Source organism: Pseudodesulfovibrio hydrargyri, from assembly GCF_001874525.1.
Lineage (GTDB): Bacteria > Desulfobacterota > Desulfovibrionia > Desulfovibrionales > Desulfovibrionaceae > Pseudodesulfovibrio > Pseudodesulfovibrio hydrargyri.
Genome location: NZ_LKAQ01000004.1, coordinates 844244 through 900522, shown reverse-complemented (window position 1 = coordinate 900522; position 56279 = coordinate 844244). Strand labels below are relative to the sequence as shown.

Sequence of the window (56279 nt, the reverse complement as noted above, 5' to 3'; positions counted from 1 at the left end):
ACCATCATCACCATCGGCTACGACTTCTCCCTCATCCTCGCCTCCGAATCCCTCAAACCCTGGTTCGCCAAAGGGTTTAGCGTGTCCCACGAAGTGGCCGAAAAGGCCCGAAACTCCGTCATGATCGTCAAATAGGGCGAGGGGAAACGCCTTCAAGAACGCCTGAAACATCCTCGACCCAAAAGGGCCTGCGACCAATGGTTGCAGGCCCTTTTGGGTTGTCTGGAACCGCCGTTATTCCAAAGTCTCGATGAAGGAGTCGGCTTCGGCTATGGATTTGTCCATTTCCTTGATGAGGGAGTCCACGTTGGAGCGGATGGAAGTGAGTTCGCCCTGAAGGGAGGCGATGGCTTTGGCGTTGAGGTTGTGCTTGAGGTAGAGAACCTGGTCGTGGAAGGCGTTGAGCACGGGCTGCATTTTCCTCTCGGCATTGCGCATGGCCCGGATCAGGCCGTTGTATTTCTTTTTGGTGGCCGCGAATTTCTGTTCGCTGGACCGGCGCAGCTTGGCGCTGGAGTATTGCTTGATCTCGCCGCTCCATTCGTCGAACAGTGCCTGGGCCACGTCCTCGACCGAGTCGATGCGCGCCTTGACGTCGTCCGCCTGGTCCTTGCAGTCCTCGTATTCGTCGTTGAGTTTTTCGTAGACCGCCTCAAGCTTGCCGCCGTCGAAGGCGGCCACGGACTTGAACTGGTCCAGGGCCGAGGCGAATTGCTCCTTTGCGTCCTTTTGCGATTCGCGGGCGTTTTCGACCCGGTCGGACAGGATCTCACGCTTGTCGTACCCCACGGATTCCATGGCGGAATAGTAGGTCTTGGAGCAACCGTAGGCGAGGAAGAGGGCGAGGACGGACAGGGCCAGGGCGAACCGTTTCATGAAAGACTCCTTGATGCGGCGAATGTTTCCCGGTGAATACAACAAAGGGTGGGCATGGGCAAACCTAGGGGCGCTGGATGAGCAGGCGGCGCGCGCCTTGGACCAGAGCGTCGGTGAAGGACGCCAGCCGGGCGGATTCGAGGTTCCAGCACTGCCAGTGCAGGCGCACGGTGAAGACGTGCCCGGGCAGGAGATCGACGATCTCGTCATGCTCAAGATAGGGCGCGGCCTGCTGGTCCAGAAGCATGCCCGCCACCCGGCCCGAGGCCACGGCCGGGGCGAACTGCTCGGCCGACGGCAGATAGAAGGGCGAACGCAGATTGGGCCGCTGCCCCAGCGCCTCGCCCAACAGGACTTCGTGCATGACGTCCTTGCGGTTGAAGACGAGGACAGGGGCGTTCTCCACGCTCTCCAACACAGCGCCGTTCTTATACCATTTCGTTTTGTATGACGGTGTGGCATACAGTCGATAATCCATGTCGCCGAGATACTCCACGCGGCAACCCTGGACCGGTTCGGCGCGGTCCGCGACACAGCCGAGCACATCGCCGGCCTTGAGGAGTTTGAGGGTTTCGGCCTGGTCGTCCACGGACAGGTCCAGCAGCACGGGTTCGGCGTCCAGATAGCCGTCCAGGGCCGGAAAGAACCAAGTGGCCAGGGAATCGGCGTTCACGCCCACGGGCAGGGTGTCGAACCCGGCCTCGTTCTGGCCCAGCCCCGCGCTTAGGTCCTCTTCAAGCCGCCGCACCTGTCGGAAATGCTTGAGCATGGCCTGCCCGGCCACGGTGGGCCGGGGCGGCGAGGAACGCACCAGGAGCACGCATCCGGCCTGTTCCTCCAGCAGTTTGACCCGCTGGGACACGGCCCCCTGGGTCAGATGCAGGACCCGCGCGCCCTTCTCGAACCCGCCTTCCCCGACCACGGCGGCAAAGGCCTCAAGCAACTTGTAATCCAACATGCCTGTTCATTAGCATTTCTAATGAACACTGAAAACAATTAGTTTTACACCACCACGCCTCGCCTCTACAACTTCAATCAACAACAACCTGAACCAACCACCCTCACCCCTCCCCGCGAAGCGGCACAAAAAGTTTAGGAGGGAGAAGGGGATGGGGGGTCCGGGGGAAGGGGAAGAGGGAAGCCCTTTTCAAAGGGTTCCCTCTTCCCCTTCCCTCGGCCGCCGGAGGCACAACAAATGACACCATTCATACAAGGGTATGCCATGGGAGGCGGGCTGATCGTGGCCATCGGGGCGCAGAACGCGTTTGTTTTGACGCAGAGCGTCCGGCGCAACCATCATCTGGCGGTGGCGGCGCTGTGCATCCTGTGCGACGGCCTGCTCATTGGCCTGGGCGTGACCGGCGTGGGCACGATGGTGGCGTCCAACCCGACCTTGGGGCTGATCGCGGCCTGGGCCGGGGCGGCGTTCCTGGCCTGGTACGGCCTGGGCGCGTTGAAAGCGGCGTTGCGCGGCGGGTCAATGGAGACGCGGCAGGAAGTCGAGCAGGGCCTGCGTCGCACCCTGGCACTGACCCTGGCCGTGACTCTCCTCAATCCGCACGTGTACCTGGACACCGTGGTGCTTATGGGCTCGGTCAGCGGACGATTCCCGGGCACGGCGCGATACGCCTTCGGCCTGGGCGCGTTCGCGGCCTCGTTCACCTGGTTCCTGTGCCTGAGTCTGGGAGGCCAGGTCCTGGCCCCGCTGTTCTCACGCGACCTGACCTGGCGCATCCTGGACGGGGCGGTCTGCCTGACCATGTGGTCCATCGCCGCCTCTCTGGTCCGGCCCATACTCTTTGCCTGAGACGCTGTCTTGCCCGCCCGACTGATGTATAGTTAGCTATCTATTGTTTTGGATGATCTTTAACAGCTCAGTAACTCAGTCTTTTTTATTGTCTTCAGCCCGGCCATGGCGAAACAGCCGTTCCCAGTCCAGGGGCACGAGGCTGCGGCTGTTGCGCCATTGGAGATAGGCCCACCCCTCGGCCGGGATGGTGCGCACCAGGACCTTGTTGACGAACTGTTTGCCGTCGTCGCCGCAGCACTTGCAGGCCCAGCCGCAGATGTCGCAGGTGCACCCGCCGGTTTTGACCATCTCCTTGTTGGTGCCGGAGTTGTCGCAGCAGGCGTCGCACAACCGCAGATGCGGGGAATCGATTTTGCCGGGCATGATCCATCTGTACGGCCGGGCATCAAAAGGGTCAACTCCAACCGGGCCGAAGGCGCGGAAGAGGGCTGCAAGGGTGCGCCCCTTGCCCGCCAGAGGCGAAGTCACCCGACGTTCGCCGCGAAGCGGCCTTCATTTCCCGATTTCTCCCTCTCGGCCCAATAGAAAAAGGCGGACGCTCCGAAGGGCGTCCGCCTGGCTTTCATCCGTTGCGCCGAGGTTAGTCCTTGGCGATCATGACGCTGGTGGCCTTGACCATGGCGTCGACCTTGTCGCCGACCTTGATGCCCATGCGTTCCACGGAATTCTTGGTGATGACCGAAACCATCTCCACGCCGGGAGCGATTTCGATGACGACCTCGGCATTGACCAGGCCGATGGTGACTTCTTTGACGGTGCCGGGGATGAGATTGCGTGCGCTTAACTTCATGATTTCCTCCAATCGTTCGTATTACATTGAATATGCAACAGTTAATGTCCGCTACGACCACCTGATGGCCGCAATTCATTGTGCCGTTGATGGCATAATGTAATCTTACGGGAAAAAAAGGAAGCACAAGATGCATGCAAAACGAAGAAAATTCTGCGCACTCGACCAATGGGGGCCGGTGGGGTATAGGCGGAGTGGAGGTCCCGTATGGCCATAGACTGCAAGACGGCGGCGCGAGCGTTGCGCCGGGAACAGGACCGGGAAGTCCCGCCTTCCGGCGATTCGCCGGGCGGTCCGGGAGCGGGAGACCGGCCGGGCGAACGCCTGGAACCAGTGGAGGCGGAGACCGGCGGAGTGCTGGTCTGCCGTGCGTGCCGCAGCCGGATCACCCGGCGCGACCTGGGCATGAAGATCAACGGCCGCCACCGGCATGTGTTCTTCAACCCGGATGGGCTGGTCTTCGAACTCGGCTGCTTCGCCTCGGCCAAAAACCTGACCCCGGCCGGGCCCGAGACCGGCGAGTTCACCTGGTTCCCGGGCTACCGCTGGCAGGTGGTCCTGTGCACCGGCTGCTCCTCCCAACTCGGCTGGCGTTACATGGGCGAAGACGGCGGCTTCTTCGGCCTGATCCTCAAGGCGCTCATGGAGGAGGAGCCGGGGATCCGGTCCTAGCCCGCTGGCAACCCGTTTCGGCTTGCGCTACACTCCGGTCATGGACACCCGCATCACCCGCTCCCTCCGCTGGCTCGTGGACCTGGGCCGAACGTTCGAGGACCGCGCGCCCGATGAACTCCGCATCCGGGTCCGGCGCAAGATCATGCATCCCATGCGCGTGCTGGCCCACGTGCGCCACATCCTCACGGAGGAACGGCCCGATCCCGACCTTGCCCTGGCCGCCGAGATCGCGGCCATTCTGCACGACACCGGGCGGTTCGCGCAGCTGGTGGACCGCCGGACCGCCGACGACGGCACCGAATACGACCACGGCGCGGAGGGCGCGCGCATCCTGGCCGGTTCCGACGTGCTGGACGGCCTGGACGGACATTGGCGCTCCGTGGTCATCGAGGCGGTGCGCCTGCACAACCGGGCCGCCCTGCCTGAAGGAATGAATCCGGACGCGCGCATGGTGACCGAGATGGTCCGGGACGCGGACAAGCTCGACGCGGTGCGCAACAGCGTGGGCGGCCTGCTGCACAAGGAGCTGACCGGCAGGGCGATCAAATACGGCATCACCGTGCACCCCGACGAGGTCTCGCCCGACGTGGTCCGCCGCACCCGGGAGCGCAGGCTCATCCCGTACGCGTCCATGCGCTGGTCCAACGACTTCGTCCTGTTCCTGTGCGCCTGGGTCCACGACCTGCACTTCGCCTACGCCTACAACCGGCTGATCGACACCGGCCACTTCGAGCAGCTCCTGGCACTGCTGCCGGACCGGGGCGTGTTCCCGGAACTGAAAGCCCAATTGCGCGGGGACCTCCGCCGGCTGGCCGAAAGGACCTGAGCCGAGCCGGGGTTGACCCTTTTTAATCGGCCGGGCTACACCGGCCCATGGCCGAACGTTACCCCATCCCCGCCGCCTTCCACCGGGTGGAGCAGACCATCAAGCGCAGCCGGTTCATGGCCTCCATGAACCACGCCCCGGACATGGACTCCGCCCGCGCCTTTGTCGCCGCCGTCAAGGAGGAATTCCCGGAGGCCACGCACAACTGCTGGGCCTTCAACGCCGGTCCGCCGGGCGACACGGCCCGGGTGGGGTTGAGCGACGACGGCGAGCCGGGCGGCACGGCGGGCAAGCCCATGCTGGGCGTCCTGCTCCACTCGGGCGTGGGCGAGATCGCGGTGGTGGTCACCCGCTGGTTCGGCGGGACCAAGCTCGGCACCGGCGGCCTGGTCCGGGCCTACGCCGGGCTGGTCAATCTCGGCCTGGAAACCCTGCCCCTGCGCGACATGATCGTGACCAGACGCCTCGGGGTGTCCCTGCCCTACCCGTCCGTGACCCTCTTCAAGCGGCTTTTGCCCGGCTTCGAGGCCGAAGTGGCGGACGAGGCCTTCAGCGACGTGGCCGAATTCACCGTGGAACTGCCCGAGGAGCACGTGGACGGGTTTGCCCGCACCGTGGTCGAGTTGACCGGCGGACGCGCGGAAATACACGAAAAATGATGGCTCCACCGGTTGCGGACCGCCCGGAAAATGGGCTAGCCTAAACTAGGCTTTTGATAATCCGGGGTAACAGCAAGGTGAAGAGCAGGTTCCATGTCCACACAGAAATTGCGAGCGATCTACAAGCAACTTACCGACAAAATTGATATTTCAAAAGAAAAGGCCCTGTTCGAGATCAAGGAGCTGAAGACGGACCTCAACGAACTCCAACGACATCTCTCCGGGCGCAAGAAGGACACCGATATCCAGCCGGAGGACCTGCTGCGTTCCGTCTACGAGATCGCGCAGTTCCTCCGGGACATGCAAAAGCGCGAGGAAATCCTGGCCGAGCTGGAAGGGGTGGCCGCCGAGACCGAGGCCGAGGAATACCTGCTTTCGCGCGGGGCCAAGTTCCTGACCCGGCCCGCGGGCTGGCATTTCCAGACCGCCAAGGAGCGGTTCCTGCTCCACGACTCCGACATGGTCAAGGCCGCGGCCGAGCTGCGCAAGCTTCTGGCCGCCGGCAAGCGGCTCAAACGGCCCGCCAAGAAGAAAAAATAGCCGGATTGCGGACAATCCCCCCCCGGCACGCCTTGACTTTCACGCTGCCGGGCGCATCTTGTTGCGCAACAAAGACAAACCCCAACCAAGGGAAAACAAGCCATGCTCAAACGACTTGTCACGGTCCTTGCGGCCCTTTTCATAGCGGCCTCCCTGGCCGGATGCGGCTACAACTCCATGCAACAGCAGGAGGAAGAGGTCTACGGCGCGTGGGCCAACCTGGAATCCGCCCTGCAACGCCGCGCGGACCTGATCCCCAATCTGGTGGAGACCGTCAAGGGCGCTGCCGCCCACGAAAAATCCACCCTGACCGCCGTGGTCGAGGCGCGCGCCAAGGCCACGCAGACCAAGCTCACCCCGGAGATGCTGACCGACAAGAACGCCCTGGCCAACTTCCAGGCCGCCCAGGGCCAGCTCTCCTCGGCCCTGTCCCGGCTCATGGTCGTGGTCGAACGATACCCGGACCTCAAGGCCAACCAGAATTTCCTGGCCCTGCAGCACCAGCTCGAGGGCACCGAGAACCGCATCAACGTGGCCCGGCAGCGCTACAACGATGCGGTCAAGACCTTCAACTTCTCCATCCGCAAGTTCCCGAACTCCCTGACCAACTCGCTGCTGCTCCACCTGGAGCGCAAGGAGTTCTTCGAGGCTGCCCCGGAGGCAAAGACCGCACCCAAGGTCAACTTCGGGTCCGAGTCCTAGGCGGGCATCGCGGTGCGCTTCCCCACAAACAGACTGTACGCCCTGTTCGCGGCCCTGGTCCTGGTACTCGGCCTGAGCGCCACGGCCCTGGCCTTGGACGTTCCGCCGTACACCACGCGGGTCAACGACCTGGGCAGGATGATGTCGCCCCAGACCCGGCAGACCCTCGAGAGCCAGTTGGCCGCCCTGGAGGAGTCGGACTCCACCCAGGTGGCGGTCCTGACCGTCCCGTCGCTTGAGGGCGACGCCATCGAGGACTTCTCCATCCGCGTGGCCGAGGCCTGGAAGGTCGGCCACAAGGACTTCGACAACGGGGTCATCCTCCTGGTCAGCAAGGAAGACCGCAGGATCCGCATCGAGGTCGGCTACGGCCTGGAAGGACGCCTGACCGACGTCCTGGCCGGGCAGATCATCGACAACGTGATCACCCCACAGTTCCGGGCCGGACGGTACAACCAGGGCTTCCTCGAAGGCGTGACCGCCATCACCGGTGCCGTGCGCGGCGAGTTCACCGCCCTGCCCAAGAAGCGCAAGAGCAAGCTCAACATCCTGGCCATCCTCATCGGCCCCATGATCTTCATGATCCTGCTGACCGAAAAGTTTGGCCGCCGCCGCATCCCCGGAGCGACCGAAGGAGCCAACACGGTCCGGCGCAGCGGCCCCGGCTTCATCTATATGCCCGGCCCGCGCATCGGCGGTGGCGGCGGATTCGGAGGCGGCTTTGGCGGCGGCGGATTCGGCGGGTTCGGCGGCGGCGGATTCGGAGGCGGAGGCGCCTCCGGCGGCTGGTAAACAAAAGGGACAACCCATGCGCAACGCGGAAACATTTCTCACCCAAGCGGAACAGGACGCGCTCGTTCAGTGCGTCAAGAAGGCCGAAGCCACGACCTCAGGCGAAATCGTGCCGGTCATCGCGACCATGAGCTACGACTACCCGAGGGCCGGGCTCATCGGCAGCCTCATCCTCGGCGCGCTCGTCGCCGTGGCGCTGACCCTGGCCCTGGGCCGTGAGGACATGTGGGTCTTCCTGGCCCTGTTCCTGGCTCTGTTCTTCTGCTTTTCGCGCCTGTTCGACGCCCTCCCGGCCCTCAAGCGCCCGTTTGTCTCCAAACGCGAGATGCGCGAGGAAGTGGCCGAGGCCGCCTTCACCGCCTTCCACGCCCACGGCCTGCACGACACCCGCGACAAGACCGGCATCATCCTCTACGTCTCGGTCTACGAGCGCTCGGTCCAGGTCCTGGCCGACAAGGGCATCAACGACCTGGTCAACCCTCAGGCCTGGGAAGAGGTCGTCACCCTGGTCACCAAGGGCATCCGCGCGGGCAAACCCGGCGAGGCCCTGTGCGCAGGCGTGACCCGGTGCGGCGAAATGCTCACCAAGCGGTTCCCCATCAAACCCGATGACACCGACGAGCTGCCCAACCTGATCATCGAAAAAGCGGACTAGTCCCCGCAACGTCACCCAAGGGTCACGAGCCCTCCATATTTCCGTAACACCGGTCTGGTCTCCTGTGCCAAACATGGAGGTCCGTCATGTGTGCCGCCGTCCCGGTCGCGCTCCTGCTGCTTGTCATTCTCGTGGCGCTCACCATCCTGCGCCTGTCCAAACCGGCGCCCAATGCCCAACTTATTTCCCTGCTCCTCGAGCCCCTCGCCCACGACCTCGAACAGAGCGGCCTCCAAGACTCCACGCCTTCTGCCTCAACCTCCAGCCGCACCGGCAACGCGGGAACGGCCTGACCAACCGCCCCGCACCCGTCGCCGCGAACACGACGCGCTCTCTTCTGGGAGGGCGCGTCTCTTTTTGGACGAGCGGGGAGGCCTCCGGCGGCTGGGGCGCTGCCCCAGACCCCGCCAGGGGGGAACCCTTTGAAAAGGGTTCCCCCCTGGACCCCCTTCCCAAACTTTTTGGGTCGCCTACGGCGAAGGTGCGAAGCGGGATGGCGGATTGTTGCGCGTGGGGGAGTGTGAGTAGCTCGGCCGGGTGGTGTCCCGAAGTGTTCGCGCCGGACGTCCACGGGCCCCGGAGGGCCGCCCGGCGCGAACCCTTCGGGACGGTTGCCCAACGCCGCAGGCGGGCGTGGACGAAACCCGCCAAAGCGGTCTTGCGGCGTTTTCTTATTTCTGAAAAACGGCAGTACCCATTGCGCCAAGCCCTTTCCAAAAAATAAACCCCGCGATTTCGGGCAGGGGGAACGGCGGGCGATCTTATGGAAATGCGCACGGCGTCACACCCGTTTCCCCTGCCCGGAATCGCCAACCGGCACGGCGGAAGGCGTCTTTGTCGTAGTCTTCCGCGTCCGCACGCCCCTGAGCGAAGCGAACATGGGGGTCCAGGGCAGCGCCCTGCCCGTCGGAGACGCCCCCCGGCGAGGGCTCCACCCGAAGGGGCCGCCGGAGGCATTCCATCCCCCTTCACGCCAGACCGCTAACCGCGCTTCAAGGCGGGCAGGGTGAAGATGAATTTGCTGCCCTGGCCGGGTGTACTTTCGGCCCAGATATGGCCGCCGTGTTCGTGGACGATGTGTTTGCAGATGGTCAGGCCGAGTCCGGTTCCGGCGGGTCGGTTGGACAGGTGTTCCCCGGCCTGGGTGAATTCCTCGAAGATGGATTCGAGGAGTTCGGGCTGGATGCCGATGCCGGTGTCGGCCACGCTGATGCGCACGGTGTCTTCCACGGCGCGGGCGGCGCAGGTGACGGCGCCCCGGGAGGTGAACTTCACGGCATTGGAGAAGAGGTTGACCATGACTTGCATGAGCCGGTCCATGTCGCCCTTGACCATGGGCAGGTGGGATTCGATGTTCAGGTTCAGGGTCAGGTTGTTGTCGTCGAACAGGGAGGAGGTGACCTCCACGGTCCGGGTGATGAACTCTTCGGGGTGAATGGGGGCCATGACGTATTCGACGCGGTTGGCCTCCATCTTGGCCAGGTCGAGGACGTCGTTGATCAGCGAAGTAAGGCGCTGGCCTTCGCCTGCGATGATCTCTAGGTTCTTGCGGACTACCTCCATCTCGTTTCTCAGTTCGTCGTCCGCTATGCGGTCCAGGGCCGGGAAGATGGAGCCGATGAGTTTCTTGCGGGTGACCTTGGCGAAACCGAGCACGGCGGTCAGGGGGGTACGCAGTTCGTGGGACACGGTGGACAGGAACTCGGACTTGGCCCGGTTGGCCTGATCCAGTTCCTTGGTCCGTTCGCGGACCCGGATCTCCAACTGGTCGTGGCTGCGTTTGAGGGCGCGTTCCGAGCGTTTGCGCTCGCTGATGTCGCGGGCCACGATGATGGCCTGGCGCTGGTCCTGGAAGGAGACCAGGCTGAGGGTCAGGTCCACCGGAACCGGGGGCTGCCCGTCGCAGAAGGGGCAGATGAATTCGGTCTCCAGACGCACGGTCTTGGTCTCGTTGTGGAAGAGGTTGTTGGCGTGGCGGCGGATGTGCGGAGGCAGGATCTCCTTGAAGCTCATGCCCCGCAGCTGTTCCGGGCCGCAGCCGAGCAGGGCGTCGGCCGCGCCCGAAATGTCCAGGATGACGCCGCTGTCCGCGTCGACCACGAAGATGGCGTCGTTGACCCTGTCGAGCAGGGCGCGGAAATGTTCGAGTTCATCCAGCCGGCTCTTGAGTTCCGGGTAGTAACTCTTGCTGATGGAACGTTTGCCCAGGCCGATGAGCTTTTCGCGCTCCGTGGCCTGGACCGGTTCGGAATCAGCAGGTGGCTTTGAATATCTGGATGAGCTCATCGGCCGTCGGTTGTTTGGGGTTGGTCAGCATGCAGGCGTCGGACAGGGCGTTGCGCGCCAGCAGGGGCAGGTCCTCGTCGGTCATGCCCAGTTCGCACAGTGTGTGGGTCACGCCCACGCTCCGCTTCAGGTCGCGGATCGCCTCCAGGGTGCGTTCCCTGGCCTCGTCGATGGAGGTCTCCTCCGGGATGTCCGCGCCCAGGATGACGCCCAGACGGCGGTATTTCTCCGGTTCGGCGTCGAAGTTGTAGGCGACGACGCGGTCCAGGAGGATGGCGTTGCACAGGCCGTGGGGCAGGTCCAGGAGGCCGCCCAGGCTGTGGGCCATGGCGTGGACCGCGCCGAGAATGGCGTTGGAGAAGGCCAGACCCGCGTAGGTGGAAGCGAGCATCATGCCGGTGCGCGCCTCCAGGTCGTCGGGGCGCTCGACCGCGTTGCGCAGGTGTTTGCGGACGAGGCGCATGGCCTCCATGGCGTTCAGGTCGGTGATGGCCGAGGCGGCGTTGGAGGCGAACGCCTCGACCGCGTGGGTCAGGGCGTCCAGGCCGGTGTGCGCGGTAAGCCGCGCGTCCATGGTCAGGGTCAATTTGGGGTCGATGAGGGCCACGTCCGGGACCATGGTCTTGGACACGATGGCGATTTTCACCTTCCGGTCGGTGTCGTTGATGATGCAGAACTGGGAGATGTCGGCGGCGGTTCCGGCGGTGGTGGGGATGCAGATGAGCGGCGGCCCGGGCCGTTCCACATTGTCCACGCCCTCGAATTCGAGGACGTGCCTGTCGTTGGTGCAGACGATGCCGATGGCCTTGGCGCAGTCCATGGGCGATCCGCCGCCCACGGCCACGAGGGAATCGCAGCCCTCGCGGCGGTAGACCTCGGCCCCGGCCATGACCTCCTCGTGGCGCGGGTTGGGGGTCACGTCCGAGAACACGGTGCAGGCCACGCCCTCCCGGGTGAGGGAGTCCACGACCCGACCGGTGCAGCCGATGGCCTCCAGGGCCCGGCAGGAGACCACCAGGGCCTTTTTGGTGGAGAGGTTGGCGGCGTATTGCCCGGCCAGCATGGCCGCGCCCGGGCCGAAGACGAACTCCGGGGCCACGAATTTCCGCAACTCGGCAAACTCCTCACCGGGCATGGCTCTCCTCCTTTTCGAAAAGTCGGTACGCGGACCAGGACGACGGAACGGACATTTCCCACTTCTACCTGGGAGAATAGGTCCCTGTAAAATCTTAGTCCATGATTTTCATCAGGCTGGATATCTCTTCGCGCAGGCGGGAGAAAAGCCCGTTTTCGTCGCCTTTCCCCGCGCAGGCGGCGGCCAGGGAGGCGGCGGTCAGGGCGGCCGCGTTGGCCCCGATGGCCGTGCACACGGACCGGACGGTGCCCGCCAGTTCTCCGGCCTTGGCCGTGTCGCCCGCGCCGGTGGCCTGCTCCAGCTCTTCGGTCAGCAGCGAGAGTTCGGTTTTGGCCGTGACCAGGAAGTCGGCGAAGATGGCCTCGTCCACGCCCAGGTGCTCCATGGCCGCTTCCGGGGTCCAGGGCGGCAGAGCGTCCATGGGTTCGGCCTCGGCCTGGACCGTGCCCGCGTCCGGGGGCTGCGGGGGCGCGGGGGCCGCGCCGATGAGCCGGTTGATGATCACGGCCAGTTCGTTGAAGTCCACGGGCTTGGCCACGTAGTCGTCCATGCCCGCGCCCAGGCTCTTGTCGCGAAACTCCTTGAGGGCGTGGGCCGTGACCCCGATGATCGGGATATTCGGGTCCGCGATGGGCCCGCCCGGCACGGCCGAACGGATGGCCTTGGTGGTGGAGATGCCGTCCAGCACCGGCATTTCGATGTCCATGAGGATGAGGTCAAAGGGCTCGCGCTTGAGCAGGTCCAGGACCTCGAGCCCGGTCTTGGCCACGGCGTAGGAGTAGCCAAGGTCCTCGAGCTTGAGGGTGGTGACCATGATGTTGACGTCGTTGTCCTCGGCCACGAGCACGCGCACGGGCCGGGTCGGGGCCTCGGGCCGCCGGTGGATGTCGTCCTCGTCGGGCATGGGGCAGGAGAAGCCCTGTTCGAACCAGACCGTGAAGGAAAAAACGCTGCCCTTGCCCACGGTGGACTCCACCCGGATGTCCCCGCCCATGAGCGAGATGAGCTGCTTGCAGATGGCCAGTCCCAGGCCGGTGCCGCCGAAGGCGCGGGTGGACTGGGAGAAGCTCTGGAAAATGGAGTCCAGGAACTCGCGCGGGATGCCGATGCCCGTGTCCTCCACGGCAAAGGCCACGCCCACGGTCCGGCTCTCGTCCGGGGCCGGGCCCGCGGCGGCCCGCACGCGGATGGTGATGGACCCGCGGTGAGTGAACTTGACCGCGTTGCCCGCCAGGTTGACCAGCACCTGCCTCAGCGACAGGGGGTCGCCCTTGACGCAGTGGGGGACGGACCCGTCAATCTGAAGGGCCATGTCGAGCCCCTTCTGGCGGGCCTGGAGCTCGAGCCCCTTGATGGTCGTCTTGACGTGGAACGGCAGGTCGAAATCCACGTGGTCCAGTTCGAGCTTGCGCGCCTCGATCTTGGACAGGTCGAGGATGTCGTTGATGATGGACAGGAGGTGCTGGGCCGAGTCCTTGACGGTCTTGAGGTAGTCGCGCTGGTCCTCGGTCAGGTCGGTCTGCAGGGTGATCTCGGTCATGCCCACGATGGCGTTCATGGGGGTCCGGATCTCGTGGCTCATGGCGGCCAGGAACTCGGATTTGGCCCGGTTGGCGGCCTCGGCGTCCTCGCGGGTGCGCAACAGGTCCTCTTGGGCTCGCCGGTTCTCGGTGACGTCGTCCCAGGCCCAGATGACGCCCTTGGACAGGTCCCGGCGGTCCACGGTCTTGGCGTACATGCGGCACCAGATCGTGGAGCCGTTCTTGCTCCTGAACGCCTGCTCGGTATTGAATTCACCGCGCTCGGTCAGTGCGGACTTGGCCGCCACGACGAAGTCGTCCTCGGTCTGGTAGTGGCCGAGCAGCAGATTCAGGGTGTTGTTCTGGATCTCGTCCGTGGAATAGCCGAATATCTCCGCGCCCCGCCGGTTGATGGTCACGATCTTGCGGCCCACGGACATGGCGATGCCCATCAGGGAGTTTTCCAGGATGGCTTCGAACTTGACCAGGTTCTGGCGGATGGCGTTCTCCGACTCCTTGCGCTCCGAGATGTCCCGGACGTTGACCAGGACGGCCTCCTCGCCCCGGTAGATGATCCGGGTCAGGTGAACCTCCACGTCGAATTCCAGGTGGTCCCGGTAGCGGCGCGCGCGCCATTCCAGGTGGCGGGGCTTGCCGCCCAGGACCTCGCGAATGGTCCCGGCCATGGAGTGCAGGGGGTTTTCCCGGCTCGACAGATCCCGGGACAGGGACACGCCCGACGGGTCCATGCCCTCCAGGCCGAACATCTCGATCATCCGCCGGTTCACTTCCAGGATGCGGCCGCTGCCGTCGTGGATGATGATGGCGTCGTAGGAAAAGTCGAAAATGGTCCGCAGGACCTCCTCGGACTGGCGCAGCTCGCTGGTCCGCTCCTTGACCCGCTCTTCCAGGGTCCGGTGGGCGGTGCGCAGTTCCTTTTCGGCGCGCCGCCTGCGGGTGATGTTCAGGATCAGGGCCAGGATGATCAGGGTCTGCAGGGCGCCGAACCCGACCACGCCCAAAAGAACGGCGGAGTGCTCGCGGTAGAAGGATTCGGGGCGGTTGCTGATCGCGCTGTCCGGAGGGAGTTTGGCCAGGTTGAGGTCGAACCGCTTGAGCTGGACGTAGTCGAAAACCGGGGCGTAGGCGCTGCCGTGCAGGACCGGGATTTCACCGGGACTGCGGCCGGACATGACGTGCAGGGCGATCTGGGCCATGGCCTGCCCCTGGTCGTGGCCGTTGGAGAGCATGCCGCCCACGATGCCGTGGCCGATGTCCCCCTTGAGGATGCCGAAGACCGGCACCCGGGCGTGGGCGGACACCGCCTGGGCCACCTCGCTCTTGTCGTAGAACCGTCCGCTCTTGTCCCGGTTGAACACGCTGAGCAGGATCACGGCATTGGTCGGCAGCCGGTCCACGTGCTGAAGGATGTCGGCCAGGTCCGAATTCCCGGAGAAGACCACGGTGACTTCCGGGTCCAGGCCGCGCAGCTGTTCCTCAATGGATTTGCGCACGGCCGCGCCCGACCAGGTGTAGTCGTTGACCACGTAGACGGTTTTGGTGCCGGGCCTGAGCCTGAGGGCGCAGTCGATGGTCTGCCGGGCGTCCAGGACCTCGGCCACGCCCGTGAACAGGGGGTGGTTCTCGAGCTGGTCGGGCCTGAAGAAATTGACCCCGCCGAAAACCACCGGGATGTCCGGAAAGAGCTCGTCGTGATGGCGGAGCAGGAAGTCATAGGCCGCGTTGTCCGTGGACAGGATCAGGTCCAGGGGCACGCCCTTGTACTTGTGGGCGTAGATGTTCAGGAGCTGTTGCTCGTAGTGGGCGTTGTAGGCCACCCGCTTGGTGTCCATGTACTCCACGTGCATGGTGATGCCCGTCTCGCGGGGCCGGAGCACGTCGGTCAGCCCCAGGCAGACCTCGTCGGTCCATTGGAACCCCTGGTGGTAGGAGTTGAGCAGGAGGATCTGTTTCCGGTCCGAGGCCCGGGCGGCGGGCGCGAGCAGGACCGACAGCGCCAGGACGGCGAGCAGGAAGGGGCAAAGGACCCTGGGAGAACGAACCGACAGCTGCATGACGACTCCTGCTGTAGGGGGAACCGTCCGTTCTCTATCAAATGCGCGGTGATTAATAAAGTCGGGGCGCATGCCTGTCGGCTATGCCCGGCGCGGCGGGCAGCCGCAGGCTCCGGGCATGGTCTCCAGCAGCCGGACGCCCTCCGGGGTGTCGATGCGCGCGGCCATGCGCGGCGCCTCCAGGGGCGGCAGGGGATGCACCTTGACCATATCCACCGGGCCCACGGCGTCCAGAATGCCGCCCAGCCACTCGGGGTAGGGGTGATAGATGTTCAGGCCGAGCAGGCGGCATCCCAGGTCGGGCATGGACAGGGCCGGATGGAACTCGGTCTGCCACTGGATGGCGTAGGGCAGCATGCCCCCGGCCAGTAACCGCCCGTCCGAGGGCAGGGCGAACTGCCAGTTCAGCTCGCCCCGGCTGACCGGCGTGGCCTGGCCGAAAGACATGGGGGCCGCGTCCAGGAAGGCCGCGATATCGTCGGTGTTGGCCACCCAGGCCAGGAAGGCGGGCGAACGGTCCAGCCGCTCGCGCACGGACGGGTCGTCCAGGCCGAACCAGCGAGGCTTGGCCGGGACCGGGCCGTCCGGATTGATGGCGATGATCTCCAGAAACATCTCCGCTCCGATGCGCATGACGTGATTGCGGGTGCCCATGGTCTCGTGCACCCCGCCGCGCGGCACGCGCACGCCGAGTTGCTTCTCGGCCCAGTCAACGCCCCGTTCCATGTCCGTGGCCGCGATGACGATATGGTCCAGTCTGGTTCGCATGTTCCCGCCTCTCCCGTATTACAAAATAGTTGCTGAAATGTTTCCATTATCGTCGGACAATTCGATCTTCAAACGGCCCGCCTCCACAGCCGTGCCGCCCACCTGGACTTTATGCGGGCCGTTTGAATCGCGGGTCACGGTGACCTCGATGCGCCCTTCGCTCCCCATGGCCACGCCCTGGCGGCCCAGGTAGCGGACGACCGGTTGGTCGGGCAGCACGCCGTATCGGGAGAGATACGCCCCGCACGGCCCGTTGCCGTTGCCCGTGACCGGGTCCTCGTCGATGCCCACGGCCGGGGCGAACATCCGCCCGCTGGTCAGGCACGGGTCCTGCCCGCCGTTCAGGACAAAGACGAAATAGCCGTTGCAGCCGATCTCCCGGCTGAGCGCCCGGAGCGCGGCCATGTCCGGGGCAAGCCCGTCCAGGACGGCCACGGAGCGGATGGGAACCATGACCTTGGAGTGACCGGTGGAGACCTCCTGCACGGGCAACCCGTCCGCCAGGTCGCCCGGCCCGAGGCCGAGCCCGGCCAGGATGGCCTCGCGCACCTCGGCGCCGTAGGGCGGGGTAAAGGCCACCGCGCCCTGGGTCATGGTCACCTTGAGCCGTCCGTCCACGGTCTCTAGGTCGACGGGCAGCACGCCCGCCCCGGTCATGATGCGCACCCGGCCGTGCGCCATGCCCAGGGCCCGGGCGCGCACGAAGTGCGATCCGATGGTGGCGTGGCCGCAGGTCGGCACCTCCACCTCGGGCGTGAAATAGCGTTGCACCAGGTCGTAGTCCGCCCCCTCCGGCGCGGGGGACAGGAACGCGGTCTCGGACACGCCGACCAAGGCGGCCACGGCCCGCATGGCCGCATCGGGCAGCCCCTCCGCGTCCAGGACCACGCCCGCGCGGTTGCCCTTGCCGGGCTCCGTGGTGAAGGCGTCCGCCAGAAAGACGGTGATTGTTCGAGTCATGCCGGAAGGATAGTCCTTTCGGGCCCGGACCACAACCTGCGGGTCAAGATCAGTATTTTCGTTTTTCCCCCTTTTTTGACTTAAATCATACTCCTGTTCCGCTGGATGCCCTAGCCTTGGACGCATCGAGAGCAATTCACCAAAACAAAGGAGTGAAACCATGTTTTGTTACCAGTGTGAACAGACCGCCAAGGGCGGTTGCACCAAAATCGGCGTGTGCGGCAAGACCGATTCCACCGCCACCCTCCAGGACCTTCTCCTCCACCTGACCAAAGGCCTCGCCCAGGTGGCCGTGGCCGCCCGCGGGCAGGGCATCGAGGACAACGAAGTGAACCGCTTCATCTCCGAGGCGGTCTTCTCCACCCTGACCAACGTGAATTTCGACGACGCCCGGTTCGTCACCCTGATCAACAAGTGCGTGTCCCTGCGCGAAGGGCTCAAGACCAAGGTGTCCGGCGTGGAGTTCGGTGGCCCGGCCGTGATGGCTCCCGCCCTCGACATCCCCGGCCTGGTTGCCCAGGGCAAGGCGGTCGGCGTGGAGTCCGATCCCGAGCCCGACCCGGACATCAAGTCCCTCAAGCACACCCTGACCTACGGCCTCAAGGGCGTGGCCGCCTACATGGACCACGCCGCCATCCTGGGCCGCGAGGACGACGAACTGTACGCCAAGTTCCAGGGGCTGCTGGCCGCCACCCTGGCCACCGGGCTGACCCTGGAGCAGGCCGTGGAGGCCGGGCTCGAGTGCGGACGCATCAACATCCGGGCCATGGAGCTGCTGGACGACGCCAACACCTCGGCCTACGGCCATCCGGTTCCCACCGAGGTCAAGCTCGGCCCCACCGCGGGCAAGGCCATCCTGGTCTCGGGCCACGACCTCAAGGATCTCGAGACCCTGCTCAAGCAGACCGAGGGCAAGGGCATCAACGTCTATACCCACGGCGAAATGCTCCCCTGCCACGGCTACCCCGAGCTGCACAAGTACCCGCATCTGGCCGGTCACTACGGCACGGCCTGGCAGAACCAGAAAAAGGAATTCGCCGAGTTCCCGGGCGCCATCCTGATGACCACCAACTGCATCCAGGACCCCAAGAAATACATCGACAACATCTTCACCACCGGCCTGGTCGGCTGGCCCGGCGCGGTCCATGTGGGCAATGACGATTTCACCCCCGTCATCGAGCGGGCCCTTGCCATGCCGGGGTTTGAAGCAGATATCGATAAGGGATCGGTAATGACCGGCTTTGCCCGCAACGCGGTCATGTCCGTGGCCGACACGGTCATCAACGCGGTCAAGTCCGGCGACATCCGCCACTTCTTCCTGGTGGGCGGCTGCGACGGGGCCAAGCCCGGCCGCAACTACTACACCGAGTTCGTGGAGCAGGCCCCGGCCGACACGGTCATCCTGACCCTGGCCTGCGGCAAGTTCCGCTTCTTCGACAAGCAGCTCGGCGACATCGGCGGCATCCCGCGCCTGCTCGACGTGGGCCAGTGCAACGACGCCTACTCCGCGGTCCAGATCGCCCTGGCCCTGGCCAAGGCTTTCGACTGCGGAGTCAACGATCTGCCGCTCTCCCTGGTCCTGTCCTGGTACGAGCAGAAGGCCGTGGCCATCCTCCTGTCCCTGCTCGCCCTGGGCATCAAAAACATCAAGCTCGGACCGTCCCTGCCGTCCTTCATCACCCCCAACGTCCTCAACCTCCTGGTCGAGAACTACAACATCGCCCCGATCACCACCCCCGAGGCCGACCTGGCCGAAATCCTGGGCTAGACCAAGGGATAAACGAAAACACGGCCCGCCGGTGCAAACCGGCGGGCCTTTTTGTTTGGCGTCTTTCCTGCGATGAAAGCGAAAGGCAGGTGGGAAGCCGCTGCGCGGCGATTTCAGATGATTTCGCCTCCGGCGGGCAGGGGGTCCGCACCCTTGCATCCCGTTTATGCGCCTGCGGCGCGGTTTTGTCTCGCTTCGCAGGGAAGTCCCTTTTGCGCCCGAAAAGCCCGGTCGGTGGCGTCTGGCGTCCGCACCGGGGCTGTGCTAGCCTGCCTAGGTCCGCCCCTTTCAGGGGGGACGCAACGTCAACAGGCAGGAGAGAACGACGATGAAAGTAATAAAGTATACGGACGTGGACCCCGTGGAGCTGAAGGTGGCCGGGCCGGGCGTGACCGGCCGGGTGGTCATCGGCAAGGAGGACGACGACGTCAATTTCTGCATGCGGGTCATCGAGCTCGAGCCCGGCGCCCAGATTCCGCTGCACGCCCACCCGTGGGAGCACCAGCAATTCTATCACGCGGGCACTGGCTACGTCATCAAGGACGGCGACAAACTGGACGTCGGCCCGGGCAGCGTGGTCTACGTGGCCCCGGACGAGGAGCACTACGTGACCAACACCGGCGACGCGCCTCTGGTCTTCGTCTGCCTCATTCCCAAGGGCATCCCGGAGATATAGAACCCGGCCATCCCCTTTTTCCCGTCCGCCCCACTGCCGCGCCGGACGGAATGTTTGATTTTCCCTTGGGAATAGGGGATATATGGAGCAGTAGCAACCCGGAGGGCCGACATGGGCATTGAACGTTTGGAAGGCCGCGACGACGCGGTATTGACGATCCTCAAGATCACCGACGAGGTCAACCAACTCAAGGACGTGGACACGATCCTGGACAAGATTCTCCAGGAATCCAGGCGGTTTTCCGGCGCGGACGCCGGGTCCATCTTCCTGGTGGACAACGACCGGCTGATCTTCAGCTACGTCCAGAACGACACCCTGTTCAAGACCGAAGCCGCCAACGCCGCCCTGTACCAGAACTTCGGCATCCCCATCAGCGAGCAGTCCATCGTGGGCTACGTGGCCAAGACCCGCCAGAGCCTGTCCATCGACGATGCCTACGAACTGGACCCGACCCTCCCCTTTTCCTTCAACAAGTCCTTTGACGAAAAATCCGGCTTCCGGACCACCAGCATGCTGGCCATCCCGCTCATCGCCCAGGAGAGCAGGCTGGTCGGGGTCATGCAGCTGATCAACGCCAAGAACGAGTCCGGCGCGGTGGTCCCCTTTTCCGACGAGGCCAAGACCTACATCCCGCTGTTCTGCAACAACGCCTCGGTGGCCATCGAGCGCGGCCTCATGAACCGCGAGCTCATCCTGCGCATGATGCAGATGGCCGAACTGCGCGACCCGGCCGAGACCGGGGCGCATGTCCAGAGGGTGGGTGCGTACTGCGCGGAAATCTACGGAACCTGGGCCGCCCGCCGTGGCCTCTCCGCCAAGGACATCAAGAATACCCGCGACAACCTGCGCCTGGCCGCCATGCTCCACGACGTGGGCAAGGTCGGCATCTCCGACGCCATCCTCAAGAAGCCCGCCAAGCTGACCGACGAGGAATACGACATCATGAAGTGGCACACCATCTTCGGGGCCCGTCTCTTCAGGAACCAGACCTCGGAGCTGGACCGCATGTCCCAGGAGATCGCCCTGTATCACCACGAGAAATGGGCGGGCAGGGGCTACCCCTCCATCCCACTGGACCAGGTCTGGGCCGAAGAGCCGACCCTCGGCGGCGCGCCCATGAGCGGCGAGGGCATTCCCCTGTCCGCGCGTATCTGCGCGGTGGCCGACGTGTATGACGCTCTGGCCTCCCCCCGGTCATACAAGGACCCGTTCCCGGACGAAAAGTGCCTGGGCATACTGGAAAAGGACGCGGGCACCCATTTCGACCCAGAGATAGTGGAAATCTTCCTGGAAATCTTCGACGTCATCAAGGCCATCCGCGACAGGTGGGTGGAAACCCCCGGAACGTAGCCCATGGCAGGGTCCGAGATGAAGCTCTACGATTTTGTGGACCCGGTGGACGCCGAGTGCGTGCGCCGTGAGACCGAGGACCTCACGCGGGCGTTCTTCCCCGGCTACGACGGCCGGATATTCCACCGCGCCTTTGCCGACGTGGAGCGGCTCTTCGCGGGCCGCTATCCCGGATACCGGGCGAGCAACACCAAATACCACAACTTCGAGCACACCTGCTCCGTGGTCCTGGCCTCGGCGCGCCTGATCTACGGGGCCATGACCCGGGACCACCGCTTTTCCGAGACCGACTGCCTCAAGGGGCTTCTGGCCGCCCTGTTCCACGACGTGGGGCTCATCCAGGACGTGGACGACACCCAGGGCACCGGGGCCAAGCACACCGTGGGCCACGAGGAACGCTCCATCCAGTTCATGCGCTGGTACCTGAACGGGACCCTGGACGAACAGGGCATCGAGGACATCGCCGACTGCATCCGCTGCACCATCCTGGCCATGTCCCCGGCCAAGATCGTCTTCCGCACCGAAAACATGCGCAGAATGGGCCATTTCACAGGCACCGCCGACCTCCTGGCCCAGATCGCGGACCGCTACTACCTGGAAAAGCTCCTCCTGCTCTTCGAGGAGTTCCAGGAGGCCAAGCTGCCCGGCTACGGCAGCGCCCTGGACCTGGTGCTCAAGACCCGGTCCTTTTACAAGGACGTGGCCCGCAAAAGGCTGGACAAGGAGTTCCGGGGCGCGGACCGCTACATGCTCGACTATTTCCGAACGCGCCAGCAGGTGGACAAGGACCTCTACCGGGAGGCCATCGACAACAACCTGGCCTACCTGGACAAGATTCTGGCCGAATGCGGAGACGACCTGGACGCGTTCACGGCCAGACTTCGGCGCAACCACGGCCATGAGCCGTTCTGCTGACGGATTTCCCGGCCCTCCCCCCGGGCCGGAACACACAGGGAGACGACAAGGCATGCAGGACAAGACCGAACCGTTTGAATCCATGTTCATCGCGCGGCAGCCGGTCTTCCGGCCGGACGAGTCCGTATGGGGGTACGAACTGCTCTTTCGCGCGGGCCGGGACAACGTGGCCGTCATCAGTGACGAGTCCCAGGCCACGGCCTCGGTCATCGCCGACGGCCTGGCCCTGGCCACCGAGGGCATGGATCACGCGGCCAAAATCCTCATCAACTTCCCGGAAAAGCTGCTCGTGGACGACGCCGGTTTCGCCCTGCCCAAGGAACGGTGCGTGGTCGAGATCCTGGAGAACGTCCGGCCCTCCAAGGAGACCCTGGCCGCCGCCCGGCGTCTCAAGGACGCGGGCTACACCCTGGCCGTGGACGACTTCTTCGGCCAGGACGAACTGCGCCCCTTCGTGGAGCTGGCCGACATCGTCAAGATGGACATCCTGGCCCTGGACGCGGATCCGAAGCGCATCAGGGAAGGAATGGCCGGACTGCCCGGCGACGTGACACTGCTGGCCGAAAAGGTCGAGGACAACGAGACCTTCAGAACCTTGCGCGACATGGGCTTCTCCCTGTTCCAGGGGTTCTTCTTCAGCCGTCCGGAAATCATCCCCGGCCGCAAGCTGACCGCGGCCGAGACCACCAAGCTCCAGGTCCTCGGCGAACTGGCCAGGCCGGACTTCGAGCCCGCGCGCCTGGCCGCCATCCTGCGTTCCGATCCGAGCCTGACCTACCGCCTGTTCCGCTACATCAACTCCGTGGGAATCGGCCTCGCCCACAAGATCACCTCGGCCAAGAGGGCCCTGGACATGATGGGCACGATCCAGTCCAAACAATGGCTGCGCAGCGCGGTCATCGCCGACCTCAACCCTTCGCCCAAGGCCGCGGAACTGGCCTACATGGCCGTACACCGGGCCAAGTTTCTGGAGTCCATCTGCTCCAGCTCCAACCGGGCCGTGTGCGAGCCCGACACCCTGTTCATGACCGGCCTCTTCTCCCTGCTCGACGCCATGCTCGGCATGAACATGCACGACATCATCAAGTCCCTGCCCCTGGAGGAATCCGTGGTCCAGGCCTTGGACGGCAACGGGGATCTCTACGACCTCCTGCGCCTGGCCGCCAGCTACGAGCGCGGCCAGTGGGGCGAAACCGCCCAGCGCCTCAGAAAACTCTCCCTGGACTCCTTCCAGGCCGAACTGCTCTACATCCAGTCCCGCAGCTGGGCCCAGAAGATGCTCGGCTACTCCAAGGCCGAATAAGACGCCCCCCCGTCCCCTCCGCCGCTTGTCGCGATTGGTTTAGACATTTTCAAGGAAATGTGTAGACTTTGCGGCGCGAAGGAGAGAACCGCAGCGCATGGAGTCGGGAAAATGAAGAATCAGGCGAAGTTGCCCATCGGCATGTTCGATTCGGGCGTGGGCGGACTGACCGTGCTCAAGGCGTTGCGCGAACGCATGCCGTGCGAGGACGTCATCTATCTCGGCGATACCGCGCGGCTGCCCTACGGGACCAAGTCGCCCCAGACCGTCACCCGCTACGGCGTGCAGTGCGGCGGCGAACTGATCAAACGCGGGGTCAAGCTGCTCGTGGTGGCCTGCAACACCGCCTCGGCCGTGGCCCTGGACGCCCTGCGCCAGGCCAACCCCGGCGTGCCCGTCATCGGCGTGGTCGAGCCCGGCGCGCACGCCGCCTGCGAGGCCACCGTGAACCAGGCCGTGGCGGTCATCGCCACGGAATCGACCATCGCGGGCGGGGCCTACCAGCGCGCCATCCACGCCCTCAGGCCCCAGGCCCGGATCATCGGCCACCCCTGCCCGCTGTTCGTGGCCCTGGCCGAGGAAGGCTGGACCGACGGCCAGGTGCCCGAAGCCGTGGCCGCCCGCTACCTCGACCCCATCTTCAAACCCGCGTCCGGCACCGGGCACCCCGTCATCCCCGACACCCTCGTGCTCGGCTGCACCCACTTCCCGCTGCTGGCCCCCGCCATCCGCAACGTGGTCCCGACCCGGACCACCATCGTGGACTCCGCCGCAACCACCGCCGAAACCGTGTACCGGGAACTCGACCGCCTGCACCTCGGCCGCCCTGAAAACGGCTGCGGCGCGACCCGCTACCTGACCACCGACGACGTCCCCCGCTTCGCCCGCACCGGCTCCCGCTTCCTGGGCACGCCCATCGCCGAGACCGACGTGGAATTGGTGGATTTGTAAGCCTTTCGTCCGGCAGGAAATGCCTCCGGCGTCCCTCCCGGCGGGCTCCTTCGGAGAGACCAGGGCGCTGCCCTATCGCTGCTGTCGACGGCTCTAAGACCGAGCAAGCTCGGCCTAAGACCCGACGCGTCCCCGCTTAAGGCCGAGGGCCTTAAGAATCCCGTGTTCGCTTCGCTCAGGTTCGTGCGGCGGCGGAAAGCCGCGACGGGACGCCTCCTGGCCGGGCGACTTCCAACCCCCACTCGCGACAATCCGCTTTCCCGCACCCGCGCCTTCGCCGCAGCGACACAAAAAGTTTGGGAGGGTTCAGAGAACCCTTTTCAAAAGGTTCCCTGGCGGGGTCTGGGGCAGCGCCTCAGCGGGGTTCGGGGCGGAGCCCCGACTTCGTGACCAGACGGCCCGCCTGCGCCTAGAAGCGCAGGAGGTAGCGCCGGGCGATGGCGTTGTAGGTGCCGTCCTTGGCCATCTGGTCCAGGGCTTTTTCCAGGGCCTGGATGATCTCTTCCTTGTCCTGGCGTTTGGCGGCCCGGGAGAGCACGGCGTAAGAGGGCTTGCCGGTCAGGAGCTTGCGGTTGAGGTAGACCACGGAGCTGGTCAGGCCCATGGCCTTGAGCCGGTAGTAGGTGACGTCGATATTGCCGGCAAAGGCGTCGATCTCGCCGCCGAGCAGTCCGGCGAGGATGGCCCGTTGGTCCGGGTATTCCTTGACGAGCATGTCGCCCTTGGCGCGGGCGGCGGCGAACTCCGGTCCGAGGTCGAGCCCGGCGGCCAGGCCGATGACCTTGCCCGCCAGATCCTGGTAGGAATTGAACGGAAATTTGGCACCGACCTTGGTAAAGAGCACGTAGTCGCTGTAGTGGATCGGGGTGGCTTCCATGAACAGCGCGTAGCGTTCGCGGCCCGGGCTGCGGAACAGGGCGAGCGCGCCGTCGCAGCGGCCGTTCTGAACCCTTTCCAGGACGGTTTCCAGGGGCCTGGCCTGGATTTCGATTTCAAGCCCGGCCCGGCGGGCGGCCTCGGTGAAGACATCCACGTCGATGCCCGAGGGCACGCCGTCGATGACCATGGAATAGGGCGCGAAATCCCTGTCCGCCAGCAAACGGAGCGGGTCTTCTGCCCGGGCGGTGGCGGCGAACAGGACGAGCAGACAGGCGAGCAGGCATTTTTTCATGGGGTTCTCCTGGAGGGTACGGGATGCACATGACACTAGCGCGTTCCGGTTTGTTGCACAAGAAGGGCCGGAACCCGCGCGGGCCCGGCAGTATCAGCGGCCTTGTGCAGACCTTGTCACATGTCGAAACATAGATTGTACTTTATCTTCTAGACATTGTCCTGATTTTTACTAGCAATCGCTCAACTAATATTATATGCATTCCGGGAATGGATACGAACTCCCGCGCCGCTCGGCCGGTATCCTACTTTCCCGTCTCTCCGGTCATGCTGTTTCCGGAAGCCTTGGGGAACTTCTCCGTCTACCTCTGGCAGGGTGGGGACTTCGTCCTTTACACTTCTTCGGGCCAGAAATTCACCACCCGCCACCGCCAGAACCTGCACAAGAACGGGATCAAGGAAGTGTACGTCCAGGGTTCGGAGCGGGCCGAGTACGAGAAGTACATCGAGCGCAACCTGGGCGGGATCCTGCTGGACGAGACCCTGCCCATCGAGGCGCGCTCGAGGATATTTTTCGAGGCCACCACAGTGGTCCTGCAGGACGTGTTCGACCGCAAGCTGCCGAGCGCGCTACGGGCCCGGCACCTGGACCGCATCACCGAGATCGTACGCAATTCCATCAAGTTCCTGGCCAAGGACAACTCCCTGTCCGCCGTGGCCCCGTTCATCTCGCACGACTACAAGACATACACCCACTGCATGCACGTCTTCGTCTATTCCGTGGCCCTGTTCCAGACCTTCGAGATGACCGAGAGCGAGGTCTTCGAATACGGGCTGGGCGCGCTGCTGCACGACGTGGGCAAGGCCAAGATTCCCAAGCGCATCCTGAACAAGCGCGGGCCGCTGACCACGGCGGAACGCGAAATCATCAAGGAGCACCCGGTGCACGGGGTGTCCATGTGCGCGCACCTGCCCATGACCCAGAACACGATCAACTGCATCCTGTTTCATCACGAGACCATGGACGGCTCGGGCTACCCGGCGGGCATCCGGGGCGACAACGTGCCCTTGGCGGTGCGCATCATTTCCCTGTCCGACATCTACGACGCCCTGACCTCGGACCGCCCCTATGCCGAAGCCATGGAACCCTACGAGGCCCTCTCCCTCATACGCAACGAGATGCGGGAGAATGTCGACATGAATGTCTTCAAGCGGTTTGTTGCAGTACTGAGCGGCGCTGAGATAATTTAATACTATTACGGTGTAAGAGGCCCACTCTCGAAAGCCTTGTGCTAGCGCGGTAATAAGAGCCGCTGTCGGGTGCTGCGCACCCGATTCGCTCCAGATAATAATGAAAGGCCTTCGGCTCATTGCTGAGTCGGAGGTCTTTTGGTTGCGCTCCCTCCCCGCGAAGCGGCGATAAAAAGTTCAGGAAAAGGAGGGGATGGGGTCCGGGGGAAGGGGAGGCATAAAAAAGTCCCGGCAAGCGTTGCGCTGGCCGGGACTTTTTCATTCGTCGGTATGGTTACTGGACGTAGACCTTGAGTTTCTGGCCCGCGTAGATGGTGGTTTTGGTGCTGATGGCGTTCCAGTGGCAGAGGTCGGAGACCTTGACGCCGAACTTGCGGGAGATGGAATAGAGGTTGTCGCCGCGCCGGACCTTGTACTGGACCACTTGGGTCTTGACCTTTTCGGCGTCCTTGACGGCCTGTTTGGTGGCCACGCTGGAGCTGTTGGGGATGTAGAGCTTCTGGCCGATCTTGAGGCGGCTGGAGCGCAATCCGTTGGATTTGCGCAGGGTGGACACCGTGGTGTTGAACGACTGGGCGATGGACCACAGGGTGTCGCCGGAGCGGACCACGTAGTTGCCGCGCTGGGCGGCGATGGCCCGGGTCTTGGCCGCGGACGAGGTCGAGGAGGAAGACGGCGCGGAGGCCGACGCGATCGCGGTGTGGCTCGATCCCCCGCCGGGCACCATGACGTAGGCGCCGGGCTGCAGGTTGTTGGAGCGGGTGTTGTTCACGCTCTTGAGCACGTTGATGGGCACGTTGTAACGGCGGGAGATGCGCCACCAGGAGTCGCCGGAACGCACGCGGTAGCGGATGTAGCCCGCGTAGGGCTGCGCGCCGGGCTCGCTCAGGTAGGCGATCATCTTGTCGGCCTTGTTCGCGGGCAGGTAGGCGGTGGCCTCCATGTGCGGCGGGCTGACCTGGCGGCGGAAGGCGGGGTTCATGTCGTGGAATTCCTTCCAGGACATGCCCCCGGCGCGGGCCAGGGCGAGCAGGTCGGTGCCGCCGGGCACCTTGACCGAGGTGATGTCGTATTCCATGTCCCAGGACACGGGCTCGAAGCCGAGGGTGTCGAGGTTCTGGAAAATCTTGGAAATGGCAATGAACTTGGGGACGTAGTGCTGGGTTTCCCGTTTCAAGCGGTTGCGGCGGGAGAGCTTGCGGTTCTTCTCGGTCAGCTCGAAGAAATCGTCGCAATTGGCCTGTTTCAGAGCACGGGCGATCTTGCCTTCGCCCGCGTTGTACGCAGCCAGGGCCAGGTACCAGTCGCCGAACTTGTCGTACAGATCCTTCAGATGGCGGGCCGCCGCGTCCGTGGCCTTGTAGGGGTCGCGGCGTTCGTCGATCCACCAGTCGGACTGGAGCCCGTACAGTCGGCCCGTGCCGCGCATGAACTGCCACATGCCGCCGGCCCCGGCCCAGGAATAGGCCCGGACGTTGTAGCCGGATTCGACAAAGGGCAGCAGGACCAGGTCCTGGGGCAGCCCGTACTTGGTGAAGACGCGGCGCACGTAGGGCAGGTAGGGCTGGGAACGTTCCAGCCACCGGGCCATGGTCTTGCGCGCCTTGTGGTTGTAATAGGTGAAGAAGAGCTCGACTTCATCGCTCTCGTGCTGCTCCAGGTCGAACAGCAGGCCGAAGCGCTGGTTGAGCACGGCCTGTTCGGTCTGGGTCAGGTCCTCGCCCGGAGCCACTTCGGGAGCGGCCTCGATCTCGGGTTCGAGCGCCTCGGCATCCTCGGGCACGAGGTTCTCGGTGACCTGTTCCTCTACGGGCGGGGCCGTTTCCTGGGGCGCCTTGGGCGCACAGCCTGCGGCCAGGCTCGCGATGAGCAGGCCCATCGCAAGTAAATAAGCATAGTTGAAAACTCTCAAGCGATCCTCCGACTTCGGCACACCATTATCAGATAAGTCCGGCTTTGAAAAGTCTAGAAAAAATCATGAGCGCCGGTAGCGAGAGACTACCAGCTAGCCCACCTTGCCATGGATTGCAATAGGAGCGATAAACGCCTACTAGACCGCCTTGTCGAACGCAACCATGTGCAGCAATTTGCTGTCTTTACCATAAGGATTCGAGAATGCAAGATCATGGCCCGGACAAAAAAGATTCTAAAATCTACATAGTTGGCAACAAACCGGTCAAGGAACTCCTGCTGGATTCCCCGCAGAAGGTGGATTTCGTGGCCTTCCGCAAGGGGCGTCGCGACCAGGCCATGGAGGAGATTCTCGAGCTGTGCCGCACCGGCAACGTGCCCTACAAGTCCGTGACCGCCAAGGATTTGGACTACATGTACCGAGGCAATCACCAGGGCGTGGCCGCCCGTTGCGCGGCCCTGGACTACACCCCGCTCGAACAGCTCCTCGAACACGCCCCGGAAGCCCCCCTGCCGCTCATCGTCGCCCTGGACCAGGTCCAGGACACCGGCAACGTGGGCGTGCTCGCGCGCACCGTTCACGCCCTGGGCGGCGCGGGTCTCATCGTCTGCCAGCACCACGGCGCCTATCTCGGGGCCGGGGCCGTGCGTTCCTCGGCCGGCGCATTGAACAAGCTCCCGGTGGCCAAGGTCGGCAACCTGGCCAATGCCATGAAGGACTGCGTCAACTATGACTTCACCCTCTACTGCGCCCGCATGACCCCGGACTCAGACAACGTCTACACCGCCGACCTCAAAACCCCGGCGGTGCTCCTGCTCGGCAACGAGGAAAAAGGCGTCCGCCCGGGCGTCGCGAAGTTCGCCCACCACAGCCTGCACATCCCCTTCCTGCGCGAATTCGACTCCCTCAACGTGGCCCAGGCCGGAGCCATCATCGTTTCGGAATTCGCCAGACGGCTGGGATAACGCGAGAGTTTCGTAAAAGAATGCCTCCGGCGGCCCCTTCGGGTGGAGCCCTCGCCGGGGGGCGTCTCCGACGGGCAGGGCGCTGCCCTGGCCCCCCATGTTCGCTTCGCTCAGAGGCGTGCGGCGGCGAAAGGCCGCGACGGGGCGCCTTCCGCCATCCCGCTTCGCACCTTCGCCGTAGGCGACCCAAAAAGTTTGGGAAGGGGGTCCAGGGGGGAACCCTTTTCAAAGGGTTCCCCCTGGCGGGGTCTGGGGCAGCGCCCCAGCCGCCGGAGGCATAACGACAAAGCCCCCGGCCCTCAGGCCGGGGGCTTTGTCGTTATTGTGTCTTTCGCCCGTTATCGCCGCAGGTTGGACGAGATGGCGACCAGGTCGCGGCGGGTTTCCTCGGGCAGATCGCGGTAGGGTTGCATGACGGTGCCGGGGTAGCCTTCGGTGATGATCTGGAGGGATCGTTCCGGTTGCAGGGAGAACCGGCTGAGGTCCGGGGGCGCGGGCCGCAGGGTGAGGCCGAACGGGGAAGGTTGTCCGGTCGCGCCGTGGCAGGTGGCGCAGGTGTTTTTCCAGAGGTCGCGGGCCTGTTGGCCGACCTCGCGCCTGGGCACGGTGGTCGGGCCGAACAGGGTGAAGGAAGCGTCCAGCTGGTCGAGCAGTGCGTCGATTTTGTCTTTGTCGAAGACCGTGAAGTAGGGCATGCCCGAGCCGGGCCATCCGGCAAGGAGGACCTGGCGCACGTAGTCGCGGTCCGCGCGCACGGCGGCGATGTCTTCGGCGCGCACGAGCAGCCGCCTGGCGGCCGGACCGTCGCCCAGGCCGCCCGCGCCGTGGCAGGGTTGGCAGCTCTTCTCGTACAGGGTCGGGCCGTTGTCGTAGACCGTGGCCAGCTTGACCCGGAAGGCGTCCAGGGCCGGTTGCTGGAACCGGGCGAGGTCCGCGGATTCCCGGGCCAGGGCGGTGCGGGCCTGTCGGTGCAGGGGCATGAGGGTGGAATCCTGCAGGAACTGGCGGGCGGCGAGCATGGACACGAAGATGACCGGCAGGAGCAGGAGCAGTGCGCGGCCGCCCTGGATGGTCCCGTCGCTCAGGGTCATGACCGGCGCCGGGCGCAGGGTCCAGGCCACGGCCATGGCCGCGGCGGACCCGAGGGTCACGGCGCTCAGCACGGGCCAGTTGAAGACGTCGGCCACGGTGAACAGCAGGGGCACGCCCACGGCCACCTGGAAGAGGACGGAGCCGAACAGCCAGGCGCGCAGCCGGGCGCGTTTTTCGCTGTCCTGACCGGCGGTGAAGAACAGGTGGAAGGCCGCGCCGAAGACGATGGCCGCGCCGAGCACGTGCAGGTAGCGGAAGAGCCAGTGCGGCCGGTAGACGGAACCGGGGGCCAGCGCCTTGGCCGCGAACCCGGACCACTCGCCGGGCCGTTCCATGAGCGACAGGGCCCCGGTGAAGATGGCCGGGACCGTGAGCAGCGCGCCCAGGCCGAGGGCCCCGCTGACAAACGCCAGCCACGGCCGGGAGAGCATCTTGTGCTCGAACAGCTCGATGGCCAGGAAGGCGAGGATGAGCAGGGGGATGACGGAGAGCCAGGTGAAGGCCTGCAGCCCCGTGGCCGTGAAGAAGCCCAGGGAGTAGATGACCTGGATGATCAGCAGCGGGCCCACGCCCAGGACCACGGCCAGGCTCTTGAGGCCCAGGTGGGACTTGACCACGCGCTGATTCCAGCCCATTTCCACCCGGCTGCCGGAGCAGCAATCGTTTAGGAAGTAGATGAAGCCGAGCATGGCCGTGCCGAGCATGAGCAGGACGAAGAGCAGGTGCAGGCCAAACGTCACGAAGAGCAGGATGCGCAGCCAGATTTCGGGCAGCGGCAGGGCGAGGAAGAGGTCTTGCCAGGGCGCCATCACTTGACCTCCCCTTGGAGTTGCGGCCGGGGCAGGGTGTCCTTGTTGGCCAGTGAATAGAGGTAGGCGGACATGATCAGCCGTTCCTGTTCGGACCCGTTGAACGGGGTCATGAACGGGACCATGCTCTCGGTGATGGAGGTCAGGGCGTTGACGCTCTCCAGGGTCCGTCCTTGCAGCCGCACGGTGATGTCGTTGATCCCGCCGATGGTGTGGCAGACCCCGCAGTTGGCGTCGAACAGGGCGCGGCCCAGTTGGGCCTCCGGCGCGTTGTCCGTGGCGGCGTTGACCCAGTTCATGGACGGCGCCAGCGGGCGGCCCTGCGCCATGGCGGCCTGCTGGCGGACCATGCGCGTCTGGTTGGCGTACATGTAGCCGGGCAGGAGGTAGGGGCCGCGCACGAACTCGCGGACCCGCTCGAACTCGGCGACCATGCCCACGGCCAGGAGCAGGGCGGGCAGGAACAGGAGCATGGAGGTCCTGCGCCGTTTGAGCAGTCCGGCCACGGCGGCCAGGGCCAGGCAGGCCACGGCCACGGTGTTGAGCGCGGGCAGCAGGTTCGGCACCTGGGACCAGGCCGAGGTGGCCACCGAGAACTTCCAGTGGGTCAGGTAGGTCATGGGGATGCGCGAGAAGTAGATCCAGGCGAACAGGGCCGTGGAGCCCATGGCCGCGAGCATGACCAGGCCGGTCAGGCGGAGGACCCGGCCGCGCTCATGGGCCGCGCCCTTGAACCGCCATGCGGTCCAGCCGAGGACGAGCAGCGCGCCCAGGACGATGCCCGCCGAGATGCGCAGCATGAACTGGGGCACGAAGGTCGGGTTGAAGTAGGCCTGGGAAAAGGTTCCGCCCTGGGGCCAACCGTCCGGGGTGAGCATGAACCCGAGGATGCCGGAGATGAGCACGGCGGAGCTCAGGGCCACGGCCACGTAGGCCCAGCCGAGCGCCATGAGCAGGCGCGGGCGGCGTTGGGCCAGGCGGTCCCAGAGGAAGTAGTAGATGAGCAGAAGGACGACCTCGGTGGTGAAGGCCCACCATTCGATGAACCATGGCCAGAAGAAGAGGTGGATGAGCGAGCCGATGCCTTCGGGCGCGAGGATGCCGGTGATGAACCAGATGCCCACGCCGGTCACCGCGCCCACCGAGGTGGTCACGATGACCACCGGTTTGAGCAGGGTGCGCGCGGTCTCCTCCCAGAAGCCGCCTCGGCCCGTTGCCCCGAGGTTCTGGAATATGACGATGAGGATGGTCATGCCGATGGCCACCCCGTGGCTGATGAGCACGTGGAGCACGGCGTTCAGGGCGATGGTCATGCCGTCGCCCAGGGCCGGGACGTGGATCAGGGGGAAGATCATTGCCTGGCCTCCCCGGGGAGCGGGATGACCCGCTCGATCTTGTTCGGATGGGTGGCCGTGAACTTGGGCCGGGGCTGTTCATGGGCGTAGGCGGCCACGTCCAGGGCCTGCTCCTGGGTCAGGCTCGGGTCGGTCTTGGGCATGAATCGCCAGACAAAGACCGAGAAGGTCCGGATGCGGTGCATCCCGGCCCCGTCGTTGTAGGCCCCGTCGCCCCACAGGGGCGGGGCGATGGGCGTGCCGAGCCCGTCCTCGCCGTGGCAGCGCGCGCAGACGTCCTTGAAGACCGTCTTGCCCGCGACGGCGTCGGGCTTGTGCTCGTTGTCCAGGTGGTGGGCCAGGACCGCCCACGGCGGGGTGGAGTAGATGGGGATGCCCTTGGATATCCATTGGTAATAGACCAGCAGGGACTGCATGATCTGGCTGTCCGGGGCCGGGGCCTTGCCGTCCATGCTGCGCTCGAAGCACCCCTGGGTGCGCAGGGCCAGGTCGGCCGTGTACTCGCGGCGGCCGCGATAGAGCGGGTACTTGGCGGCCACGCCGACCAGGGAGATGGTGTCTTTGCTGCGCCCGCCGTCGAAGTGGCAGTTGGTGCAGGCCATGTCGTTGCCCACGTATTCGGGGGCGTACTTCTTGGTCTCGGTCATGATTTTGTAGCCGAGCATGACCATGGGCCGGATCTTTTCGGGAGCGTCCTCCAGGGCCGGAGGGTTGAAGACAGGCCCGAGGGGCGAAAGGGCGCGGGGCGCGGCGGCCGTGTCCGTTCCGGTCCCGATCGCGGCCGGGGCGGCCGTCCTGGGCATGGGCGCGGACCACTGAAAGAAGAACGCCAGCCATGCGCCGAATATCAGCAACAGTACCAAAAGGGTCAGTGAAAAAAAGAGTTTTGCCTGGTTCATGGGTTCTCCGTTTGAGAGGCGGGCAGGGTCGTGACGGGCTCCAACACCGGCGGTCCGAGGGAACGCCGACCCCATTCTATGCGATAACTATTGAAATGTTCAACCATCAATGCCGGATATTGCCGAAACGCGTTTTTGGCCGCGCGCCGCGTTTCGGCCCCCTTTCCGGGCCAACCTCCTCTGGACATTTTTGAGACTCCTGGTCTAGGGATGGACCAAGGTCGTGACGGCAATTCGACAGTGGGAGCCGGAAGCATGTCGCAAGCATCGTTCGAGAACATCTGCGTATTTCATATCCTGGACGGTCTTCGGGAAGGACTGTCCCATTTCTCGCCGCCCAGCCGCGTGGCCGTGGTCTACGCCGTGGGCCGAGGCGAGCCGCCGCGCATCTGCGATCCCCAGGGACTGCTCGAGGGGCACGAGCCCAAGCTTCAGGATTATTTCCTCTATTCGAGCCGCTGGCGGAGTGGGGACGAGGAGATCGACGGGCTGCGCATCCTCAGCCAGGAGGAGACCGACCTGGACCTGGCCGGCCTGATCACCCTGGCCGCGCGGTCCAATCCCGTGCGCTACCAGATGTGGTTCACCGAGGAGCACCCGGACATGTGCTCGCTGGGCCCCACCCGGAGCTGGTTGGAATACGCGGCCGAGCTTTTTTCCCAGCATTTCGCCATCGGCAGCGTCATGGGGCTGGATACCGCCGGGTTCATGCTCCAGCACTGCGCGGTCCACGCCATCCGCGACTTCATCGTGGACGAGCGCTCCCGCCAGGTGGGGCTGGACACCCAGATCCGGGTCTACCCCTTCCTGGACGCGATTCTGGGCGTGTCGGCCACCAAGGAGGAGGGCGCGTCGCCCCGGGGCCGCATCGTGGTGGTGGAGCCCAACCAGCTGGACCAAGTCCGTTTCGTCTGCCGTTTTCCGGAACACGAGCAACCCCAGACCGCGAATTTCAAGCACGTGCGCAAGCTGTTGCAGGCCGTGGAGGACTCGGGCCGGGTCCTGGTCTCCAACGGCACCTCGGTGCTCGGCATCGCCATCGGGCCCATGCCCGGCGCGTACCTGGCCGCCCAATTCTCGGGCTCCTACGGGTTCCTGTGGATCCGCGACCAGCTGGTCTGCAGCTTTTCCGACGGGCGGTTCCGCTCCTCCAACCTGCGGGCCAACCTGGTCCAGCTGGAGGAGCAACTGCTGGAGACGGACATGAGCATGGAGACGCAGAACACCCTGTTCAAGATCGCCTCGACCATGGTCAACCGGGTGCGCGACCGCAAGCATGGCTGCACCCTGGTGGTGGACATGGCCCGCGAGCCCATGACCATGTCCGGCCAGCACCTGGAGGAGCCCCTGGACCTGACCCGGTCCAGCCAGCTCAAGCTGGCCTGTTCCCTGGCCAAGCTGGACGGGGCCGTGCACATCGGCCGGGACCTCAAGCTGCACGGCTTCGCCTGTCTCATGGACGGACGCAGCGTGCCCGGCGAGAACCGGGCGCGCGGGGCCCGTTTCAACTCGGCCCTGCGCTTCACGGCCGAGCACGAGGATCTGGTGGTCGTGGTCGTGTCCGCCGACCGGCCCGTGTCAATCATCAAGGACGGGGTGGAGCTGACCGCGCTCTGCCACTTCCAGCACGTCTGCGGCCTGCGGCGTCCGCCGCTGCTGGCCGAGTGGGTCATGAGCTAGGTTTTGGCCGTGCGCGCCGACTGGATGTCCGATCCCCTGTTCTGGGTCCTGGCCCTGCCCGCCCTGGCCATGTCCGGCCTGCTTTTCCAGATGGTCCTTTCCCTGTTCAGCTGCTGCGCGACCTTCCGGTTCCGGGGCCGTGCCGTGCGGCTCAGGTGGTGGATGATCCCGGCCGCATCGACCCTGTGCGGGCTGTTGTGGCTTTTGGCCGTGCTCTGCGCCGTGTTCGCCTGACTTCTTTCATCTCCTGATAATCATTACGGTTGTCGACGTAACAGAAATTCCTTCCAGATGTAACCTGAGTGTTACGCTCCTGTAACAAATCGGGTCGCCAAAACCGTGGCCGCGGGTAGTCTTCCCCCTTCAATCGTACGCATCCAAGCGGCCCGGCGGTGCCGCGGGAGGGGGGATAATGCGACTCAGTGTGAAGATGATTCTGTTCTGCCTGCTGGTGGGGATCGTGCCCTTGGCGGGCATGGCCGGCTACAGCCTGCACAACGCCTCGGTGAGCCTGAAGGAGCAGTCCTTCAGCAAGCTGGTCTCGCTCCAGGAGGCCAAATCCCACGAGCTGGACGGGCTGACCGAGCTGTGGAACCGGGACATCACCATGTATTCCGAGGCCAAGTACGTGTACAGCGGCCTGGTCCGGCTGCGGGACATCATCTTCTACGCGGCCCAGCCCGGAAAGCCCATGGACCTGACCGACGAGGACTATGTCCACGCCCTGAAGCGGGTGGACCCGGACTTCGCCCCGTGGGTCAGGGTGCGGGGCTACGCCGACGCCCTGATCCTCGACGACACCGGGCGCATCGTCTATTCCGTGGCCCGGGGCAAGGAGCTGGGCCAGGACATCGCCAAGGGGCCGCTGGCCAAGAGCCAGCTCCTGGACGCCTGGAAGCGGGCCCTCAAGGGCGAGACCGTGTTCGTGGACTTTTCCCCGTACGGACCGCTGAACGGCCAGCCCTGCGCCTTCATCGCCGCGCCCGTCCGGCGCTACGGCGAGGGTATCGAGGGTGTGGCCATGCTGCGCATCCCCATCGATTCCGTGAACAAGGTCATGCACACCCGCGCGGGCCTGGGCAAGACCGGCGAGGCCTACCTGGTGGGCCCGGACGGGCTGATGCGCTCGGACCTGTACTCCGATCCGGACGGGCACAGCGTGGTCGCCTCCTTTGCCGACCCCCAAGCCGGGACCATGCGCTCCGAGCCCGCGAGCCGCGCCCTGGAGGGCCAAAGCGGGCGGATGGACAGCGTGGACTACCGGGGCCGCACGGTCCTGGCCGCCTATTCGCCGGTCAAGGTGGGCGATACCGCCTGGGGACTGGTGGCCAAGATCGATTCGTCCGAGGCTTTGGACCCGGTGCGCAAGCTCAAGGAGGCGGCCATGGTCGTGGGCGGCGGGTCCGTGGCGGGCATCGTCCTGATTACTCTCTTTTTCCTGCGCCTGGTCCTGCTCAAGCCGCTCAAGGAGCTGCGCGTCTATGCGGGCCGGGTGGCCGAGGGCGACCTGGCGGCCAAGCCGCGCGGCCGGTTCAAGGGCGAGCTCGGCGAGGTCACCGAGGCCATCGAGCGCATGGTTCGCAACCTGGGCGAGAAGATGGAGGAGGCCGGGGAAGCCTCGCGTTTGGCCCAGACCCGGGCCGCCGAGGCCGAGGCCGCGGCGGTCCGGGCCGAGGGCGAGCGGAGGGCGCGAACCGACGCGGCCCGCGCCCAGCGCGAGGGCATGCTCCAGGCCGCCGGGATGCTCGAGACAGTGGTTTCGGGCATGCGCGAGGCGTCGGCCACGGTCAACCAGGAATCCGACCGGATCATGGAGGGGGCCAACAGCCTGAGCTCCCGGGTGGAGACCACGGCGGCTTCCATGGAGGAACTGGCCGGGTCCATCCGCGCGGTGGCCGAGAACGCCGAAACCGCTTCCGAGGACGCGGCCAACGCCCGGCAGCGCGCCCAGGAGGGGTCCGAAGTGGTCCGGCGCACGGTGGAGTCTATCGGCGACGTGCACGCCATCACCGAAAATCTCAGGGCGCAGGTGGCCAGCCTCGGGGCCAAGGCCGATTCCATCGGCAAGGTCATGAACGTCATTTCCGACATCGCGGACCAGACCAACCTGCTGGCCCTGAACGCGGCCATCGAGGCGGCCCGGGCGGGCGACGCCGGGCGCGGCTTCGCCGTGGTGGCCGACGAGGTCCGCAAGCTGGCCGAGAAGACCATGGACGCCACCCGCGAGGTGGGCGGGTCCATCGCGGCCATCCAGGCCGACGTGCGCGAAAACATCAAAGGCATGGACCGGGCCGCGGACCAGGTGGACGTGGCCAACCGGCTGGCCGGGGAATCGGGCCAGGCCCTGAACGAGATCATGGAGTTTTTCGAAACCGTCACCCGCCAGGTGGAGGCCATCGCCGCGGCCAGCACCCAGCAGTCCAGCTCGGGCGAGGAGATCAACCGGGCCGTGAGCGAAGTGGACGCGGTGTCCACCCAGACCGCCGAGGCCGTGTCCCAGACCGGCGGGGCCATCGGCGAGCTGACCGGCCAGATCGAGACCCTGTCCAAACTCTACGGGCTGTTCATGCTGCTGGGCCAGGGCGTGGTCCAGAAGCAGGTGGAATCCCTGGCCAAGGCCCCGGTGCTGATCAACGGAAACGCGGTCAGGCAGCTTGATCTGCTCAAGCGCGTGGTCCTGGACAACCCCAGCCTGGAGATGGCCTGGGTCATCGATCCGCGTGGCGTGCAGGTCACGGAGTTCGCCGTGGCCCATGGCAAGGCGGACTCTTCCCGGGGCGGTCCGGGCACCAGCTGGGCCGACCGCGACTGGTTCCGCGAGCCGCTGCGCACGGGCGAGAGTTTCATCTCGAATATCTATTATTCCGAATCGATAGACGACTACTGCCTGACCGTGGCCACCCCGGTGAAGGACGGCAAGGGGAACATCCTGTCCGTGCTGGCCGTGGACGTCCGCCACGCGGGCTAGCCGACACGGACCCGTCGTTCGATCGCCACGACCCGGTCAAGAACCGCTCCCGCCCAAGGGCTAGTCTCCCTCTGAACCCCGGCACCGCAGGCGCAAAACGGGGTGCAGGGGTGCGAGCCCCTGCCCGCCGGAGGCGAAATCACCCGATAAAGCCGCAACGCGGCCTTCATCCTCTGATTTTCCTCTCCACGCAGCAAAAGAGGAGAGCGGATATGATCTGGTTCCAGCACAAGACCTATACGCGTGAGTTCTTTTCGGCCGGTCTGGGCGACCTGCGTCGGCTGGCCCGGGCGACCAAGCGGGGCATGACCGTGGTGGCGGGCGCGGCGCTGCTGGCCATGGCGGCGGTCCAGGCGTCGGTCATCTACGCCTTGTAGCGGCCGCGCAGGAACGCGGCCAGGGCGGCTGTCGCGGCCAGCCCCAGAGCCCAGGCCAACCCCGTGACCGGCAGGATCGGGCGCTCCTCCACCTTGCCGGCGGGCGGGTTGACCAGTTCGGCCTTGTCCGGCGCCTTGAGCCCGTAGCGGGCCAGGGCCGTTCCGTCGAAGCGCAGCACCGGCCGGGTGGGCCGGGCCAGCATCTCGCTTACCTTTTCGCCGTCGAGGGCCTTGAGGACCACGCGGGCCGCGTCCGCGCCCATGTCCTTGGCCGGGATCATCCAGCCTCCCACCGCTCCGGACCCGAAGACCGCGTCGCCCGCCAGGAAGACGGGCGACGCCGCGCGGTCCCGGATCAGGGCGGCCAGGGTTTCGTCGGGGACCGGGGTGCCCTCCCGGTCCTCGGAGAAGCGCAGGAACAGGACCGCGCCCGTGGAGGGCACGCTGGCCAGGGTGTCGCCCAGGGCGTGGAGATCGAGCCCCTGGTCGTCGCCCGCCTCGAAGCCCGGAAACATGATCTGCGCCCGGTGCAGATAGGGGCGCATGGCCTGGTCGACCCGGTCCATGAGCCGGGCCGAGCCGGGCGTGCGGTCGGCGATGGCCACCACCAGCCGGGTATCGGGCCGCATGGCGAAGATGAGGTCGATGTTTTCGCGCACGGGCACGGTCATGGACAGGCCGGTGCAGTTGCCGGATCGGCTTAAGATCTCGGAGGCGGGCCGGTCCATGGCGCAGAAGATCAGCGGCGCGCCCGGGAACAGGTCGGCGTACTTACGGGCAAAGGCGAAGGCCACGGGCCCCTCGGCGACCACGGCCTCGGGCGCGTCCCCGGCCAGGGCCCCGGACAGCCGCCGGTAGACGGCGTCATAGGCGTCCTCGTCCGAGCCGTCGGCCTTGAGAAAGGCCTGGCGCACCGAGGCCGCGCTGCCCAGCCCCTCGATGAGGCCGGATGTGAGCCGCTGGTTCCAGGGGGTGGGACCGGTACCGGAATGGAGCAGGAGCACCTCGGCGGCCAGGGCCGGTACGCAAGGTGCCAGCACCCAGGCCAGGATGAGCATGGGGAGCAATCGGAACCATGTAACATTTCTTTCCGACAAAGGATTCTCCATCGTCAGTTATCGGAAGCTGTCGAGGTGAGGCCGCTATTTCGGGGCCGTGCAGACCCGGTTGCGGCCCGTGTTCTTGGCCTGGTACAGGGCGGCGTCAGCGGCCCCGATCAGTTCCCCGGGGGTCCAGCCCACCTTCAGGCGGGCCACGCCCACGGACACGGTGAAGTTGATGGGCGTGTTTTCCAGATGGCCGTTGGTCCGGACGCGGAAGTCGTAGTTCTCCACGTCGGCCCGCAGGGCTTCGGCCTTGACGGCCGTCTGGCTCAGGTCCATGTCCTGCACCGCCAGGATCAGTTCCTCACCGCCGTAGCGGGCCGCGAAACCGGCGTACTGGACGGCGTGGGTGGTGACGATCCCGGCCAGGGCGCGGAGCACGTCGTCGCCCGCCTGGTGACCGTAGGTGTCGTTGACCTTCTTGAAGTGGTCCACGTCGATCATCATCAGGGAAAGGGAGGTGCCCGAGCGGGCGAACTCCTCCACCGCGCCCTTGAGATAGGTCTCCATGGAGCGGCGGTTGTGCAGTTCGGTCAGCAGGGGATCGAAATCGGCTGTCATGCGGAAGTGCTCGGCCTTGGCGTTGAGGACGCGCGCCTCCTCGCGGAACTCCTCGATGAGTTCCTGGAACATGCCGCGCACCCGGGACAGGATGTGGGATTTCTGGCTGCCCTCCCGGATGGCCTCGGCGGTCTCCTCCTGGAAGGTGCTCAGGCGGTTGTCCTGGCGCTCGTTGGCCCCGTGCATGCTGGAGATCATCTCGTTCATCTCGCTGATGAGCAGCCCGGCCGTGCGCTTCTCCTGGGTCAGGGCCTCCTCCATCTCCAGGGCCCCGATGGTTTGCATCAGGTAGCCGTCGAGCAGGCCGAAGACCGTGGCCAGCCGCTCCTCGGAAAAGTCGTTTTCCATGAGTTGCTCGAAGACCTCGAACTGGATCTCGGATTTTTTGTCGTCGGAATAGATGGACAGCCGTGGGAGCAGGTTTCGGACGAACAGGATGACGGCCATCCACTCCCCTTCATGGGGATTGTCGGTGGCGTGCAGGCTTCGGTAAAAACGGTCGATCTCGTTGGCTGTTTTGGACATGGTCGAGGTTTCCCGGTGTGATGGACTCTGGAAAGACCCGGCCGCCGGCCAGGTGAAAACGCCGCCTTTCCGGTTTGATAGCATCGGTCGCCAGTATGGTTCAAGAAGAAAGGGAAATGATGAAACGCAAAAAAAGTGCGCCTTGCCGGGTTACCCGGCGGGCATCAGGGCCTGACATTTCTAAATATGCACTTTATGACGGCCTGGTGCGTGTTTCTTTTGGCGCACGGTGCTCTTTCTGTGAGCGGGGCGACTCCATTCGCCACATGTAGCATAGAAGAAATCGGTGTCTATTTCCTCCCATCCTCCGTCTGAGTGCTTCACTATCCTCTTTCCGAGGTCCCTTGCCGTTGAATAAAATATACGCCCGCCGGAAAACGGGCGCAAGGGCGCGCGCCGCACAAACCGTCGGATCAGGCGCAACCTTCGGTCAGGCCTGGAGATAAAAATGCATTTTTGTCGGAAGGGAATCCGAGTCACCGGGCAGGGACAGAGAAAATGATGAAGGTCCAATTATGACAATATATTGTGGCCGCGAACAAAAGGCAAGCACAAAGACGGGCAGGCCCGTTTTTCAGGCCTGCCCGCGCTGATTTCGCAGGGGGGAGCCCAGGGACTAGTCGTCCTCGAACGGGTCGCTGATCAGGTCCAGGACCTTGGCATGGTCGAGGCGGTGGGCGTCCGATCCATGGGCGGCCAGATCCAGGCCGAGCTCGCCCAGGCTCTTTTCGGCCTCGGTAGCTTCGCGGTGCCCCAGGTTGCGGGTCACGGCGGCCATGGCCTCGTCCAGGCCCTCGGTGGCCCGGGCCTTGAGTTGCTCTATGCGTTCGCGGGCGGCGCCGGTGACGTCGGTCCGGGTGGAAACTGGTTGGATAGCGGGCATATTCGTCTCCTTCTTGTTGGCTGCCCAAACAAAAAGCAAGACCCGTGCTTCAACAGAAAATAACTTTTATTCCAGGTAGTTGAGTTTTCGCTTTCAACGTGGATCGGCAGGTTTTGCCGCCCTGCGGACCGGGATCAGGAACAGGGTCAGGACGATGAGCGCGAAAAACAGGCCGTAGGCGATCCCGAACCAGGCCGGGGCGAGGTCCGGGAAGAGCACGCGGCCCACCCAGTATCCCACGAGCGAGACCGGTTCATCTTTGCCTTCTCCCGCCAAGCGGCGCAGGGCCGCTTCCCACACGGTCAGGGGACAGAGCCTCCCGGCCGCGGTCTCGGCCAGGACAAAGCCCATCAGCCCGGCATGGGCCAAGCGGAACCACGGGTTGCGCACGAACCGCCAACCGGCCGCCGCCCCGATCCAGATGACCGGCAATCCCAGGGCGAGAAAGCCGGCGATGACGAAATGGACGACCAGGATCACGTCGGCCCACAGGGCCGGAGTCCCCATCATCCGCACCGTCCCGGCAGTCCGCGCAGGAATCGGCGCAGTCCCTCGGTATAGCCCGAGGTGGACATGAATCCGCAGTTGTGGTCCCCGGACAGGGCCCAGAACAATTTTGGTCCCGCATAGCCCGCATACAGGGCCCGGCCCATGGCATAGGGCACCAGGTCGTCCTCCGGGCTGTGCAGGAACAGGGCGGGCACCCGCACCGCGTCCAGGGCGCGGACGCTGTCATACCGGTGGCGCACCAGCCAGCGGACCGGCAGCCACGGATAGCGTGCCGCCCCCATGTCCGTCATCGAGGTGAACGTGGATTCCATGATCAGTCCGCCCGGTTCCGTGCCCGCCTCGCCCAGATCCGCCGCCAGCCGCGCGGCCACGCCGCCGCCCAGGCTGCGCCCGAACAGGATCACCCGCCCGGGCTCGAACCCCTTGTCGCGCACCAGCCAGTCCCAGGCCGCCCGCGCGTCATGGCGCGTGGCCTTCTCCGACGGCCGTCCCCCGCTTCGCCCGTAGCCCGAATAGTCGAAGGACAGCACCGACAGGCCGAGATCGTGAAAAATCCTGTACGTCTCCATCAGGTGGGAGATGTTGCCGCCGTTGCCGTGGCAGAGCAGCAGGACCCGGTTCGCCCCCTCGCACGGCAGCCACCAGCCGTGGATGCGCGTGCCCGGCCCGGTGGACAGCCAGACGTCCTTAAACGACAGCCCGGCCTGGTCCGGGGTGGCGATCAGCTCCCTCCTCGGGCAATAGACCAGCCCGCGCTGGGTCAGGAACACCCAGGCCGCCACGGCCGCGTACGCAACGCCCGCGCCGCCCGCTATCTTCAACGCCGTCCACATGGCCGGACCATACACGCGGCCGCCCGATTTTGCACCCTTTCCATTTGCCCGGCCTTGTTCTATTTTGCCCCCATGGACATCGCAGGCATCATTCTGGCCGGGGGGCTTGGCACCCGCATGGGCCACGTCAAGAAGGCGTTCCTGACCATCAACGGCCAGACCATTCTCGACCGCCTGCTCAACGTCTACCGCCCCCTGTTCCCGGAGATTCTGATCGCCGCGCGCGACAAAAACGATTACCAAACGTATGACTACCCGGTCGCCGAAGACCGTTTTGCGGCCCGTTCGTCTCTGACCGGCATCCACGCGGGCTTAAGCGCCATGCGCGCCTCCCACGGATTCATGGCCGCTTGCGACGGTCCGTTCCTCCAGCCCGGCCTGGTCCGGGCGCTCCTCGAACAGGCCACCCCGGAGTATGACGTCGTCGTCCCCATCAAGGAAGACGGCTACGTCGAACCCCTCTGCGCCATCTACTCCAAACGGTGCATCCCCCCTATCGAGGCCCAGCTGAAGCAGGAAAATTTCCGCATCATCGGTTTTTTCGACCGTGTTCGCGTCAAAGAGGTCCCGGTCGCCCTGCTTGAACCCGGCGACCCCCACCAGGTTTCCTTCTTCAATGTCAATTCCCCGGACGACCTCCGCCAGGCCGAACGGCTGGCCGCCGAACTCGGCATCTAGGCCAGAGGAGGAATGCCTCCGGCGGCCGGGGCGCTGCCCCAGACCCCGCCAGGGAACCCTTTGAAAAAGGTTCTCTGGACCCTCCCAAACTTTTTGTGTCGCACGCGGCGAAGGTGCGGGCGCGGAGAAGGGGTAGCTCGTTCAGGAGGTCTTGCGGCGTTTTATTACTGAGGGCAAACCGTATTCCTTGAAATGTTGCGCCTTTTCAAAAACCAAATCGCCAACCGGCACGGCGGAAGGCGTCCCTTGCCGACTCTCCCGCTGCCGCAGGCCCCTGAGCGAAGCGAATATGGGGGTGCAGGGGGCCTTGCTCCCTGCCGGGGCCGCGTCGGGCCTTAGGCCGAGCTTGCTCGGCCTAAGAGCCGTCGACTGCAGCGATAGGGCAGCGCTCTGGTCTTCGAAGGGACTGCCGGAGGCCTTGCCCCGACTCCCGCTTCCCGTGTAATGCTGAGCGAAACCGGGAGGCAGTCGTGAGCGAGACGAACGCGGACAAGGTGGGTGAATTGGCCGGGGTGATCCGGCAGTTGGCGGCGCATTACGGGTTGTGGCTGGCCGAGAGCGTGCACCAGCTCGGGCTGGACGCGGCGCTCGATGCCGAGGGCGAGGCCGGGGACCGTCTGGAATCGATTCTGCGGGGCAAGCTGGAGCGGGCGCTGGGCAGGGAGCCGGGCGGGCTGCTGGCCGGTGTGGCCCCGGAGGTCCTGGACGATGCGGCCCAGGCGTTGCGTACCGGCTGGCTGGCCGCGGACGGAGTCTGGTTCCAGGCTGTGGAGCGCATGGCGGGCATGGACGCGGCCAAGCGGGTCAACGACACCTGTTGGGCCCGGTTCGCGCCTTTGGAGGCCCGGCGGGCGAAGAGCCTGCTCAAGCTGCCGGAGAATGGGGGCATCCCGGCGCTCAAGGCCGGGTTGGCCGCGCGCATGTACGGACGCCTCAACGAGTGGGAATTTGTCGAGGAGACCGAAAATTCCATTGTTTTCCGCATGACCGACTGCCGGGTGCAGACCGCCAGAAAACGGCGCGGCCTGGCGGATTATCCGTGCAAATCCGGCGGCACCACCGAATACACCGGCTTCGCGCGCGAGATCGATCCCAGGCTGCGCTGCGAGTGCGTGGGCTGCCCCCCGGACCCGCACCCCGAGGAATGGGCCTGCGCCTGGCGCTTCACGCTGGTTGAAGGGTAGGCCGGGTAGGCCGGGTAGGCCTGAATCGCCATCGGTGGAGGCAATCCCCCCTTTGAAACTTCCGATGACCGGAGCGGGAGAGCCGCTTTTCAGCCGCACGGATTTCGGGTACTCACCAAACCATGCCTGAACTGCCTGAAGTGGAAGTGATAGCGCGCGGATTGGACGCGTCGGTGACGGGCCGGACCATCGAGTCGGTGGAGGTGCCGGGCCTGACGCGGCTGAGCGAGCCTGCGGAGACCCTGGTGCCCAAGGTGCTGGGCCGGGCGATCGCGCGCGTCCGGCGGCGGGCCAAGGTGCTGCTCATGGACCTGGACAACGGCTCGACCCTGGCCTTTCACCTGAAGATGACCGGACGCGTGGTGCACGGGCCAAACCGCAAGGCCGGGAAGCACGACCGCATCCTGTTTCATCTGGACGACGGTTCGTTGTTGTTCTTTGCGGACATGCGCAAGTTCGGCTACGTGCGCTGTTTTGCGGCGGGCGAGCTGGATTGCTGGGACTTTCTGCGCAAGGTCGGGCCCGAGCCGCTGGAGACCGCGCCCGAGGTGCTGGCCGAGCGGGTCACCGGGCGCAATTGCGCCATCAAGGCGCTGCTGCTGAACCAGTCGGTGGTGGCGGGCGTGGGCAACATCTACGCGGACGAGTCGCTGTTTCGGGCCGGGATCAACCCCGAGACCCGGGGCAGCCGGGTGGGCCGCGACCGGGCGGTGAAGCTGTTTACCGAGCTGCAGGCCGTGCTCGAACAGGCCATCGCCGAGAACGGCAGCTCCATCTCGGACTACGTGAACGCGCACGGCGACGCCGGGGCGTTTCAGAACAGCTTCAACGTGTACGGGCGCAAAGGTGAAGCGTGCAAACAATGCGGCGGGCCCCTGCGCGCCGTGACCGTGGCGGGCAGGACCTCCACCTTCTGCCCCAAATGCCAGCGGAAGCGATGAATTTTGAACCGCAACGGTCTGCGAAAGATAGTTGCGGTTGCAGCGGCGCGGCTGGGCTTGAGCCCACATCGCCCGGACAGTGGGCCTGCCGGGCTTGGCCCCGGGCCCGGACCCGAGCGGGAGCGGCCGTTCACCGACTGAGGGGACTCAACGATACATGCGGATGAAACAAGCAGTCATTCCAGGCGTAAAGATCATTCTCTAAAAAATCTCTAGAATTTATCCCGTGCAGAAAATGGAACAACGGCGAAACGAATCCGGACGGTTGACCCAGTGAGCGATCACGGCAGACGCATAGCCCGAAACGCGGCGGTGGTGGCCGGGGCCACCCTGGTCTCGCGCCTCTTGGGGTTCGTTAGAGACATCATCGTGGCCTTTGCCCTGGGCGCGGGATTGTTCGCGGACGCCTTTTTCGTGGCCTTCCGCATCCCGAATCTGCTCAGGCGGCTGTTCGGCGAGGGCTCGCTGACCATGGCCTTCATCCCCATCTACTCCCGGCTCATGGAGGAGGAAGGGGAGGAGGCGGCCCAGGCCATGGCCCGGTCGGCCGCAATCTGGCTGGCCGTGGTGCTCATCGGCATCATCCTTGCCGTGGAGCTGCTGGCCCGCCCGCTGACCATGGCCATAGCGCCGGGGTTTCTGGACAACCTCGAGCAGTTCGCGGTCACCGTGGACCTGGTGCGCATCTGCTTCCCCTACGTGGTGCTCATCTGCGGGGTGGCCCTGTGCATGGGCATCCTCAACTCGCGCAACCATTTTCTGGCCCCGGCCCTGGCCCCGGTGGCCCTGAACGTCTCGCTCATCGGCGCGGCCCTGTTCGGCTATTTCATGGGCTACAACGTGGCCTACTGCATGGCCTACGGCGTGCTCGTGGGCGGGGCGGCCCAATGGCTGCTGCAACAGCCGTTTCTGGCGCGCACCGGGTTTTCCTGGCGCGGGCCGTGGTCCTGGCGCAACCCGGGCGTGGCCCGCATGGGCATGCTCATGCTGCCCACGGTCTTCGGCGCGGCCGTGTACCAGCTGAACATCCTGCTCGGCACCCTGCTGGCCTCGTTTCTGCCGGTGGGATCCGTGTCCTATCTCTATTACGCGGACCGGCTGGTCCAGTTCCCGCTGGGCGTGTTCGGCATCGCCATCAGCACGGCGGCCCTGCCGTCCCTGTCCCGGCTGGCGGCCAGGGGCGAAATGGCGGAATACGACGAGGCGTTGTCCGCGTCGCTCGGCCTGACCCTGTTCATCAGCCTGCCCGCCGCGGCCGGGCTCATCGGGCTGGCCGGGCCGGTCATCGGCCTGCTCTTCGAGCGCGGGGCGTTCACGCCCGAGGCGGTCACGGCCACGGCCAACGCCTTGGTGGCCTACTCCGCGGGCCTGCCGTTCATCGCCCTGTCGCGCCCCCTGGTGGCCGGGTTCTACGCCCTGGAGGACACCCGCACCCCGGTCAAGATCGCGGTACTCTGCCTGGCGGCCAACATCGGCCTGGGCGTGCTGCTCATGCAGTTCCTGGCCCACGTGGGGCTGGCTCTGGCCGTGAGCGCGTCCTCCCTGCTCAATTTCGGGCTGTTGTACGTACTGTTGCGGCGCAGGCGAGGCGCGTCCCTCCTGCCCGCGGGGGCGGCCCTGCGCATCCTCCTGCTGTCCGTGCTCATCGGCGGGGGCGCATTCCTCAGCGCGGGCTGGCGGCCGTGGTGGGTGCTGCTCATCCCGGTCTGGGTCGTGGTCTACATGTTCCTGTCCCTGGCCATGGGGCTGAAGGAGGCCCGACTGTTCGCGGACATGTTCCGCTCCCGGGTGCGGCGCAAGCTGGCGGGGCGCAAATGAGCGGCGTGAACACCCGGGCGATCCTCGACCGGCGCGCCTATTTCCCGCGCGGCCTGGTCCAGCCCGAGGGCGGCTACCGCTTCTCCCTGGACTCCCTGCTCCTGGCCTCCTTCGCCAACGTGACGCGGGGGCAGACAGGCCTGGACCTGGGCTGCGGCTGCGGGGTGATCGGGCTGGCCCTGCTCCTTCGTCAGCCTGGGCTCCGTCTCACTGGAGTCGAGCTGAACCCGCAGTCCGTGGAGGCCGCGAAGGAAAATGCGGCCAATCTGCATCTTACCGATAAGTTGACGATAGAACAAGGCGACGTGGTCGATTGGCGGTCCGATGGGGTGGTGGATTTCGTGGTCGCCAACCCGCCCTACCGCAAGCTCGGTCAGGGCCGGGAGAGCGCGGAAGAGGATCGTCGGAACGCCCGTTTCGAGGGGGCCGGAACCTTTGCGGCATTCGCGCGGTGCGCGGCCGTGGCCCTCAAGACGCGGGGCCGGTTCGCCTTCGTGCATCTGCCCGAGCGGCTGCCCGAGATCATGGCTGGCCTGGCCGATGCCGGGCTGGCCTCCAAGCGTCTGCGCATGGTCCACGGCAAGGCCGACCAGGAGGCCCGCATGGTCCTGGTGGAGACAGTCCAGGCGGCCAGCCCCGGGCTGCGCGTGGAGCCGCCGCTGATCTTGCACGAGGGGACGGGAAAGGGCACCCGGTTGACCGGGCAGGCCCTGGATTTTTGTCCGTTTCTGGCCTGCAACCCCAAAGATGACGAGGAAGAGGATACATAGATGGCGAACGATTTCGTGAAGGACCGACTGTTGGAGCTGTTCGGGGACAACAAGTTCCTGTGCGCCGAGTCCGTGGTCCAGGTCATAGCCGAGGCGGGCGGTCGCGAGAGCCGGGACGTGGTCCGCGCGGCCACCGGGTTTTGCAGCGGCATGTCGCGGACCCGCGGCCAGTGCGGGGCCGTGTCCGGCGCGGTCATGGGCATCGGCCTGTACGCCGGACGGGGCGAGGCCGGGGAGGACCATGAGGCGTGCTACGCCCTGGTCCAGGAACTGTTGGACCGTTTTGACGATCGGTTCGGGTCCATCAATTGTTTCGAACTGATCCAGTGTGATTTCACCGACACGGACGACAAGGCGCGCTATCGCCGCGACAACCTGCGCCGCGACTGCTACCGCATGGCCGTGTTCGCGGCCGAGACCGCCCTTTCCATTCTCCGGGAACACGGCTACCTTCCGGATGAGGCCGACTGGATCAAGTCCAGGCTCGCCCCGTGCGGCCTGCTCTGCGGCCAGTGCGCGGCCTTCGCGGACGGGCCCATCCATCGTGCGAGCCGGGAGCTGCGCGACCAGCTCGGACCGAACTTTGCGGCCTACGCCGAGCGGTTCGAGGCCATGAACCCGGTTTTCGCTGGCTACCCGGCCTTTGCCGAGCTGCTCGGCTTCCTGGCCAAGGGGTCCTGTACCGGGTGCCGGGAGCAGGGCTGCCTGTTTCAGGCCTGCAAGGTGCCGGGCTGCGCCGGGACCCACGGCGTGGACTACTGTTTCGAGTGCGAAAAGTTCCCCTGCGACGAACACGGCATGCCGGGCCGCCTGGGCGACGTCTGGCGGGCCAACAACGAGAAGATGCGCGGGTGCGGGGCCGCGAAATGGTATCGGAAACTCAAGGATAAGCCAAGATATCCATAAGATATGATTACCAAGATCATTATCGATAACTTCATGGCTCACGAGCACACCGAGCTTATGCTCGGCCCTGGCGTGACCATTCTGACCGGCTCCAACAACACCGGCAAGTCCGCCGTGGTCGAGGCGTTGCGCTGCCTGGCCACCAATCCCGTGCCCAGCCACGTTATTCGCCACGGGGCCAAGGAGGCCCGGGTAGAAGTTGTATTGGACGACGGCACACGGGTGGCATGGATTCGAACCAAGCGGTGGGCTAAATATGAATTGTGGGCTCCGGGCGCCGAGGAGCCCGAGGAGTATAACAAGCTGCAGCGGAAGGTGCCTGAAGACGTGGCACGAGTTCTGCGTCTTGATCAGGTGGAGCTCGAGACTCGTAAGGGCGCTGTGGATGTCCACCTGGGCAATCAGCGCGACCCGGTCTTCTTGTTCAACCAGCCCGATTCGGTCATGGCCGAGTTTTTCGCCGCGTCCACCGAGTCCGCCCATCTGCTGGCCATGCAGAACGCCCTCAAGATGCGCGTGCGCGACGCCAAGCGCGAGGAACGCGCCTTGATGGACCAGACCGATCGGGTCGGCTTGGATCTGGACCGCCTCGCCCCCCTGCCGGACATCGCCCGGCGCATGGAGGAGGCCGAGGACCTGGAGCGTGACGCCACCGGCCTGGAACAGGCCATCCCGGCCCTGGAAGGGGGGTTGACGGAGCATCGCGCCCTGGTAGCCGCCCTTGATCGCGAGCGGGCTGCGGGCGCGGTCCTGGAGGCGATCCAGCCCCCGCCGCCGGTCCAGGACGTGGACCGGCTCAAGCGGTACATCGCGTCCATGGGCACGGTCTCGGCCCAGCGCGGACGCGCGGCCCGCACCGCCGGGACCCTGGCCGGACTTGCTACCCCGCCCGACACGGCGGACACCGCCCCTCTGCGCCATCTGCTGCGCGACCTGGCCCTGACCGGTGCGACCCTGCACCGGGCCTCGATCCATCAGGCGGCCATGGCCGGTCTGGCCGTTCCCCCGGCCCCGGAGAACACCTCGCGGCTTGCCGGGTTGGTGGACGAACTGTATGTCCTGCGCGCCCGCAATAAGCGGCTGGCCCGCCTGGAAGCGGTCTTGGGGAAGATTGCGGAACCGCCCGTGCCCGCGCCCCTGGATGGCCTGGGCGGGATGGTCGCGGAACTTGCCGGATTAATAAATAAAATTTCTGAAAGACAGGCCGAGCTGAACGGCCTGGAAACGGACTTGCGGTCCGTTGTGGTAGCCATGGACGAGCGCATCCAAGCCATCGGCTGCTGTCCGGTCTGCGGCGGCGATCTGACCACCGACTCCTTCCTGGATCACGGGTGCCGCCATGACGCTTGAGCGCATCAAGGCCAACGGCCTGTTTCTGGTGGCCGATCCGCACCTGGCCGACCATCCGCCGGGCCAGCGGTTGGAAGGGTATCTGGACCAGATCATGATCAAGCTCACCGCCTGCCTGGAACGGGCCGACGAGCTGGGCATGGCCTTTGTCCTGCTCGGCGACCTCTTCCACTGGCCGCGCGACAATTCCAACCGCATGCTCGTGGAGCTCATCCGCCTGTTCGGCGGCCGCACCGGCGACAAGGCCGTGCATGTCCTGGTGGGCAACCACGACAAGTACCAGTCGCGCTTCACGGACGACGTGTCCTTGGCCGTGCTTGAGACCGCGGGCGCGGTCCGGTTGATGAAGGACATCGGCCCGCAATTCGTCCTGGACACCCCGGGCGGCGCGGTCCTGGTCGGGGCCAGCCCGGACGGCGCGCCCCTGCCCAAGGCGTACGAGCGTGAAGAGGGCGACCCGGACACCGTGGTCTGGCTGACCCACCACAACATCCGTTTCCCCGAATTCATCGACCGGGCCTATTCCATCAAGGAGCTGCCCGGCGTGGACTGGGTCGTCAACGGCCACATCCACCGGCCCCAGGCCACGGTGACCAAGGGGCAGACCACCTGGGCCAACCCCGGCAACATCACCCGGCTGACATTCACCCGGCGGTCCATGGTCCGCGAGCCCGCGGCCGCCATCTGGACGCCTGGCTGCGAGGAACTGGAGAAATGGGTGGTCCCGTATCTGCCCTTCGACCAGGTCTTCCCGGACCAGGACCTGCCCCCCGAGGAGCAGGAGGTCGAGGGCGAATCGAATTTCATCAAGGGACTGGAACGGCTGGCCTGGCAACGCACCCACGAGGGCACGGGCCTGCGGCAGTTTCTGACCGAAAACCTGAGCACCGAAACCCCGGAGGGCAAGCTCATCTGGGAACTCTATGAGGAGGTCGTCAACGGTGAATAACAACCACAACCAGACAGGGACGAACAGGGATTCCCAGGTGGAGCAGGAGCTTAACGGCCTGCGCCGCCAGTACGAGCAGTTGCGCGACCGCAAGGTGCGCACCGAGGAGGCCGTGGCCCAGCTCTCCCACCAGCTGGAGACCCTGAAGCAGCAGGCCGAGGCCGAGTACGGGACCAGCGACCTCAAGGAACTGCAACAGCTTCTCGAAGAGAAACGCAAGCAAAACGAAGAAGTTGTGGCCAAGTACCGCGAACATATCCAACAGATGCAGGGTGACCTCGCCCAGGTGGAAAACGCGGTGGAGGGCGACTAGGTGACCGTGTCCGCCGACTTGAGCGAACTGCGCCGGGCCCGCCGGGAGGCCGAGGGCCGTCTGCACCGGCTGTCCGCCCTGGGCGAGCAGTGGCACGCCGAGCACGGCCGCGTGCGCGGCAAGCTGGCCGAGGTGCGGGAGTTCCTGGACCTCGCCCCCAGGGCGAGCGACACGCTCGAGGAGCTGTCCACCGCCCTGTTCGGCCGCATCCTCGACGAGGTGGAGGCCAACCTGACCCACGCCATCCGCGAGATCCTGGGCCAGGACCGGGTGGTGGTCACCGAGCGCGAGGTCAAGAACAACCGCCTTCAGATCCATTTCCTGATCCGCAACCAGGGGCGCGAGGACGAGATCGAGGACATCATGTCCGGCCAGGGCGGCTCGGTCTGCAACATCCTGTCCGTGGGGTTGCGGCTCATCGCCCTGTCCCAGCTGCCCGAGGCGGCCCATCGGCCGTTCCTGGTGCTCGACGAGCAGGACTGCTGGCTCAAGCCCGGCCTGATCCCCAAGTTCATGAAGCTCATCCAGGAGATCGCCGCCCGCCTGGAACTCCAGCTCCTGGTCATCAGCCACCATCCGCTGGACCTCTTCGCCGGGTCGGCCGACCGCATCTATGAGCTGACCCCGGACCGCGAGGCCGGGGCCGTGGTCAAACAGGTCAAGTGACCCTCCCGGAGGAGGGCCACTCCATTCTTTATCTTACAGCCAGGTGACCCGCGCCGCGTTCCGGGGCGGAATGAGAAGGTGCTTCAGCCGGGGATGCCCGAGCATGATCGCGCCGCCGACCTGGCTCCCCTCGGGCACGCCGAGCACCGGGAGCAGGTCGGGAACCGCCTTGCTCGCGGCGGTCACCAGCCCGGCCCAGCAGGTGCCCAACCCCATGGTCGCGGCCAGCAGCTCCATGTAGGTCAGGGCGATGGTCCCGTCGATGGCGGTCCAGGCGTAGTCCGCGGGCCCGTGGACCACGGCCAGGGCCGTGGCGTTGCGCAGGATCACGTCCCGCCCCTGCCGGGCGGACTCCACGTAGTGCGAGCGCGCCGGGTCGCCGCCCATCCACTCAAGCGACAGTTCCCGGACGCGGTCCAGCCGCTGCGCGTCCTGGATCATGGTCCAGGACAGCTTCTGGGAATTGGACGCCGTGGGCGAGCGGCGGGCCGTTTCCAGCAGCCGTTCCAACTGCTCGCGCGAGACCGGTTTCTTGCGGAATGAACGCGCCGAGCGTCGGGAAACGAGCAGGTTCTCCATGGCCTCGGCGTCGGGCCGCTTTTCGGGCGTCGGGAAATAGTCCCCGGCGGGCGTCAGCGCGTTGTCCAGAGCATTGGTGGGGCACACGGCCACACAGTGGCCGCAACGGATACAGCGGTCGGCGGCCCCGTCGATTTCCTCGGGCACGGACCCGCCGTCCATCCTGATAAGGTTGGCGGGGCAGGCCTGGACGCAGAATCCGTCCCTGACGCATTTTTGGGCATCGATGGTGATCATCACGATAGGTCTCCTGGTTACTATCCTTGTTTTCATCCGACCATACCACCTGCCGCCCGCGTTGCAAGAAGGCACGGCGCGGTGCCCCGGTTCCCTGCCGGGAACCGTCCCCGCAATGTTCGATTTTGTGTCCCGCCCTCTGGACATCTCCGCCCGAATGCTTACTTCTATAGTGCCAAAGATGGCCATAAGGGAAAGGCCCGAAAGGGATCGGCCCATGACATATACGACGGCAACCCGAACGGAGGATTCCACCCGTTAAACCACAGCAGACCATATACCAGCGAATCGAGTCGCGCCCCCGCAAAGCATAGTGTGCGCATGGACCCCCGAGGCAGAGAGCCAGGGACCGCCGGGTAAACCGGTCAGCGCACTTTTTTTACGCCCAAAAAAAGACGGACACGGTTGACCGTGTCCGTCCGGGCCAAAGCCGCGTCGCGCTATTGCGCGTCCGCCGCATCCGGTGCGGGATCGGAGTATGCCGCCTTCAGATAATAGGTGATGTTTTTGGCTCTGTAGACGCTCTTTGCTTCGCGGAGCACTTTGGTTTCCTTGTCCACGATCAAAGCGGCGTCCACGGAGTCGATGACCTTTTGCCTGTACCTGTTTTTGTACTGCTTGCTCGTCGCCTTGTATTCAAACACGAGGCATTCGTGGCCTTTGAGCGTCTTTTGCCCTGAAAGAACGATCTCGGTGTCCCCGAAATGCGGTGCGTATTTCACCGGCACCATGGGGTGACCATGGGAGATGACGGCCCCGGTAGCGGCGTTGGACGCGGAAAAAGGAAGAATGAGCATGGAAAAGACCTTGCGGTAATAGGCCTGCCAGAAGGCGTCGTTCAATTCCGCATCCGGGTCGCTTTCCTCCTCTGCCTGGGCGTCCCACAAGGGGTTGCCCAACAGGTCGGTTTCGATCTCAACCTTCAGTTTACCATGGGAATCCTTCAGATTGTAGAGCTTGAGCACATCATCCAATGTCTTGGGCTCGGCCCTCTTGTTGTTTTCGATGCCGTAGATCTTGGCCGTAGCAATGAACTGCCAATGCAGGACATCCCCTTCCGGTCGGACAGTGTAATCCAATGAGTATTGTTGTGTGTTGAACTGGAACCGGCGCTGCCCCGCAGCGAGGGTCATGTCAATATGCCCGGAACTGGGCGGATACTGCAGCTGGGCTTCTTCCGTCAGCGGCAGGACGTCGTTTCCGGCCAGGCGATGCGGGGCACAACCAGCCGTTGCCAGAAGAACAATGCCGATCACTAGGGCAAGAGTGGTTTTCATTTGGCCTCCTCTCCGTTCATTTCACTGAGGTATTTCGTTATCTTGGCGGAATAGAGTGACAGGATGTTCTCGAACGACTCAAATTCGTCGTAATCGTCCAGGTCGAGTTCAACGCTGCCAATCTCCTTTTCGCTTTTGGATATCACCGCATCCGCAGCGAACCGGTTTCTCTCTTTGGAAAACCAGCCTCCACGGTTGGCGGCTATTTCAGGTACGACGATCTTTATGGTGTAAACGGTCGTCGGGTCGTGATCGAACAAGTGCCCGGCTGCGATGTCGCGACTGACCTTGGTCGGCAGTTCCGACATCAGACGGGCCATGAAGTTCAGAGTATATGACTCCTTGCCGGAGGCGCGCTCCTTGGCGTGGTTGAATATCCAGTGGATATTGTCCTTGGTGAGCGGGACCTCCGTGGACACGGACAGGAGAGAGCCATGTATGCGGGCCGATGCGCCGTCCTTCAGAGGCGTAGGGGTGAGCCCGGCCAGGTCGTGCATGAACTGCTCGGTGACGAGGTTCACGGCGGTCTGGTACGCCCGGATCGGATTGGCCGGATGCGTACAGGTCGTTCTTTCAAAGATAAAATCCTGTTCGCTTTCATAGTCCTTTTGCAGGAGGGTCCGCCCTGTGGCGACGTCGGTTACCGTGTACTGCGCCGCGAACAGGGAAGGGCTTGGGGCCCACGCACTGTATGTGCCGAGGAGCATGGCCTTGGCCTTGATCTCCACGTTGACCACGGCGTCGGACCGGGAGTTGTTGAATTCCGGGGCGTACAGCGCCTCTTTTGTGATCTTCATGAGATCGTTCAGGTACTGGGGTTCGAAGATCATTTTGTCTTCCATCCGCTCTCCGTCGGGGGCGGGAAGGTAAGTCAGCCTGCCGACCCGGAACGGCAGGGGGGTGGCGGGGGCCACTTGGGCCGTGGCCTCGGGCCTGGGGGGGCATTTGGCGGTGGGGCCGCATCCCACGAGGAAGACGGCCAGAAACAACAGCGACATGATGCGTATCGGTTTCACAACAAACACTCCTGAAATGGGAAGTCCATACAATGTGCAAAGAAAAAGAACGGTTAGCTTTTTTTAATACAACCGCTGCAACAGCAGGAAAGGGTTAACAGATTCTTAAGCTGATATGGAACAGTGTTATAAATTGTATAGATATTGTATATGCAATGCGGGATGAGGCGGTTTCAGAAGCGGATTGCCTCTCGGCGGTTGTCGGCATTCCGAAGGAAATCCGGATCAAAGGCATGATCTTGTCCGTGGCGTGAGTCGGGGATTGTGTGTTATATACCGGGTCATGCGAAAAAGAATCCTGAACATATTGTCAATTGTCTTGTTCTCGGCGGTGCTGGCCGGTTGCGGGCAGGAGCCCCCTGCGACCGTGAGCAAGGGGGCCGGGTACGAGCCCGGGGCCACGGCCGTGGCCGAGCGCACGGTCTTGCCGCGCCTGTTCGACGCGGTGGGCACGGTCCAGGCCAAGACTGACATCCGGGTGGAGGCGCAGGTCACGGGGAGGGTGCTGGACGTCCTGGTCCGGCCCGGCGACCGCGTGGCCAAGGGCGACAAACTGGTGGTTCTGGACAGCCGCGCATCCAACACCCGGCTGGAGCGTTCCCGCCAGGCGCTGGCCTCGGCCCGCAGCCAGGTGGCCCAGTCCCGCGACGTGCTGGCTTCGGCCAAGGCCGCGTACACCAAGTCCGAATCCACCTACCGGCGCATGAGCCAGCTCTTCGAGCAGAAGGTG

Annotated in this window: 55 protein-coding genes (2 of these 55 running past the window's edge); 33 read left to right on the top strand and 22 right to left on the bottom strand. The window is 65.0% G+C overall.

What is annotated here, in order from left to right:
• Positions 1–135: the final stretch of a universal stress protein gene (locus tag BerOc1_RS08560; RefSeq protein ID WP_071545298.1), read on the top strand. It extends 804 nt beyond the left edge of the window; 135 of the gene's 939 nt are visible here — the last part of the coding sequence; its start codon lies beyond the left edge, outside the window; the stop codon is at positions 133–135.
• A gap of 99 nt (positions 136–234) precedes the next feature.
• Here BerOc1_RS08560 and BerOc1_RS08555 read toward each other — a convergent pair whose 3' ends face one another.
• Positions 235–876 carry a DUF2959 domain-containing protein gene (locus BerOc1_RS08555; RefSeq protein ID WP_071545297.1) on the bottom strand — a complete coding sequence of 214 codons (642 nt, stop codon included), beginning with the start codon at positions 874–876 and terminating at the stop codon, positions 235–237.
• 64 nt (positions 877–940) lie between these two features.
• Complete coding sequence (locus tag BerOc1_RS08550) at positions 941–1834, bottom strand: LysR family transcriptional regulator ArgP (RefSeq protein WP_071545296.1); 894 nt, start codon at positions 1832–1834, stop codon at positions 941–943.
• A 237-nt stretch (positions 1835–2071) separates the two neighbouring features.
• On the opposite strand from BerOc1_RS08550, the gene BerOc1_RS08545 reads away from it, so the two are divergent.
• Complete coding sequence (locus tag BerOc1_RS08545; protein ID WP_071545295.1) at positions 2072–2683, top strand: LysE/ArgO family amino acid transporter; 612 nt, start codon at positions 2072–2074, stop codon at positions 2681–2683.
• 75 nt (positions 2684–2758) lie between these two features.
• Here BerOc1_RS08545 and BerOc1_RS08540 read toward each other — a convergent pair whose 3' ends face one another.
• Positions 2759–3049: a hypothetical protein gene (locus BerOc1_RS08540; RefSeq protein ID WP_071545294.1), complete on the bottom strand. Its 291-nt coding sequence runs from the start codon at positions 3047–3049 to the stop codon at positions 2759–2761.
• A gap of 217 nt (positions 3050–3266) precedes the next feature.
• Positions 3267–3476, bottom strand: coding sequence for a TOBE domain-containing protein (locus BerOc1_RS08535; protein ID WP_071545293.1), 210 nt, complete (start codon positions 3474–3476; stop codon positions 3267–3269).
• Positions 3477–3683: 207 nt separating this feature from the next.
• Here BerOc1_RS08535 and BerOc1_RS08530 point away from each other — a divergent pair, with 207 nt between their 5' ends.
• The 8 genes from BerOc1_RS08530 (at position 3684) to BerOc1_RS08495 (ending at position 8618) form a co-directional block, all read left to right on the top strand.
• Positions 3684–4148: a cereblon family protein gene (locus BerOc1_RS08530; protein WP_071545292.1), complete on the top strand. Its 465-nt coding sequence runs from the start codon at positions 3684–3686 to the stop codon at positions 4146–4148.
• A gap of 22 nt (positions 4149–4170) precedes the next feature.
• Positions 4171–4977 carry an HD domain-containing protein gene (locus BerOc1_RS08525; protein WP_129586508.1) on the top strand — a complete coding sequence of 269 codons (807 nt, stop codon included), beginning with the start codon at positions 4171–4173 and terminating at the stop codon, positions 4975–4977.
• A 47-nt stretch (positions 4978–5024) separates the two neighbouring features.
• Positions 5025–5636 carry a YigZ family protein gene (locus BerOc1_RS08520; protein ID WP_071545290.1) on the top strand — a complete coding sequence of 204 codons (612 nt, stop codon included), beginning with the start codon at positions 5025–5027 and terminating at the stop codon, positions 5634–5636.
• A 93-nt stretch (positions 5637–5729) separates the two neighbouring features.
• Positions 5730–6176, top strand: coding sequence for a hypothetical protein (locus tag BerOc1_RS08515; RefSeq protein ID WP_071545289.1), 447 nt, complete (start codon positions 5730–5732; stop codon positions 6174–6176).
• Between the two features lie 102 nt (positions 6177–6278).
• The gene (locus tag BerOc1_RS08510) at positions 6279–6878 is read left to right on the top strand and encodes a LemA family protein (RefSeq protein WP_071545288.1); all 600 of its coding nucleotides are present in this window, start codon (positions 6279–6281) and stop codon (positions 6876–6878) included.
• A 12-nt stretch (positions 6879–6890) separates the two neighbouring features.
• Positions 6891–7670 (top strand): TPM domain-containing protein, encoded by a 780-nt coding sequence (locus tag BerOc1_RS08505; protein ID WP_071545287.1) that lies wholly within the window; start codon positions 6891–6893, stop codon positions 7668–7670.
• A 16-nt stretch (positions 7671–7686) separates the two neighbouring features.
• Positions 7687–8325: a TPM domain-containing protein gene (locus tag BerOc1_RS08500; RefSeq protein WP_071545286.1), complete on the top strand. Its 639-nt coding sequence runs from the start codon at positions 7687–7689 to the stop codon at positions 8323–8325.
• Positions 8326–8411: 86 nt separating this feature from the next.
• Positions 8412–8618 carry a hypothetical protein gene (locus BerOc1_RS08495; protein WP_071545285.1) on the top strand — a complete coding sequence of 69 codons (207 nt, stop codon included), beginning with the start codon at positions 8412–8414 and terminating at the stop codon, positions 8616–8618.
• A 688-nt stretch (positions 8619–9306) separates the two neighbouring features.
• Here the strand turns inward: BerOc1_RS08495 and BerOc1_RS08490 are convergent.
• From BerOc1_RS08490 to BerOc1_RS08470, 5 genes are all read right to left on the bottom strand, one after another.
• On the bottom strand, positions 9307–10611 hold the full coding sequence (locus tag BerOc1_RS08490) for a sensor histidine kinase (RefSeq protein ID WP_071545284.1): 1305 nt from the start codon (positions 10609–10611) through the stop codon (positions 9307–9309).
• Positions 10577–11746: an alcohol dehydrogenase-like regulatory protein ErcA gene (gene ercA / locus BerOc1_RS08485; protein ID WP_071545283.1), complete on the bottom strand. Its 1170-nt coding sequence runs from the start codon at positions 11744–11746 to the stop codon at positions 10577–10579. The genes BerOc1_RS08490 and ercA overlap by 35 nt, the downstream gene beginning before the upstream one ends.
• A gap of 94 nt (positions 11747–11840) precedes the next feature.
• Positions 11841–15341, bottom strand: a complete 3501-nt coding sequence (locus BerOc1_RS08480) for a PAS domain S-box protein (RefSeq protein WP_071545282.1) — start codon at positions 15339–15341, stop codon at positions 11841–11843.
• Positions 15342–15422: 81 nt separating this feature from the next.
• Positions 15423–16109 (bottom strand): VOC family protein, encoded by a 687-nt coding sequence (locus BerOc1_RS08475; RefSeq protein ID WP_071545281.1) that lies wholly within the window; start codon positions 16107–16109, stop codon positions 15423–15425.
• An 18-nt stretch (positions 16110–16127) separates the two neighbouring features.
• Positions 16128–17069: a PhzF family phenazine biosynthesis isomerase gene (locus BerOc1_RS08470; RefSeq protein WP_071545280.1), complete on the bottom strand. Its 942-nt coding sequence runs from the start codon at positions 17067–17069 to the stop codon at positions 16128–16130.
• Positions 17070–17229: 160 nt separating this feature from the next.
• Between BerOc1_RS08470 and hcp the strand changes: the two genes are divergently transcribed.
• From hcp to murI, 6 genes are all read left to right on the top strand, one after another.
• The gene (hcp, locus tag BerOc1_RS08465; RefSeq protein ID WP_071545279.1) at positions 17230–18837 is read left to right on the top strand and encodes a hydroxylamine reductase; all 1608 of its coding nucleotides are present in this window, start codon (positions 17230–17232) and stop codon (positions 18835–18837) included.
• Positions 18838–19165: 328 nt separating this feature from the next.
• Positions 19166–19513, top strand: coding sequence for a cupin domain-containing protein (locus BerOc1_RS08460; RefSeq protein WP_071545278.1), 348 nt, complete (start codon positions 19166–19168; stop codon positions 19511–19513).
• 111 nt (positions 19514–19624) lie between these two features.
• Positions 19625–20863: an HD domain-containing phosphohydrolase gene (locus BerOc1_RS08455; RefSeq protein WP_071545277.1), complete on the top strand. Its 1239-nt coding sequence runs from the start codon at positions 19625–19627 to the stop codon at positions 20861–20863.
• Positions 20864–20866: 3 nt separating this feature from the next.
• Positions 20867–21778 (top strand): HD domain-containing protein, encoded by a 912-nt coding sequence (locus BerOc1_RS08450; protein WP_071545276.1) that lies wholly within the window; start codon positions 20867–20869, stop codon positions 21776–21778.
• A 52-nt stretch (positions 21779–21830) separates the two neighbouring features.
• On the top strand, positions 21831–23081 hold the full coding sequence (locus BerOc1_RS08445) for an EAL and HDOD domain-containing protein (protein ID WP_071545275.1): 1251 nt from the start codon (positions 21831–21833) through the stop codon (positions 23079–23081).
• Positions 23082–23192: 111 nt separating this feature from the next.
• The gene (gene murI, locus BerOc1_RS08440) at positions 23193–24032 is read left to right on the top strand and encodes a glutamate racemase (RefSeq protein ID WP_071545274.1); all 840 of its coding nucleotides are present in this window, start codon (positions 23193–23195) and stop codon (positions 24030–24032) included.
• Between the two features lie 409 nt (positions 24033–24441).
• Here murI and BerOc1_RS08435 read toward each other — a convergent pair whose 3' ends face one another.
• A complete protein-coding gene (locus BerOc1_RS08435) occupies positions 24442–25203 on the bottom strand; it encodes a substrate-binding periplasmic protein (RefSeq protein WP_071545273.1) in 762 nt (253 codons plus the stop codon).
• 284 nt (positions 25204–25487) lie between these two features.
• Here BerOc1_RS08435 and BerOc1_RS08430 point away from each other — a divergent pair, with 284 nt between their 5' ends.
• A complete protein-coding gene (locus BerOc1_RS08430) occupies positions 25488–26393 on the top strand; it encodes an HD-GYP domain-containing protein (RefSeq protein WP_242652923.1) in 906 nt (301 codons plus the stop codon).
• 274 nt (positions 26394–26667) lie between these two features.
• Here BerOc1_RS08430 and BerOc1_RS08425 read toward each other — a convergent pair whose 3' ends face one another.
• A complete protein-coding gene (locus tag BerOc1_RS08425) occupies positions 26668–28305 on the bottom strand; it encodes a lytic transglycosylase domain-containing protein (RefSeq protein ID WP_084641275.1) in 1638 nt (545 codons plus the stop codon).
• 203 nt (positions 28306–28508) lie between these two features.
• On the opposite strand from BerOc1_RS08425, the gene BerOc1_RS08420 reads away from it, so the two are divergent.
• A complete protein-coding gene (locus BerOc1_RS08420) occupies positions 28509–29270 on the top strand; it encodes a TrmH family RNA methyltransferase (RefSeq protein WP_071545270.1) in 762 nt (253 codons plus the stop codon).
• Positions 29271–29608: 338 nt separating this feature from the next.
• Here the strand turns inward: BerOc1_RS08420 and BerOc1_RS08415 are convergent, their stop codons facing one another.
• Genes BerOc1_RS08415 through BerOc1_RS08405 form a run of 3 tightly spaced genes read right to left on the bottom strand, consistent with a single transcriptional unit; the run spans position 29609 to position 33425 of the window.
• Positions 29609–31171 (bottom strand): c-type cytochrome, encoded by a 1563-nt coding sequence (locus tag BerOc1_RS08415; RefSeq protein WP_071545269.1) that lies wholly within the window; start codon positions 31169–31171, stop codon positions 29609–29611.
• Complete coding sequence (locus BerOc1_RS08410; protein WP_071545268.1) at positions 31171–32526, bottom strand: cytochrome ubiquinol oxidase subunit I; 1356 nt, start codon at positions 32524–32526, stop codon at positions 31171–31173. The genes BerOc1_RS08415 and BerOc1_RS08410 overlap by 1 nt, the downstream gene beginning before the upstream one ends.
• Positions 32523–33425, bottom strand: coding sequence for a c-type cytochrome (locus BerOc1_RS08405; RefSeq protein WP_071545267.1), 903 nt, complete (start codon positions 33423–33425; stop codon positions 32523–32525). Before BerOc1_RS08405 ends, BerOc1_RS08410 begins: the two co-directional genes overlap by 4 nt.
• Before the next feature lie 255 nt (positions 33426–33680).
• Between BerOc1_RS08405 and BerOc1_RS08400 the strand changes: the two genes are divergently transcribed.
• The 4 genes from BerOc1_RS08400 to BerOc1_RS19080 all read left to right on the top strand — a co-directional run bounded on the left by BerOc1_RS08400 (position 33681) and on the right by BerOc1_RS19080 (position 38450).
• Positions 33681–35105, top strand: coding sequence for a DNA integrity scanning protein DisA nucleotide-binding domain protein (locus tag BerOc1_RS08400; RefSeq protein WP_071545266.1), 1425 nt, complete (start codon positions 33681–33683; stop codon positions 35103–35105).
• A gap of 9 nt (positions 35106–35114) precedes the next feature.
• Positions 35115–35339, top strand: a complete 225-nt coding sequence (locus BerOc1_RS08395; RefSeq protein WP_071547058.1) for a competence protein ComEC — start codon at positions 35115–35117, stop codon at positions 35337–35339.
• A 178-nt stretch (positions 35340–35517) separates the two neighbouring features.
• On the top strand, positions 35518–38073 hold the full coding sequence (locus BerOc1_RS08390) for a methyl-accepting chemotaxis protein (protein ID WP_084641272.1): 2556 nt from the start codon (positions 35518–35520) through the stop codon (positions 38071–38073).
• Between the two features lie 212 nt (positions 38074–38285).
• Positions 38286–38450 carry a hypothetical protein gene (locus tag BerOc1_RS19080; protein WP_165610801.1) on the top strand — a complete coding sequence of 55 codons (165 nt, stop codon included), beginning with the start codon at positions 38286–38288 and terminating at the stop codon, positions 38448–38450.
• Here BerOc1_RS19080 and BerOc1_RS08385 read toward each other — a convergent pair.
• The 5 genes from BerOc1_RS08385 to BerOc1_RS08365 form a co-directional block, all read right to left on the bottom strand.
• The gene (locus tag BerOc1_RS08385; protein WP_129586507.1) at positions 38438–39547 is read right to left on the bottom strand and encodes an ABC transporter substrate-binding protein; all 1110 of its coding nucleotides are present in this window, start codon (positions 39545–39547) and stop codon (positions 38438–38440) included. The two genes, BerOc1_RS19080 and BerOc1_RS08385, sit on opposite strands and share 13 nt — an antisense overlap.
• A gap of 45 nt (positions 39548–39592) precedes the next feature.
• On the bottom strand, positions 39593–40639 hold the full coding sequence (locus BerOc1_RS08380; protein WP_071545263.1) for a GGDEF domain-containing protein: 1047 nt from the start codon (positions 40637–40639) through the stop codon (positions 39593–39595).
• Between the two features lie 616 nt (positions 40640–41255).
• Positions 41256–41522: a hypothetical protein gene (locus tag BerOc1_RS08375; RefSeq protein ID WP_071545262.1), complete on the bottom strand. Its 267-nt coding sequence runs from the start codon at positions 41520–41522 to the stop codon at positions 41256–41258.
• Positions 41523–41615: 93 nt separating this feature from the next.
• Positions 41616–42032 carry a DUF2784 domain-containing protein gene (locus BerOc1_RS08370; protein ID WP_207503301.1) on the bottom strand — a complete coding sequence of 139 codons (417 nt, stop codon included), beginning with the start codon at positions 42030–42032 and terminating at the stop codon, positions 41616–41618.
• Complete coding sequence (locus BerOc1_RS08365; RefSeq protein WP_071545260.1) at positions 42029–42865, bottom strand: alpha/beta hydrolase; 837 nt, start codon at positions 42863–42865, stop codon at positions 42029–42031. The genes BerOc1_RS08370 and BerOc1_RS08365 overlap by 4 nt, the downstream gene beginning before the upstream one ends.
• Before the next feature lie 72 nt (positions 42866–42937).
• On the opposite strand from BerOc1_RS08365, the gene mobA reads away from it, so the two are divergent.
• The 10 genes from mobA to BerOc1_RS08315 all read left to right on the top strand — a co-directional run bounded on the left by mobA (position 42938) and on the right by BerOc1_RS08315 (position 52440).
• Complete coding sequence (mobA, locus tag BerOc1_RS08360) at positions 42938–43543, top strand: molybdenum cofactor guanylyltransferase (RefSeq protein ID WP_071547057.1); 606 nt, start codon at positions 42938–42940, stop codon at positions 43541–43543.
• A 470-nt stretch (positions 43544–44013) separates the two neighbouring features.
• Positions 44014–44727 (top strand): DUF6125 family protein, encoded by a 714-nt coding sequence (locus BerOc1_RS08355; RefSeq protein WP_071545259.1) that lies wholly within the window; start codon positions 44014–44016, stop codon positions 44725–44727.
• Positions 44728–44849: 122 nt separating this feature from the next.
• Complete coding sequence (gene mutM, locus BerOc1_RS08350) at positions 44850–45668, top strand: bifunctional DNA-formamidopyrimidine glycosylase/DNA-(apurinic or apyrimidinic site) lyase (RefSeq protein WP_071545258.1); 819 nt, start codon at positions 44850–44852, stop codon at positions 45666–45668.
• A 273-nt stretch (positions 45669–45941) separates the two neighbouring features.
• A complete protein-coding gene (gene murJ, locus BerOc1_RS08345; protein WP_071545257.1) occupies positions 45942–47486 on the top strand; it encodes a murein biosynthesis integral membrane protein MurJ in 1545 nt (514 codons plus the stop codon).
• On the top strand, positions 47483–48256 hold the full coding sequence (locus tag BerOc1_RS08340) for a tRNA1(Val) (adenine(37)-N6)-methyltransferase (protein ID WP_071545256.1): 774 nt from the start codon (positions 47483–47485) through the stop codon (positions 48254–48256). Before murJ ends, BerOc1_RS08340 begins: the two co-directional genes overlap by 4 nt.
• Positions 48257–49162 carry a C-GCAxxG-C-C family (seleno)protein gene (locus BerOc1_RS08335; RefSeq protein WP_071545255.1) on the top strand — a complete coding sequence of 302 codons (906 nt, stop codon included), beginning with the start codon at positions 48257–48259 and terminating at the stop codon, positions 49160–49162.
• A 3-nt stretch (positions 49163–49165) separates the two neighbouring features.
• Positions 49166–50512, top strand: a complete 1347-nt coding sequence (locus tag BerOc1_RS08330; RefSeq protein ID WP_071545254.1) for an AAA family ATPase — start codon at positions 49166–49168, stop codon at positions 50510–50512.
• Entirely contained in the window at positions 50502–51461 is a 960-nt protein-coding gene (locus tag BerOc1_RS08325; RefSeq protein ID WP_071545253.1) for a metallophosphoesterase family protein, read from the top strand. The genes BerOc1_RS08330 and BerOc1_RS08325 overlap by 11 nt, the downstream gene beginning before the upstream one ends.
• Positions 51454–51774, top strand: a complete 321-nt coding sequence (locus tag BerOc1_RS08320; RefSeq protein ID WP_084641266.1) for a hypothetical protein — start codon at positions 51454–51456, stop codon at positions 51772–51774. The genes BerOc1_RS08325 and BerOc1_RS08320 overlap by 8 nt, the downstream gene beginning before the upstream one ends.
• Positions 51775–52440 (top strand): ATPase involved in DNA repair-like protein, encoded by a 666-nt coding sequence (locus BerOc1_RS08315; RefSeq protein WP_071545251.1) that lies wholly within the window; start codon positions 51775–51777, stop codon positions 52438–52440.
• A 33-nt stretch (positions 52441–52473) separates the two neighbouring features.
• Here the strand turns inward: BerOc1_RS08315 and BerOc1_RS08310 are convergent, their stop codons facing one another.
• From BerOc1_RS08310 to BerOc1_RS08300, 3 genes are all read right to left on the bottom strand, one after another.
• Positions 52474–53256, bottom strand: coding sequence for a nitroreductase family protein (locus BerOc1_RS08310; RefSeq protein ID WP_071545250.1), 783 nt, complete (start codon positions 53254–53256; stop codon positions 52474–52476).
• A 440-nt stretch (positions 53257–53696) separates the two neighbouring features.
• On the bottom strand, positions 53697–54533 hold the full coding sequence (locus BerOc1_RS08305; protein WP_071545249.1) for a hypothetical protein: 837 nt from the start codon (positions 54531–54533) through the stop codon (positions 53697–53699).
• The gene (locus BerOc1_RS08300) at positions 54530–55549 is read right to left on the bottom strand and encodes a hypothetical protein (RefSeq protein ID WP_071545248.1); all 1020 of its coding nucleotides are present in this window, start codon (positions 55547–55549) and stop codon (positions 54530–54532) included. Before BerOc1_RS08300 ends, BerOc1_RS08305 begins: the two co-directional genes overlap by 4 nt.
• Positions 55550–55916: 367 nt before the next feature.
• On the opposite strand from BerOc1_RS08300, the gene BerOc1_RS08295 reads away from it, so the two are divergent.
• Positions 55917–56279: the 5' portion of an efflux RND transporter periplasmic adaptor subunit gene (locus BerOc1_RS08295; protein WP_242652920.1), read on the top strand. Its footprint extends 684 nt past the window's final position; the window shows 363 of its 1047 coding nt (coding positions 1–363); it begins with the start codon at positions 55917–55919; the stop codon falls past the right edge of the window.

Bases quoted from the DNA above. Each gene is read 5' to 3' on its own strand.
- BerOc1_RS08310 (WP_071545250.1), bottom strand. From the start codon at position 53,256: ATGATCACCATCGATGCCCAAAAATGCGTCAGGGACGGATTCTGCGTC.
- BerOc1_RS08450 (WP_071545276.1), top strand. From the start codon at position 20,867: ATGGCAGGGTCCGAGATGAAGCTCTACGATTTTGTGGACCCGGTGGAC.
- ercA (WP_071545283.1), bottom strand. From the start codon at position 11,746: ATGCCCGGTGAGGAGTTTGCCGAGTTGCGGAAATTCGTGGCCCCGGAG.
- BerOc1_RS08390 (WP_084641272.1), top strand. From the start codon at position 35,518: ATGCGACTCAGTGTGAAGATGATTCTGTTCTGCCTGCTGGTGGGGATC.
- BerOc1_RS08535 (WP_071545293.1), bottom strand. From the start codon at position 3,476: ATGAAGTTAAGCGCACGCAATCTCATCCCCGGCACCGTCAAAGAAGTC.
- BerOc1_RS08470 (WP_071545280.1), bottom strand. From the start codon at position 17,069: ATGACTCGAACAATCACCGTCTTTCTGGCGGACGCCTTCACCACGGAG.
- BerOc1_RS08480 (WP_071545282.1), bottom strand. From the start codon at position 15,341: ATGCAGCTGTCGGTTCGTTCTCCCAGGGTCCTTTGCCCCTTCCTGCTC.
- mutM (WP_071545258.1), top strand. From the start codon at position 44,850: ATGCCTGAACTGCCTGAAGTGGAAGTGATAGCGCGCGGATTGGACGCG.
- BerOc1_RS19080 (WP_165610801.1), top strand. From the start codon at position 38,286: ATGATCTGGTTCCAGCACAAGACCTATACGCGTGAGTTCTTTTCGGCC.
- BerOc1_RS08550 (WP_071545296.1), bottom strand. From the start codon at position 1,834: ATGTTGGATTACAAGTTGCTTGAGGCCTTTGCCGCCGTGGTCGGGGAA.
- BerOc1_RS08370 (WP_207503301.1), bottom strand. From the start codon at position 42,032: ATGATGGGGACTCCGGCCCTGTGGGCCGACGTGATCCTGGTCGTCCAT.
- hcp (WP_071545279.1), top strand. From the start codon at position 17,230: ATGTTTTGTTACCAGTGTGAACAGACCGCCAAGGGCGGTTGCACCAAA.
- BerOc1_RS08420 (WP_071545270.1), top strand. From the start codon at position 28,509: ATGCAAGATCATGGCCCGGACAAAAAAGATTCTAAAATCTACATAGTT.
- BerOc1_RS08515 (WP_071545289.1), top strand. From the start codon at position 5,730: ATGTCCACACAGAAATTGCGAGCGATCTACAAGCAACTTACCGACAAA.
- BerOc1_RS08410 (WP_071545268.1), bottom strand. From the start codon at position 32,526: ATGATCTTCCCCCTGATCCACGTCCCGGCCCTGGGCGACGGCATGACC.
- BerOc1_RS08500 (WP_071545286.1), top strand. From the start codon at position 7,687: ATGCGCAACGCGGAAACATTTCTCACCCAAGCGGAACAGGACGCGCTC.
- BerOc1_RS08475 (WP_071545281.1), bottom strand. From the start codon at position 16,109: ATGCGAACCAGACTGGACCATATCGTCATCGCGGCCACGGACATGGAA.
- BerOc1_RS08335 (WP_071545255.1), top strand. From the start codon at position 48,257: ATGGCGAACGATTTCGTGAAGGACCGACTGTTGGAGCTGTTCGGGGAC.
- BerOc1_RS08455 (WP_071545277.1), top strand. From the start codon at position 19,625: ATGGGCATTGAACGTTTGGAAGGCCGCGACGACGCGGTATTGACGATC.
- BerOc1_RS08445 (WP_071545275.1), top strand. From the start codon at position 21,831: ATGCAGGACAAGACCGAACCGTTTGAATCCATGTTCATCGCGCGGCAG.
- BerOc1_RS08325 (WP_071545253.1), top strand. From the start codon at position 50,502: ATGACGCTTGAGCGCATCAAGGCCAACGGCCTGTTTCTGGTGGCCGAT.
- BerOc1_RS08495 (WP_071545285.1), top strand. From the start codon at position 8,412: ATGTGTGCCGCCGTCCCGGTCGCGCTCCTGCTGCTTGTCATTCTCGTG.
- BerOc1_RS08435 (WP_071545273.1), bottom strand. From the start codon at position 25,203: ATGAAAAAATGCCTGCTCGCCTGTCTGCTCGTCCTGTTCGCCGCCACC.
- BerOc1_RS08510 (WP_071545288.1), top strand. From the start codon at position 6,279: ATGCTCAAACGACTTGTCACGGTCCTTGCGGCCCTTTTCATAGCGGCC.
- murI (WP_071545274.1), top strand. From the start codon at position 23,193: ATGAAGAATCAGGCGAAGTTGCCCATCGGCATGTTCGATTCGGGCGTG.
- BerOc1_RS08555 (WP_071545297.1), bottom strand. From the start codon at position 876: ATGAAACGGTTCGCCCTGGCCCTGTCCGTCCTCGCCCTCTTCCTCGCC.
- BerOc1_RS08400 (WP_071545266.1), top strand. From the start codon at position 33,681: ATGTCGCAAGCATCGTTCGAGAACATCTGCGTATTTCATATCCTGGAC.
- BerOc1_RS08540 (WP_071545294.1), bottom strand. From the start codon at position 3,049: ATGCCCGGCAAAATCGATTCCCCGCATCTGCGGTTGTGCGACGCCTGC.
- BerOc1_RS08460 (WP_071545278.1), top strand. From the start codon at position 19,166: ATGAAAGTAATAAAGTATACGGACGTGGACCCCGTGGAGCTGAAGGTG.
- BerOc1_RS08380 (WP_071545263.1), bottom strand. From the start codon at position 40,639: ATGTCCAAAACAGCCAACGAGATCGACCGTTTTTACCGAAGCCTGCAC.
- BerOc1_RS08415 (WP_071545269.1), bottom strand. From the start codon at position 31,171: ATGGCGCCCTGGCAAGACCTCTTCCTCGCCCTGCCGCTGCCCGAAATC.
- BerOc1_RS08530 (WP_071545292.1), top strand. From the start codon at position 3,684: ATGGCCATAGACTGCAAGACGGCGGCGCGAGCGTTGCGCCGGGAACAG.
- BerOc1_RS08330 (WP_071545254.1), top strand. From the start codon at position 49,166: ATGATTACCAAGATCATTATCGATAACTTCATGGCTCACGAGCACACC.
- BerOc1_RS08365 (WP_071545260.1), bottom strand. From the start codon at position 42,865: ATGTGGACGGCGTTGAAGATAGCGGGCGGCGCGGGCGTTGCGTACGCG.
- BerOc1_RS08375 (WP_071545262.1), bottom strand. From the start codon at position 41,522: ATGCCCGCTATCCAACCAGTTTCCACCCGGACCGACGTCACCGGCGCC.
- BerOc1_RS08490 (WP_071545284.1), bottom strand. From the start codon at position 10,611: ATGAGCTCATCCAGATATTCAAAGCCACCTGCTGATTCCGAACCGGTC.
- BerOc1_RS08305 (WP_071545249.1), bottom strand. From the start codon at position 54,533: ATGAAAACCACTCTTGCCCTAGTGATCGGCATTGTTCTTCTGGCAACG.
- BerOc1_RS08545 (WP_071545295.1), top strand. From the start codon at position 2,072: ATGACACCATTCATACAAGGGTATGCCATGGGAGGCGGGCTGATCGTG.
- mobA (WP_071547057.1), top strand. From the start codon at position 42,938: ATGGACATCGCAGGCATCATTCTGGCCGGGGGGCTTGGCACCCGCATG.
- BerOc1_RS08520 (WP_071545290.1), top strand. From the start codon at position 5,025: ATGGCCGAACGTTACCCCATCCCCGCCGCCTTCCACCGGGTGGAGCAG.
- BerOc1_RS08340 (WP_071545256.1), top strand. From the start codon at position 47,483: ATGAGCGGCGTGAACACCCGGGCGATCCTCGACCGGCGCGCCTATTTC.
- BerOc1_RS08405 (WP_071545267.1), bottom strand. From the start codon at position 33,425: ATGAACCAGGCAAAACTCTTTTTTTCACTGACCCTTTTGGTACTGTTG.